Genomic DNA, 56,151 nt, shown 5'->3' on the forward strand with positions numbered 1-56,151 from the left:
TTTGTCTTATTGGCGACGACTGAGCCCTGCTGCAAAATAGTTTCCAATAGCAACAAAGGAGGAAGTCCCGTGAATAAATCAATGTTGGCGGGTATAGGGATTGGCGTCGCTGCTGCGCTAGGTGTGGCTGCCGTAGCCGGTCTCAACGTACTTGATCGTGGCCCGCAGTATGCGCAGGTCGTTTCTGCTACCCCCATTAAAGAAACCGTGAAAACTCCTCGCCAGGAGTGCCGTAACGTCTCCGTGACTCACCGTCGTCCGGTACAGGATGAAAACCGCATTGCCGGTTCTGTTCTCGGTGCCGTAGCCGGTGGCGTGATTGGTCATCAGTTTGGTGGCGGGCGAGGCAAAGATGTGGCGACGGTCGTGGGGGCGCTGGGTGGCGGCTATGCCGGTAATCAGGTGCAGGGCGCAATGCAGGACAACGACACGTACACCACTACCCAGCAGCGCTGCAAAACCGTCTATGACAAGTCCGAAAAAATGCTGGGCTATGACGTAACTTACAAAATTGGCGACCAGCAGGGCAAAATCCGCATGGATAAAGACCCTGGCACCCAGATCCCTCTGGACAACAATGGTCAGCTGGTACTGAACAACAAAGTGTAAAAAAGATGTTCTCTGAACTTAGCTCCTCATGCGCTCAGGCTGAGGAGCTTTTTTTTGCCCTAGAGTTTAAGCAGTTCAGGCCACAGGCGCAGCGTGGTTTGCGTAATACCCTGCAGTTTTTCAAGCGTAGCCCCTTCACGGGCGCTGATGGACATACCCTGTAAAATACAGCTCAGGTATTGCGCCAGCTCCTGCGGGCGGCAGTGCGCCGGGATTTCACCGCGCTGCCGCCGCTGGGCCAGAAACGTACTTAACGTCTCCTCCTGCATGGCATGGCGTGATTTCACCGTATTGGCAATCTCTTTAGACGACGCAGCAAGCGTGGCGGAGGTGTTGATCATAAAACAGCCCGCGGGTGTGTCTTTGCTCGTAAAGCAGGTCGCGACGGCGCAGAAGTAGTCCTGCAACGCCTGCTCAACGCTTTTCTCTTCGCAAAAAAGCTGCGCTTCGTGTTTTGCCGCAAAGCGCGAGATGTATCTGTCCAGTACTGCCCTGAACAGCCCCTCTTTGTTGGTAAATTCCGCATACAGCGTGGGTGCCTTGGCGCCGGTCGCTTCCACCAGATCGGAAAGCGAGGTCGCTTCGTACCCATGTTGCCAGAAGAGTGTCATGGCCTTATCGAGCGCCGCATCCCTGTCGAACACTTTTGGTCGGCCACGGCTTTTCTTTGCGCAACTCGTGACATCGGTTGTCATTTGCCGTTGGTCCTCAGTTGGTTTGTTGAATGACCATTATAAAAATAAACCCATCCCGCGACCAGCGTAGTTTGCTTAAAAATAAATTAATCATATGGGTATGAAAATTAAAGAGATTAAAATTAATTTAATGGTCGTTATAAAAACATGTTGACGTGTGAGCTGGATCACATCTATCATTTACCTATCGATCGTTAAGTAAATAACTTACGACGCCAAATTCATCTGCCTAAAGGTAAAAATCATGAAAAACGTAAAAACCCTGATCGCTGCTGCTGTACTTAGCTCACTCTCTTTCGCAAGCTTCGCCGCTGTAGAAGTCCAATCTACTCCAGCTGACCAACAAAAAGTGGGGACCATCTCTGCAAACGCGGGGACAAACCTGGGCTCTCTGGAAGATCAGCTTGCGCAGAAAGCGGATGAGATGGGTGCTAAATCTTTCCGTATCACCTCAGTAACCGGCCCTAACACCCTGCACGGTACTGCTGTTATCTATAAATAAGCCTGGCTAAACCCTCATTTATGCCACTGCTATAAAAAAAGCCCTGCATTTGCAGGGCTTTTTTTTGGCGCTTACATTGACTGCGGAGTGACATCTCCATGCCGCGTGACGTCGACAGGCATTCCTGACCGGGCTTCCATCGCGCGCTCCATCACCAGGCTATCGGTGTTCGTATTCGATTTAAAGCTCACCAGCGCGGCATTCAGTGGAATGGGCAGTGTCTGCGGATCGTCACCGAGGTGTTTTGATAATGGCTGGTGAATTTCGACCAGCCGTACGCCACCCGGCTCTTCTGAAACTTTGATTGGCGTATTGATAATATTCACTTTTGTGCCCGGCGTAATCACGCTATAGAGCGTCTTGATGTCGTCATCGCGCAGACGAATACAGCCGGAGCTCACGCGCATACCAATGCCGAAATCCGCATTTGTTCCATGCAGCAGATAAACCCCGCCATAAGCTGCGAGGCGGATCGCATGATGACCCATCGGGTTGTCCGGGCCCGCTGGCACGACTGTAGGCAGATCGATACCCTGAGCTTTATAGCGTGCGCGAATATTTGCCGTGGGTGTCCAGGTTGGGTTAGCGCGTTTATCCGACACGGTAGTGACCATCGTTGGGGTCAGCGTGTCGCCGCCCAGCTGGCCGATACCGATAGGGTAAACGGTCACTTCTTTTTTACCCGGCGGATAATAGTAAAGTCGAAGCTCGGCAAGGTTGATCACGATCCCCTGGCGCGGTGCATCGGGCAGAATGGCCTGAAGCGGGATCGTCAGCACGCTGCCGGCGCGCGGCACGTAAGGATCGACTCCGGGGTTGGCCTGCAGCAAGGCCAGAAAGCCGACATTATATTTTTTGGCAATGGCCTCCAGCGAACCCCCATTATTTTCAACGACGTGAAAACGGTTCTGCCCGACAACATTGCTGCCAGGGGGGGGAAGGGGCCAGGTGTTTGCGCGAGCAGGTAGCGCAACGGCTACCGTAGCGGCAAGCGCAAGCAGGGTGATCCAGCGACTGAAACGCGAAGCGGTCATCATCATAATCCGTATAAATGATAAGGTTATTGTTTTATAAAGGGTTAATGATAATTATGGCGAACAGGTCTGTCGGGAAGATCGGGTGAAGTGCAAAGAGTTTGTAAATTGTCCCCCGCTAGCCAGGCGCTAACGGGGGAGAAGATTACGCGATAGCGTTCTCTTCAAGCTGGCGCATAAAGTTGCGCACCCAGTCCATGCGGGTTTTGCGTTCTGTTAGCTCCTGAGTAAAACGCAGGCGCGTCGGACCGTCCAGGCGGAAGTGCTGCGGCTGTTTTTGCAGCAGGCCAATCAACCACATCGGATCGACATGGTTTTTTTCCGCGAACTCAATCACGCCGCCTTTTTCATTTCCTTCGAGCTTACGAATGCCCAGCTTTTGCGCCTGCTGACGAAGCCGCGCAATATCCAGCAGATTTCTCGCGGCATCCGGCAGCAACCCGAAGCGGTCGATCAGCTCCACTTTGATCTCTTCCAGCTCGTTTTCTTTTTTCGCACTGGCGATACGTTTGTAGAACGACAGACGGGTATTCACATCAGGAATGAAATCATCCGGCAGCAGGGAAGGCATACGCAATTCCACCTCGGTCTGCTGGCTGGTCAAATCTTCCAGCGACGGCTCGCGTCCGGCCTTCAGCGCATCGACGGCATTTTCCAGCAGTTCCATATAGAGCGAGAAGCCGATGGTTTCCATCGAGCCGCTCTGGTCTTCACCCAGCAGTTCACCGGCGCCGCGGATCTCGAGATCGTGTGTCGCCAGCGCAAAGCCCGCGCCGAGGTCTTCCAGCGAGGCGATGGCTTCCAGACGCTTTTGCGCGTCGGTGGTCATCGCTTTCGGATGCGGCGTCAGCAGCCAGGCGTAGGCCTGATGGTGCGAACGCCCGACGCGACCGCGCAGCTGGTGCAGCTGCGCCAGGCCAAAGTGATCCGCGCGTTCGATAATAATCGTGTTCGCGGTCGGGATATCAATACCGGTTTCAATGATGGTGGTACACACCAGCACGTTGAAGCGCTGGTGGTGGAAATCATTCATCACCCGCTCCAGCTCGCGCTCGCGCATCTGCCCGTGACCGATGGCTATACGCGCTTCCGGCACCAGCTCCGCCAGCCTGTCCGCCGCTTTCTGAATGTTCTCTACGTCGTTGTAGAGGTAGTACACCTGACCGCCGCGCAGCACTTCACGCAGGATCGCTTCGCGCACCACCAGATTGTCATACTCGCGGACAAAGGTTTTTACCGCCAGACGACGCGCCGGTGGCGTCGCGATAATCGACAGATCGCGCATGCCGCTCATTGCCATATTCAGCGTACGCGGGATCGGCGTGGCGGTCAGGGTCAGGATATCGACGTCGGCACGCATCGCTTTGATGCGCTCCTTATGGCGCACCCCGAAGCGGTGCTCTTCGTCGACGATCAGCAGCCCCAGATCTTTCCACTTCACGTCGCTTTGCAGCAGCTTGTGGGTGCCGATCAGAATATCGATTTTGCCTTCGCTTGCCTGTTCCAGAATTTGCGTCTGCTCTTTGGCGCTGCGAAAACGGGAGAGCATCTCGATACGCACCGGCCAGTTGGCAAAGCGGTCGCGGAAGTTGTCGAAGTGCTGCTGGGCAAGCAGGGTAGTAGGGACCAGCACCGCCACCTGCTTGTTGTTCTCTACGGCCAGGAAGGCGGCGCGCATGGCGACTTCAGTTTTACCGAAGCCCACGTCACCGCACACCAGGCGGTCCATCGCCAGCGGCTGACACATGTCGCTCAGCACGGCGTTAATGGCCTGCGCCTGATCCGGCGTGGTTTCAAACGGGAAGCTGTCGCAGAACAGCTGATACTGCTCTTTATCATGCTTAAACGCATAACCTTCTTTTGCCGCGCGCTGGGCGTAGATGTCCAGCAGCTCGGCCGCCACGTCGCGCACTTTTTCCGCCGCCTTCTGGCGCGCGCGCGCCCAGGCGTCGCCGCCCAGCTTGTGCAGCGGCGCATTGTCTTCGGCACCCCCCGCATAGCGGCTGATCAGGTGCAGGGACGAGACCGGCACGTAGAGCTTGGCGTCGTTGGCGTAGGTCAGCATCAGGTATTCGCCTTTGATACCGCCCGCTTCGAGGGTCGTCATCCCCTGGTAGCGTCCGACGCCGTGCTCGAGGTGAACAATCGGCTGGCCAGGATGCAGTTCGGCCAGGTTGCGGATCAGCGTGTCCGGATTGATGGTGCGACGGCTATCCTGACGGCGGCGCGCCACGCGCTCGCCGAGAAGGTCGCTTTCGCAAATCAGTGCCATGTTGTTGAGCGTGTCGATAAACCCATGCTCAGCGGCACCGATCATCAGATAGCGGCCCGTTCCGGTGGCGTCGTCCAGCCGCAAAATGCGCTTTGGCGCGATCTTGATGCGGCCAAGCAGTTCGCCTAACGCTTCGCGACGACCTTCGCTCTCAACGGAGAACACCACCGGCCCGCTAAAGGATTCCAGGAACTTGCGCAGATTATCCAGCGGGGATTTTTGCTGCGCCTGAACGGAGAGGTCCGGCAGCGTTTGGAAGGCCAGGTTGGTATTGGCCGCTTTATCCGCGAGCGAGTCGGTTCTGAGCTGCATGCGCGGCCAGCGCTTCAGCTCGGCGTTGAGCTCATCGGTGCGCAGCCAAAGCGTCTCAGGCGGCAGCAGCGGACGCATCGGATCCACGCCACGGTTCTCGAAGCGGGCGCGGGTTTCGCTCTCAAAGCGGCTTGCGCTGGTCTCGATATCTCCGGTGTTTACAATCAGCGTATTCGCCGGGAAGTAGCTGAACAGCGCGGGCAGAGGCTCGTTAAAGAACAGGGGCTGCCAGTATTCGATCCCCGCAGGCAGCGTGCCTTTGCTGACCTGCTGATAAATGTGCTCGGCATCGCGCTTCACGTCAAACCGGTCGCGCCACTGGCTTCGGAAGAGCTCGATAGCGGTTTTGTCCGTCGGGAATTCATGTGCGGGCAGCAGGTTGATGGATTCCACCTCTTCCAGCGTGCGCTGCGTGTCGGCGTCGAACACGCGGAGGCTGTCGATTTCATCATCAAAGAAATCCAGACGGTACGGCTGGTCGCTGCCCATTGGGTAAAGATCGAGCAGCGCGCCGCGGGTGGCGTATTCGCCGTGCTCCATCACCTGATCGACATGGCGATAACCGGCACCGTCAAGCTGCGCGCGCAGGGCATCACGCGACAGGCGCTGGCCTTTTTTCATCACCAGCGCATGGCCGTGCAGATAGCTGTGCGGGCAGACGCGCTGCATCAGCGTATTGATCGGCACAATTAACACGCCGCGCTGCATGGTCGGAAGCTGATAGAGCGTTGACAGGCGTGAAGAGATGATCTCCTGATGCGGGGAGAAGCTGTCATACGGCAGCGTTTCCCAGTCGGCCAGGCTGGACACCAGGCTATCGGTAAATTGACGGATTTCGTCATGCAGGCGCAGGGCATTTTGCATATCCGGGGCAACCAGCACCACCGGGCCGGGATGGCGCTCAGCGATTTCTGCCACCAGCGTGGCGCACGCCGCGCCCGTGAGTTCGCCCAGCTGGCGTTGGTCGCCTGCTTTAACAGGCAAGGTAAAGCGATAGTGTTCAGGCATGGCTATGTCAGAGTCTCTTATGGATATACCAACAGTATTGGGGCATATCACTGATACGCAATGTCTTTATTATCCTCGATCGTTTTGCATTAGCAAATCGTAAGCGTATGGGAGGCAGTTCGCCCCCGAAAAGGGGGCGGAGAGGAGATCAGCGGGTCGCAGTTGACGGGGCGAGCGTAGCGGGTGGGGAGAAAAAGACATCGCCAAAGAGAGAGGTGGAAATCTTGCGTATGCCGAGCCCAACAAGGGTGCAGACCAGCAGGCTGGCGAACGGATAGACCAGAATCAGCGTTAACTCGGCCCACACCGGCCAGTACGCGGCATTCATTTCACCAATCAGGAACAGGCTGAATGCCTCTATTAAAATGCGATGCGTGGTGTAAATCGCAATGGTATTCGAACCCACCACATTCAACAGGTTGTCGGGATGAACGGCATAACGTTGTTCAACGCTGTAGAAAAGCTTCATGATCAGCACAATCGACAGCAGGGAGAGCAGGAGCGGAACGTTTGCAAACCACAGCACAACGGATACCCCGGCGAACGCGACCATCGCCAGCCAGACGCGACGTATTTCCAGCGCCTTCATCCAGGCCATGAGCTGCGCACCGTACCACGCGCCCAGGCTGTAGTAGATCATATTACGCACGACGCTGTTCATTCCCCACCACGGCAGCGGCAGGAAGTTAATGGCAATGCTTGCCAGCGCGAGCAGTCCCAGAACTGGCAATTTCCAGCGGCTCAGCAGTTTACACAGCGTGAAGTAGACCACCAGGGCATACAGATACCACAGGCTGGTGCTGGCCGTGAGCATACCCAGAATAAAGCCCGAGACCGAGTCGGCGTAGGCCGCATTCGACGAGGTTGCCAGTTCACGTTCCGGTGCGAGCCAGGCATTCAGGTGGGTCAGCGCCTGCCACTGCAGGATCCCCCACAGCGCCAGCACCCAGACGATGCTCCAGATGCGCTTGTCGAGGCTGGTGCGCCAGTCCACTTCATCAATGTATCGGCGGATCAGAAAGCCGGAGATAAAGAAGAACACCGGCATGCGGAACGGTGCGAGATACAGGTTAAAATAGACCCAGCATTTGGCGAGAAGCCCTGACAGCGGATGCTGCAGCCCGCTGAGATGAGGATAAAAGGTGATGACCGAGTGGTAAATCACCACCAGGCAGATGCACAGCCCCTTTATCTGATTAATCCATAATGCTTTTTGTTTCATCGGTAACCAATACCTGTTTTGCCATAAACGAACGGGCAATTGTTCTAAAACGACAAAGAGATGTAACGGGTAACTGTCTGTATCGGGACGTTTTTCGGAAAAGGTGGAGGGTGTGCAGAGCAGAAACCGAAAGTACCACCCTGATTTATCTGAGTTTTTAGGAAAAATGATTACCAAAGCTTACGGTTTCAGTCATTTACGCTTAACGGATTCGCTTATATACTCGTGGGTCTGCTATCAGCAAACAGACGGACTTCATGTATCAACCTGTCGCACTCTTCATAGGCTTACGTTACATGCGTGGGCGCGCCGCGGACCGCTTCGGTCGCTTTGTCTCCTGGCTTTCGACTATTGGCATTACGCTTGGCGTGATGGCACTGGTGACGGTACTTTCCGTCATGAACGGCTTTGAGCGCGAGCTGCAAAACAATATCCTGGGGCTGATGCCGCAGGCCGTTCTCTCATCATCCAACGGTTCGGTTAACCCGCAACAGCTGCCGGAAAGCGCGGCGAAGTTACAGGGTGTCACGCGCGTTGCGCCATTAACCACCGGCGATGTTGTGCTGCAAAGCGCCCGCAGCGTGGCGGTCGGCGTGATGCTGGGTATCGACCCGGCGCAAAACGATCCGCTGACGCCGTATCTGGTTAACGTGAAGCAGACCGATCTGGAAGCCGGAAAATACAACGTGATTCTGGGTGAACAGCTTGCCGGACAGCTTGGCGTCAACCGTGGCGATCAGCTGCGCGTGATGGTGCCGTCTGCAAGCCAGTTTACGCCTATGGGTCGCCTGCCAAGCCAGCGCCTGTTCAACGTGATTGGTACCTTTGCCGCCAACAGCGAAGTCGACGGCTATCAGATGCTGGTTAACATTCAGGATGCGTCGCGCCTGATGCGCTACCCGGCGGGGAATATCACCGGCTGGCGCCTGTGGCTCGATCAGCCGCTCAAGGTGGACACCCTCAGCCAGCAAACGCTGCCGGAAGGCACCAAATGGCAGGACTGGCGTGACCGTAAAGGCGAACTGTTCCAGGCCGTGCGCATGGAAAAAAACATGATGGGGCTGCTGCTGAGCCTGATCGTCGCCGTGGCCGCATTTAACATCATTACCTCGCTGGGCCTGATGGTGATGGAGAAGCAGGGCGAAGTCGCTATTCTGCAAACCCAGGGGCTGACGCCGCGCCAGATCATGGCCGTATTTATGGTTCAGGGGGCGAGCGCAGGCATCATCGGCGCGCTGCTCGGTGCCGTGCTGGGCGCGCTGCTTGCCAGCCAACTGAATAACGTAATGCCGATCATCGGCGCGCTGCTTGACGGCGCGGCGCTGCCGGTGGCTATCGAGCCGCTGCAGGTGGTCGGTATTGCGCTGGCCGCGATGGCCATTGCGCTGCTTTCTACGCTTTATCCTTCCTGGCGCGCTGCCGCCACTCAACCCGCTGAGGCTTTACGTTATGAATAAGATCCTGTTGCAATGCGACAACCTGTCCAAACGCTATCAGGAAGGCACTGTGCAGACCGACGTGCTGCACAATGTGAGCTTTAGCGTGGGCGAAGGCGAGATGATGGCGATTGTCGGTAGCTCCGGCTCCGGCAAAAGTACGCTGCTGCATCTGCTGGGGGGGCTGGATACGCCAACCGAAGGCGACGTGATTTTCTCCGGCCAGCCGATGAGCAAAATGTCCTCCGCGGCGAAGGCCGAGCTGCGCAACCGCGAGCTGGGCTTTATCTACCAGTTCCACCACCTGCTGCCGGATTTCACGGCGCTGGAAAACGTGGCGATGCCGCTGCTGATTGGCAAAAAGAAACCGGCAGAAATTAACGCCCGCGCCAGCGACATGCTGAAAGCGGTAGGGCTGGGCCATCGCGGTAACCATCGTCCCTCTGAGCTTTCCGGCGGCGAGCGCCAGCGCGTGGCGATTGCCCGTGCGCTGGTCAACAACCCGCGTCTGGTGCTGGCGGATGAACCTACCGGTAACCTGGATGCCCGCAATGCGGACAGTATTTTCCAGCTTCTGGGCGAGCTGAACGCCTCGCAGGGGACCGCGTTTCTGGTGGTAACCCACGATCTGCAGCTGGCAAAACGCATGGGTCGCCAGCTTGAGATGCGCGACGGCCATCTGAATGCGGAACTGACCCTGATGGGAGCAGAGTAATGGCGTCACCGTTATCGCTACTCATCGGCTTACGTTTTAGCCGCGGTCGCCGTCGTGGCGGCATGGTGTCGCTCATCTCCGTGATCTCCACCGTGGGTATCGCGCTCGGTGTGGCGGTATTGATCGTGGGCTTAAGCGCCATGAACGGCTTTGAGCGCGAGCTGAACAACCGCATTCTGGCGGTGGTGCCGCACGGGGAGATCGAGCCGGTTAACCAGCCGTGGACAAACTGGAGCGACGCACTCAACAAAGTCGAAAAAGTGCCGGGTGTTGCCGCAGCCGCGCCCTACATCAACTTTACCGGGCTGGTGGAGAGCGGAGTAAACCTGCGCGCCATTCAGGTGAAAGGGGTAAACCCCGCCCAGGAAGAACGTCTCAGCGCGCTGCCGCAATTTGTGCAGAACGGCGCGTGGGCGAACTTTAAGGCTGGCGAGCAGCAGATCATCATGGGCAAAGGCGTTGCCGATGCTCTGAAGGTGAAGCAGGGCGACTGGGTATCGATCATGATCCCGAACGCCAGCGCCGACCACAAACTGCAGCAGCCTAAGCGCGTGCGCCTGCACGTTGCCGGTATTCTTCAACTGAGCGGTCAGCTCGATCACAGCTTCGCCATGGTGCCGCTGGAAGACGCGCGCCAGTATCTCGACATGGGCGACAGCGTGACGGGCATTGCCATTAAGGTGAACGACGTCTTCAACGCCAACAAACTTGTGCGTGATGCAGGCAGCGTGACTAATAACTATGTCTACATCAAAAGCTGGATCGGCACTTACGGGTATATGTACCGTGATATCCAGATGATCCGCGCCATTATGTATCTGGCGATGGTGCTGGTGATTGGTGTAGCGTGCTTTAATATCGTCTCGACGCTGGTGATGGCGGTCAAAGACAAGAGCGGCGACATCGCCGTGCTGCGTACCTTAGGGGCAAAAGACGGTCTTATTCGCGCCATCTTCGTCTGGTACGGTCTGCTGGCGGGGCTGTTCGGCAGCCTGTGCGGCGTGGTGATTGGCGTGGTGGTTTCCCTGCAGTTGACCCCAATCATCAACGGGATTGAAAAGCTTATCGGCCACCAGTTCCTGTCGGGTGATATCTATTTTATTGACTTCCTGCCGTCTGAACTGCACTGGCTGGACGTTATTTATGTGCTGGTTACAGCACTTTTACTGAGTCTGCTGGCAAGCTGGTATCCGGCGCGTCGCGCAAGCCGAATTGATCCGGCGAGGGTACTAAGTGGCCAGTAATTACGTCATGGTATAGCGGTCCTGAGGCCGCTATGTCAGAAAGAGGAATGCGTTATGTATTATGGATTTGATATTGGCGGCACCAAGATTGCGCTCGGCGTGTTTGATAAAGACCTCAAACTTCAGTGGGAAACCCGCGTTCCCACGCCACGCGAAAGCTACGATGAATTTTTAACCGCCATTGCCGCGCTGGTGGCGCAGGCCGATGAACGCTTTGGCGTCAAAGGCAGCGTCGGCATCGGCATTCCCGGGATGCCCGAAACCGACGACGGCACGCTGTATGCCGCCAACGTGCCTGCCGCCAGCGGTAAACCGCTCCGCGCCGATCTCTCTGCCCTCCTTGAACGCGACGTGCGTTTAGATAACGATGCCAACTGTTTTGCCCTCTCCGAAGCCTGGGACGATGAGTTCCGTCAGTATCCACTGGTGATGGGGCTGATCCTCGGCACGGGCGTTGGCGGCGGGATCGTTATTAATGGCAAACCGATTACCGGGCGCAGCTACATCACCGGTGAGTTCGGCCACATTCGTCTTCCGGTGGATGCGCTGGACGTCGTCGGGCGCGATTTTCCGCTCACCCGCTGCGGCTGCGGCCAGCACGGCTGTATTGAGAACACTCTCTCCGGCCGCGGGTTTGCATGGCTTTACGAACACTTCTATCATCAGAAACTTGAGGCCCCTCAAATCATTACCCTGTGGGAGCAAGGGGATGCGCAGGCGCGCGAGCACGTCGAGCGCTATCTGGATCTGCTGGCGGTGTGTCTGGGAAATATTCTCACCATCGTCGACCCGGATCTGCTGGTGATCGGGGGAGGGCTTTCAAACTTTACCGCGATTACGGAACAGCTGTCCGGGCGTTTGCCCCGACATTTATTGCCGGTCGCCCGCGTGCCGCGTATTGAACGCGCGCGACACGGGGACGCAGGAGGCATGCGCGGAGCCGCATTCCTTCATCTCACCGATTAGTTTACGAGGTTTCTATGCTGTCGCGTCGCCAGGGTCGACTCAGCCGTTTTCGCAAAAATAAACGCCGCTTGCGTGAGCGCTTGCGCCAGCGGATCTTTTTCAGAGACAGAATGATGCCAGAAGCGATGGATAAACCCAGAGTGGTGGTGCTGACCGGCGCGGGGATCTCCGCCGAGTCAGGAATTCGAACCTTCCGCGCGGCGGACGGGCTGTGGGAAGAGCACCGCGTGGAGGATGTGGCGACGCCGGAAGGTTTCGCCCGCGATCCGGACCTGGTGCAGGCGTTTTATAACGCCCGTCGTCGTCAGCTTCAGCAGCCTGAGATTGTGCCGAACGCGGCCCATCTGGCGCTGGCGAGGCTGGAAGAGGCGCTGGGCGATCGTTTTCTGCTGGTGACGCAGAATATCGACAACCTGCACGAGCGGGCCGGTAACAAGAACATCATCCACATGCACGGCGAGCTGCTCAAGGTTCGCTGCGCCTGGAGCGGTCAGGTGCTGGACTGGAAAGAAGACGTTCTGCCGGAAGACAAATGCCATTGCTGTCAGTTCCCTGCGCGTTTACGTCCGCACGTGGTGTGGTTCGGTGAAATGCCGCTGGGCATGGATGAGATCTACAGCGCGCTGGCGATGGCGGATGTGTTTATTGCCATCGGCACCTCCGGGCATGTCTATCCGGCGGCGGGATTTGTTCACGAGGCTAAACTCCAGGGCGCGCATACGGTTGAGCTGAATCTGGAGCCGAGCCAGGTGGGCAGTGAGTTTGAAGAGAAACACTATGGTCTGGCTAGTGAAGTGGTGCCAGCTTTTGTGGATAAACTCCTGAAGGGGTTGTAGTTGTGACGGGCGACATTGCGTCGCCCGTCATCTCTCAACGACCTGCTTTTAACTTCTGATAATACTCTTCATAAAGACGGCTCGCGTCACCGACGTCGTTCTGCCATTCGCCTTTGCTGACGGTATCAGCATCAGGGTACAGCGACTTATCATTCGCGACTTCAGGGCTTAACAGCTTGCGCGCAGCCAGGTTTGGCGTCGGGTAGCCAATTGTCTCGGCAACCTGTTTCGCCACGTCGGGGCGCAGCAGGAAGTTAATCAGCTTCAGCGCGCCGTCCACGTTTTTCGCATTGGCCGGGATAGAGAGGCTGTCCATCCAGAAGATCCCGCCTTCTTTCGGCCAGACGACCTCCAGCGGCGTACCGGCCTGGCGAGCAACATACGCGGAGCCGTTCCACACCATCCCCAGATTCACTTCGCCTTCCATATACGGGTTTGCCGGGTTATCAGAGTTGAATGCCGCCACGTTAGGCATCAGCTTTTTCAGCTCGTTATAGGCTGCTTCAATCTCTTTCGGATCGGTGGTGTTACCGGAATAGCCGAGTTTACGCAGCGCAATCTGGAACACCTCACGCGCATCGTCGGTTAACAGCAGGCTACCTTTGTACTCGGGTTTCCACAGATCGGCCCAGCCTGTCACCGTTTTCGGATCGATAGCATCGCTGTTCACGCCAATCGCGGTTGCACCCCAGATGTACGGAATGGAGTAGTCGTTATTCGGGTCGAACGGCTTGTTAAGCATCTCCGGATCGAGGTTTGAAAAATGGGTTAGCTTCGTTTTGTCGATCTTCTGGATCATCCCCTCTTTGCGCATTTTGTCGACAAAGTAAGTTGAGGGAACGACCAGATCGTACGCGCCGTCTTTGTAGGTTTTCAGCTTGGCGTACATGGTTTCATTCGACTCATAGGTCGAGTAGATCACCTTGATCCCCGTTTCTTTGGTGAACTGCTCCAGCAGGCCCGGCGGCACGTATTCGGTCCAGTTGTAGAAGTAGAGCGTTTTGCTGTCATCAGCGTGCGCGGCACTCATGCCAAGCACCAGCGCTGCAGCGGCGAGCATTTTTTTCATTTCATTGTCCCCTGAGATTTTGTTTTATCACGAGCAATAACCTGGCTGGCGATCACCAGAACCAGCGACAACACCAGCAGAATGGTCGCCAGCGCGTTCACCTCTGGTGAGACGCCGACTTTCACCATTGAGTAGATCTTCAACGGCAGAATTTCATAGCTCGGCCCGGTGACGAAGGAGGAGACCACCACGTCATCCATCGACAGAGTGAAGCTGAGCAGCCATCCGGCCGCCACGGCAGGCATCGCCAGCGGCAGGATGATTTTACGCAGGATGGTCATCTCGCTGGCGCCCAGATCCTTCGCCGCCTCCAGCATGCGCACGTCGAACCCTTTCAGGCGCGCGAAAACGGTCACCACCACAAACGGCAGGCAGAAGGTGATATGGGAAAACAGCAGCGACCAGAAGCCAAGCTGTACGCCCAGCAGCATAAACAGCACCAGCAGCGAAATGGCCATCACGATGTCCGGCGACATCATCACCACAAACAGCATGCCGCTGACGAACGGTTTACCGCGAAAGCGATAGCGATACAGCGCCACGGCGGTGAGGGAGCCAATCAGCGTCGCGAAGGTGGCGGAGACGATCGCCATCGTAAGCGAGTGCTGAGCGGCCTGCAGCAGGCTGTCATTATTCATCAGCAGGCTGTACCAGTTGGTGGTAAAACCCTGCCAGTTAATCCCGAAGCGCGAGCTGTTAAACGAGTTCACGATCAAAATAACGATCGGGATATAGAGATAGGCATAAATGGCGGTCATAAAACCGCCGCGAAGCAGTCGACCGATCATTCGAGTTCCACCTTTTTATTCAGCAAGCGTGAGGCGCGCCAGTAGACCAGCAGCATCAGGCCCATCACCACCGTCAGCGTAATGCTGGTGGCCGAGCCGAACGGCCAGTCTCGGATGTTCAGGAACTGGCTCTTGATCACGTTGCCGATCAGCAGGTTTTTCGCGCCGCCCATCAGATCCGACACATAGAACAAGCCCATCGCCGGGAGCATCACCAGCAGACAGCCCGCAATAATACCGGGCATCGTCAGCGGAATAATAATGCGGATAAAGGTCTGCAGCTTGCTGGCACCCAGATCTTTTGCCGCTTCCAGCAGCGGTTTATCCAGCTTCTCGATGCTGGAGTAGAGCGGCATCACCATAAACGGCAGCAGTATGTAGACCAGTCCGACAATCACCGCGCTCGGGGTAAACATAATGCGGATCGGCGTATCAATCACCCCCAGCCACAGCAGAAACTCGTTGAGATAGCCTTTAGTGCTCAGGAAGATTTTCAGCCCGTAGATGCGGATTAACGAGTTGGTCCAGAAGGGAACAATCAGTAAAAACAGCAGCAGGGGGCGTACCTTTTGCGGCAGGCCCGCGAGAAACCATGCGAAGGGATAACCCAGTACCAGACAGGCAAGGGTGGCAATCAGCGCCATATTGAGCGAGTGCAGCAGCACGTCAAAATAGAGCGGATCGAGCAGGCGCGTGTAGTTGTCCAGCGTAAAGACCAGCGAAACGAAGTTAGCGTCGTCGCGAGTCAGGAAGCTGGTGGCGATAATCATCAGGTTGGGTAGAAAAACAAACAGCACAAGCCAACCGACGATCGTGGCGATCACCACATTCTGGAATTTACTTGTGTTCTTCATCAGCCAGCACAACCTCCCAGCTTTCTACCCAGTTGATAACCATTTTCTGGTCGAGAGAGTGGTCGAAGTCCGGGTCATCCTCGTTAAAGAACTCACTGACCATCACCATCTTGCCGTTCTCCAGCTCGACGACAGATTCCAGCGTCATCCCTTTGTAGTTGCGCTCGCGGATATAGCCGATTAACCCTTCGGCCTCGGTATTGCCGTGAATTTCATCGACGCGCAGATCTTCCGGGCGCAGCAGAACGTTGAGCTTTTGTCCCTTTTCAACGGGAAAATTCACCGTGATAGCGCACTCGCGTCCTTCGACGCTGGCGCGTACGCGCTGGTCGTCCAGACGCTCAATTACCGTGGCGTCGAAGATATTGATCTCACCGATGAAGCTGGCGACAAACAGATTTTTCGGCTCTTCGTAGATTTCGCGCGGCGTGCCGTCCTGCTCGATTTTGCCGTCGCGCATCACCACGATGCGGTCGGACATGGTCAGGGCTTCTTCCTGGTCGTGAGTGACAAAGACAAAGGTAATGCCGAGCTTGCGCTGCAGGGCTTTGAGTTCGTTCTGCATCTGCTTGCGCAGCTTGTAATCCAGCGCGGAGAGGGATTCATCCAGCAGGAGCAGGCGAGGCTTATTGACCACGGCGCGGGCGATGGCCACGCGCTGCTGCTGGCCGCCGGAAAGCTGATGGGGTTTTCGCTGGGCAAACTCTTCCAGTTGCACCATCCGCAGGGCTTCGGTGACGCGCGGCGGGATCTCGGCGGCAGGTGTTTTTTGCATCCGCAGGCCAAACGCGACGTTCTCAAACACGGTCATGTGCGGGAACAGGGCGTAGCTCTGAAAGACGGTATTGACGTGTCTGTCTTCTGCGGGAACCTGGGTAATGTCCTGGTTCTCTAGATGGATATGGCCGTTATCAACGCTTTCCAGCCCGGCGATAAGCCGCAGTACGGTGGTTTTGCCGCAGCCAGAGGGGCCAAGCAGCGTCAGAAACTCACCGTCGTTGATGGTGAGAGTAAGGTCGGAAATAACAACTTTGCCATCAAAGCTTTTACGAATTCGTTCCAGCTGCACCAGCGGTGAACGTGAACGGGAATGTGTATTCAATTTTTGCGCTGTCCCATATAGACGCCTCAGGCAGCAGACTGAAGCGGGGTTTGTGTGTAACCACCTTGGTGACTCGTAATGAGGGCGGACATTCTACGGCAATCCCCTCCAATCGCCAATCCTTGTCACTGATTCATAAGCTACATTTACTAACGCATAACGATATAAACGGAAAATATTCTCGTTTGCGGGATAAAAGTGACCTGACGCAATATTTGCGTTTTGATGCTTATTGATAATGTTGTCACAAAAAGTGAGGGTGACTGCATGGATAAATTACTTGAGCGTTTTTTACAGTACGTTTCGCTGGATACCCAATCTAAGCCGGGTGTTCGCCAGGTGCCGAGCACCGAAGGCCAGTGGAAGTTATTAAACCTGCTTAAAGAGCAGCTTGACGCCATGGGGCTGGTCAACGTCACGTTAAGCGAGAAAGGCACTGTGATGGGCACGCTGCCTGCCAATGTCGACGGGGATATCCCGGCGATTGGCTTTATCTCCCATGTCGACACCTCTCCGGATTTTAGCGGCAAACATGTGAACCCGCAGATTGTTGAAAACTACCGCGGCGGCGACATTGCGCTGGGCATTGGTGATGAAGTGCTCTCACCGGTGATGTTCCCGGTGCTGCACCAGCTGCTGGGCCAGACGCTGATCACCACCGACGGCAAAACGCTGTTGGGGGCGGATGACAAGGCGGGCATTGCGGAGATCATGACGGCGCTGGCGGTGCTGAAAGGCAAAAATATCCCGCACGGTGATATCCGCGTGGCCTTTACGCCGGATGAAGAGGTGGGCAAGGGCGCAAAACATTTCGACGTCGAGGACTTCAATGCGAAGTGGGCCTATACCGTTGACGGCGGCGGTGTCGGTGAACTCGAGTATGAGAACTTCAACGCCGCGTCGGTGACGATCAAGATTGTGGGGAACAACGTTCACCCAGGCTCCGCGAAAGGTGTAATGGTGAACGCGCTGTCGCTGGCGTCGCGTATTCATGCTGAGGTTCCGGCGGAAGAGAGCCCTGAAATGACGGAAGGGTATGAAGGTTTTTATCACCTGACCAGCATCAAAGGCACCGTGGACAGCGCGCAGATGCACTACATCGTTCGCGATTTCGACCGCAAGGCCTTTGAGGCGCGCAAGCGTAAGATGATGGAGATCGCCAAGAAGGTGGGTAAAGGGTTACACCCTGATTGTTACATTGAGCTGATCATTGAAGACAGCTATTACAATATGCGTGAGAAGGTGATGGCGCATCCGCATATTCTCGATATCGCTCAGCAGGCCATGCGCGACTGTGACATTGAACCGCAGCTGAAGCCGATTCGCGGCGGGACGGATGGCTCGCAGCTATCGTTTATGGGATTACCTTGCCCGAACCTGTTTACCGGCGGGTATAACTACCACGGCAAGCATGAGTTTGTGACGCTGGAAGGGATGGAAAAAGCGGTGAAGGTGATTGTGCGGATTGCTGAATTGACGGCAAAACGCTGAGAAAACGCCCGGTGGCGCTATGCTTACCGGGCCTACATTCGGATCGTAGGCCGGGTAAGGCGCAGCCGCCACCCGGCATTAAGGCAAGGAGCGCCATGTCAAACTACCGTCGCCACTACATCCCAGGTGGAACCTGGTTCTTCACCGTCAACCTGCAAAAGCGCCAGAGTGATTTGCTTACCCGTCATATCGACAGCCTGCGTGCTGCCACCTCTACGGTTAAACGCGCGAAGCCCTTTACCATAAACGCCTGGGTTATCCTTCCCGAACATATGCACTGTATCTGGACCTTACCGGAAGGCGACAGCGACTTTTCGGCCCGCTGGCGGGATATTAAAAAAACGTTTAGCCGCAACATCGACATGCGCCACATATGGCAGCCGCGCTTCTGGGAGCACACCATTCGCAATGAACAGGATTACCGGCGGCATGTGGATTACATCTATATCAATCCGCTGAAGCATGGCTACGTCAGTAAGGTTCGCGACTGGCCGTATTCAACGTTTCATCGGGACGTACGGGAAGGGTTATATCCAGAGGATTGGGCGGGAGAGATCGAGGATTTTATGGCGGGTGAGCGCAGATAAAAACGCCCGGTGGCGCTACGCTTACCGGGCCTACGGGATCGTGCTTTTGTAGGCCGGGTAAGGCGCAGCCGCCACCCGGCAAATATCACCGATCAGTCCTCAAAGAACCAGTACCCGCTGTTCACCAGCGCGGCCAGCATCGCGAGGAATGACGGGTCTTCCAGCGCGTCGCCAAACGTTTCGGCGTGCAACACCTGATGGCTGGCGATGGCTTCCAGCGCCGGACGGTGCGGAGAATCCAGCTTTTCGCCGTTCACGAAGACATCTTCGCCAATGCGCAGCACGCGTAACCCACCGAGGCGAACCAGCTTGTCACCCTGCTGCAAGGCATCATAAATCTCATCGGCCTGATACGGTGGCTCCGGCGGCGCAACGTCAAGCTCGTGGCGCGACTGGCTGACGAACTCACCAAACCACTGTTTGAAGTGCTCCGGCTCGTTGATCAAATCCAGCATCATGCCGCGCAGCTTATCCAGTTCTTCTGGCAGGATATCCGCCGGATGCTCGCGTGCAGGTACGTCCGGGTCGCTGTAGCGATAGCTGCCCAGCTCGCGCTGCAGAACGTAGTCAGCAAAGCCGCTGATCATCTCGCGACCGCTTGGCGCGCGGAACCCCACGGAGTAGTTGAGTGAGTTTTCCAGGGAGTAACCTTCGTGAGGGAATCCCGGCGGAATGTAGAGGATATCACCCGGCTCCAGCTCTTCGTCGATGATCCCTTCAAAGGGGTCAACCTGAAGAAGGTCCGGATGTGGGCAGTGCTGTTTCATCGGCACTTTGTCGCCAACGCGCCAGCGACGGCGGCCGGTACCCTGAATGATAAACACGTCGTACTGATCCAGATGCGGGCCAACGCCGCCACCGGGAACGGAGAAGGAGATCATCAGGTCGTCCATTCGCCAGTCGGGCAGGGCGCGGAACGGGCGCATTAAGGCGGCGGTAGGCTCGTGCCAGTTGTTGACCGCCTGCACCAGTAAAGACCAGTTGTTCTCGCCCAGGTGATCGTAACTTTCGAAAGGACCGTGGCTAACCTGCCATTTTCCGTCCTGGTGGCTTACCAGGCGGCTGTCGACTTCGTTTTCCATGGCCAGGCCGGCCAGTTCGTCAGGCGAGATAGGATCGACAAAATTGCTGAACCCGCGTTTAAGAACCACCGGGCGTTTTTGCCAGTAGCGCTCGATAAACTCGGGCCAGTTCAGTGCTAAGTGATATTCCATATTTTTGTATTCCGCAGGCTCTTATTGAGTCGGATTATAACGGAAGCTCAGGAGCCTGAGTGCGAGATCCGCGCATTTTTCACATAACGGGTCAAGTATCGTTCGATGTGGGATGCTGGCGGCCAAAAATAGCCTCCATTCGCGCACCGCCCAGCAGGCTTTCACCCGTTTCAATTTTGCCATCGTACTGATCGACAATCTCCCGGGCGACGGCTAACCCCACCCCCTGACCCGGACGCAGCGTATCGGCGCGTTGACCACGATCAAACACCACTTCACGTTTGTTGCGCGGAATGCCTGGCCCGTCGTCTTCAACGATGATATGCAGCTCGTTATCCGTCTGGCGCGCGGACACTTCCACAAACTCCAGGGAGTATTTACAGGCGTTATCGAGCAGGTTACCCATCACTTCCATGAAATCATTTTTCTCGCCCACGAAGCTGATTTCCGGCGAGATATCTAGGCTGATATTCACCCCTTTACGTTGATACACCTTGTTCAGCGCGGAAGTGAGGTTATCCAGTAAAGGTGCCACCGGATGCAGCTCGCGGCTCAATAACGCACTGCCTGAACGCATGCTGGCGCGATGGAGATAATAGCCAATTTGCTGCGAGATACGGCTGATCTGCTCGAGCATCACAGGCTCTGCATCATCAACGCTGAGCGTTGAGCTACGCATGGAACGCAGCGTGCTCTGCATGACCGCCAGCGGCGTCTTAAGGCTGTGCGTCAGGTCGGTGAGCGTAGTGCGGTATTTATCATAGCGTTCGCGCTCGCTTTTCAGCAGGCGGTTAAGATTACGCACCAGGCTGGTGAGCTCGCGCGTGGTTTCCGGATTGAGCTTTTCGCGATGATGTTCTTCCAGCTCGCGAACCTCTTTGGCCAGTGATTCTATCGGGCGCAAGCTCCACCATGCAGCGACCCACAGCAGAGGGATAACCAGCAGAAGATTGGCGGCCAGAACGTACACGAACCAGCTCCAGACCATGTAGGAGCGTTTAAGCTCAACCGGAATGGTGTCAATCACCACGATGGTCAGCTGCGGCATGTTCATGGTAGCGGGATAGAGATTAATGGCGACGGAGTGGGTCATCTCCGTGTCGTCGTCATCTTCACGTATCTCATTAAGCTTTTGCTGAAGGGCGCGATCGTCATGCAGCAATGCGCTGGTTGAATTGAGATCGGCCTCAATCTCATGAAAACCATTCGTCCTGAGCCATTCCGGGCGAATGCGTTTTTTCAGCCAGGGGACGTCGCGCTGAGCCCACAGCAGTTTGCCTTTTTCATCATAAATCAATGCCAGCGTTGGGCTTTGCTGGTTGAGGTGCTCAGGCATATCCACGGTAATGTGGTTATCTTCCCACTTCGCCAGGGTATAAAACAGGTTACTTTCGCCGCGTAACAGACGGAAGGTAGTTTTATCGAAGCTCACGCTATACCCGACCAGCGCCACTATCCCATAGGAAAGAGAAAGTACCAGCACCACGGCAGCGGTTGCCAGCAGAAAGCGAACCCGCAGCGAAAGGGGTAGAAAGTGTCGCGAAATCCCTTTCATTAGCGTAATTCGAACAGGTAACCCTGACCACGAACCGTGGTGATCACGTCATGTGGGTATTGCGCCTGAATTTTTTTGCGCAAACGACCCATCAGCACGTCAATGGTGTGGCTCTCCCTTAGTTCGGCATCCGGGTAAAGCTGGAGCATTAAGGAATCCTTGCTTACCACTTTGCCGTTATTACGGATAAGCGTCTCCATGATGGTGTATTCGAACGCCGTCAGCTTGATCACTTCACCGTTGATGGAAAATTCGCGGCGGGAAAGATCAACCTGGAATGGCGGAAGGGAGATAACCTGCGAGGCCAGCCCGCTGTTGCGGCGTAACAGCACCTGCATGCGCGCCGCAACTTCTTCGATATGAAACGGCTTCGTCACGTAGTCGTCCGCACCCGCGCTGAGCACTTCAACTTTATCCTGCCAGCCTTCACGGGCGGTCAGGACCAGCACCGGCAGAGAGACGTCATGGCTGCGCCAGCGGCGGATCAGTGAGAGACCGTCTTCATCCGGCAAGCCTAAATCGACAATGGCGATATCCGGTAAGTGTTCATTGAGATAATAATCGGCTTCTTTTGCATCTTCAGCATCGTCCACCTGATGTCCCATCTCCTGAAGCTGAACTTTCAGGTGATGACGTAGCAATGCGTTATCCTCAACAACCAGTACGCGCATCATCTCTTCTCCCTAAATAATTGGTATGAATAGTTTAACGCTGATTATGTTGTTGTGGTGATAAACATTGACTAAACCGGGGAAAAGCATCCCCCTTTTCGGGCGAAAAGGGGGGGAGAGGAGGGTTACTTCAGCTCGTCAACCATCGTGACGGCGCGACCAATGTAGTTCGCCGGGGTCATCGCCTTGAGGCGCGTTTTCTCGTCTTCCGGCAGTTCCAGACCGTCGATAAACTGCTTCATGCCTTCGGCGTCAACGCGTTTGCCGCGGGTCAGCTCTTTCAGCTTCTCGTACGGTTTTTCAATGCCGTAACGGCGCATCACGGTCTGAATTGGCTCCGCCAGCACTTCCCAGTTGTGATCCAGCTCGTCCAGCAGACGGTCACGGTTCACTTCCAGTTTGCTCACGCCTTTCAGGGTAGATTGATACGCGATCAGCGCGTAGCCAATGCCCACGCCCAGGTTACGTAGCACGGTGGAGTCTGTCAGGTCACGCTGCCAGCGGGAAACCGGCAGTTTGCTCGCCATATGCTGCAGCATAGCGTTCGCCAGGCCCAGGTTGCCTTCGGAGTTTTCGAAGTCGATCGGGTTCACCTTGTGTGGCATGGTGGACGAGCCGATTTCACCGGCGATGGTTTTCTGCTTGAAGTGGTTCAGCGCGATGTAGCCCCATACGTCACGATCGAAGTCGATCAGGATGGTGTTGAAGCGGGCGATGCAGTCAAACAGTTCGGCGATATAGTCGTGCGGCTCAATCTGGGTGGTGTACGGGTTCCACTGAATGCCCAGAGAGGTCACGAACTCTTCGCTGAACTGGTGCCAGTCCACTTCCGGGTAGGCGGCGATGTGGGCGTTATAGTTGCCAACGGCACCGTTGATTTTGCCGAGGATCTCAACCTGCTCCAGCTGACGGTATTGACGCTCCATACGGTATGCGACGTTCGCCATCTCTTTACCCATGGTGGATGGGGTCGCTGGCTGGCCGTGGGTACGGGAAAGCAGCGGAATGTCGCGGTATTCCACGGACAACGCTTTCACCGCGTCGATGATTTTACGCCAGTATGGCAGCACGACTTCTTTGCGCGCGGTGGAGAGCATCAGCGCGTGAGACAGGTTGTTGATGTCTTCAGAGGTGCAGGCAAAGTGAATGAATTCAGACACGGCGTGCAGGGCAGGAACGCTTTCCACTTTTTCTTTCAGGAAATACTCAACCGCCTTCACATCGTGGTTGGTGGTGCGTTCAATGGTCTTAATGCGCGCAGCGTCTTCTTCGTTGAAGTCAGCAACGATTTTATCAAGGTAATCGTTTGCCTTTTCGTCAAAAGCAGGAACTTCCTTGATTGCTGCCTGGGCGGCCAGCTTCTGCAGCCAGCGTACTTCGACCTGAACACGGAACTTCAGCAAACCATATTCGCTGAAGATCCCGCGCAGCGCGCTGACTTTATCGCCGTAGCGTCCATCGACAGGGGATACGGCGGTCAGTGAGGATAATTCCATAATTCGCAACTCCGGGAGGTTAACAATGAGCAAGAATTTGTTTTGCCTGAGTGGTCAGGCGATTACGAGAAAACATTAACTGCAGGCGGCCGCCGCCGACCTGATGCCACAGCACGGCGGCGCGGATGCCTGCGAGCAGCGAGGCGCGAACCTTCGCCTGCACCTGTGGGCTTTGCAGTACGGCAGGAGAGCCGGTGACCTGAATGCGCGGGCCAAGCGGGCTGATGACGTCGACATAAATCCCCGCCATCGCGCTCAGCAGCGTTTCCGACTGCAGGTCAAAATGCTCGAGCTGACGCTGCAGCCCGGCAATGCGATCGCCCAGCGTATTCATCGCGCCTTTTGCGCCGTTCAGCTTACGCTCCAGTACCATCAGGCTTAACGTGTAGCGGGTTAATTCCGCGTTTAAACCCTGACGGTTGCTGGCATTGAGCACGCCGAGCAGGGTTTCAAGACCGAGACGAAGATTGGCTTCACTGCCGCCGAAAACACCCAGCGTAGAGCCCGGGTTGAGATCGATAACGCTGTTAAGTGAAACGTGCAGGGCGTCAGCGTCGCAGTGACCCTGATGCGCCAGCTGTTGCACCAGACGGGCTGACTGGCAAATTCCCGCCAGCGCCAGGGTGATGTCGTAGTAGTTCTTCGCCACACGGTCTCCTTTATGTGTGCAATCGTATTAAACAGCGGGCAGCGGCAGGCGCTGTTCTATGATCCCGCCGCCCAGGCAAATTTCGCCGCTGTAAAAAACAGCTGACTGGCCCGGCGTAACGGCAGAAACCGGCTCGTCAAAACGCACCTCTATGCGATCGTCATCCAGCGCGGTGACGGTGCAGGGAATATCGGTCTGACGGTAGCGCGTTTTTACCGTGCAGCGCAGCGTGCCTTTCAGCGGCTCACGATCGACCCAGTGCAGCTGCTGCGCGATAAGGCCAACGGACATCAGACGCGGATGATCGTGGCCCTGAGCAACAACCAGAATGTTGTTTTCAACATCTTTGTCGACGACGTACCACGGATCTTCGCTGCCGTCTTTGGTCCCGCCGATACCCAGCCCTTTACGCTGGCCGAGCGTGTGGTACATCAGACCCTGATGCTGACCAATTTCATCGCCGTCAACGGTGACAATTTTGCCAGGCTGCGCGGGCAGGTAGCGCCCCAGGAACTCGCGGAATTTACGCTCGCCGATGAAGCAGATGCCGGTAGAGTCTTTTTTCTTGGCGGTGATCAGGTCCAGCTCTTCGGCGATTTTACGCACTTCAGGCTTTTCCAGCTCGCCAACCGGGAACAGGCTTTGGGCAATCTGTTCGTGGCCCAGCGTATAAAGGAAGTAGCTCTGGTCTTTATTGCCGTCCAGACCGCGCAGGAGCTGGCTTTTGCCATCCACGTCTGCGCGACGCACGTAGTGACCGGTCGCAATATAGTCTGCGCCCAAATCTTCTGCGGCGAATTCCAGGAAGGCTTTGAATTTGATCTCTTTGTTGCAGAGAATATCGGGGTTCGGCGTGCGGCCCGCTTTGTACTCTTCCAGGAACAGTTCGAAGACGTTGTCCCAGTATTCCGCAGCAAAGTTTACGGTGTGCAGTTCAATGCCGAGCTTGTCGCACACGGCCTGCGCATCGGCGAGATCCGCAGCGGCAGTGCAATATTCCTCACCATCATCTTCCTCCCAGTTCTTCATGAACAGGCCCTCCACCTTATAGCCCTGTTGCTGTAACAGGTAGGCGGAAACGGAGGAATCGACACCGCCGGACATGCCGACGATCACTTTTTTCTGGCTATTATCTGACATGGAATACTCACGACATTGAACTTCAAGGCGGCGTATTCTATCACGCCCCCCCACCGTTGACACCCTCTGTAAACGGCCAGTTAAATTCTCCGATGACATCCAGCGGCAGGCGACCCGCAGACTGCCAGCAGCGGATGCTTTCCGCAACCAGCGGCGAGCGCAGGTTTGGCGCGCTCAGGATCTCGTCGGCGGTCACCCACAGGCAGCGATCGATATCGTCATCGTGCGGCTCAGTGGCGCACGTTTCGCTAAGCTCAACGGCGAACAGAAAGCGCAGGAACGGGGTGCTATCGGGCGCGATCCACTGGTGCATACGGATGAAGTGCTGGGGCTCAGCGTGAATGCCGGTCTCTTCCCACAGCTCGCGTTTCGCTGCCTGCACCAGGGTTTCATTGGCTTCAAGATGCCCGGCAGGCTGGTTCCACAGCGCTTTACCGTTGATGCTCTCTTCAACAACAAGGAATTTGCCCCGGGCGTGAACCACACAGGCGACCGTAACATGAGGTTTGAACATCGTCTCTCCTTAAGGGACAGCGTCCCGCCATTCGCCGTTCGCCAGTGAATCCAGCGTGTAGCTGCCCATGGCGTAGCGAATCAGACGCAGGGTAGGGAAGCCAACGTGTGCCGTCATCCGGCGAACCTGTCGGTTGCGGCCTTCATACAGGGTGATTTTAAGCCAGCTTGTCGGAATGGATTTACGTTCACGAATCGGTGGGTTGCGCGGCCATAGCCATTCCGGCTCATTCACACGCTCAATACCCGCAGGCAGGGTGGGACCGTCATTTAACGTTACGCCGCTGCGCAACGTTGCCAGCGCAGCGTCATCCGGCTCGCCTTCCACCTGCACAAAGTAAATTTTCCCGGTACGTTTGCCCGGCTGCGTGAGCTTTGCCTGTAAGGCGCCGTCGTTGGTTAAGACCAGTAGCCCTTCGCTGTCGCGGTCCAGTCGACCGGCTGCGTAGACGCCCTGGACGGGGATGTAGTCCTTCAGCGTGCTTCGCCCGGCTTCGTCGGTGAACTGCGGCAAAACATCGTAGGGTTTATTGAACAGAATCACCCGCGTTGGCTGGGTTTCTTGCGGTCTTCTGGTGGCTTGTCGCGAGCTGAATCGCTCAACCCGGTGTTTTGTAAAAGAAGTTTTCTTCATGGTATTTTCAGGCGTTATCAATTGCCGCATTATAGCCTAATAACGAAGACCTTTCATGGCGTCGGACAATCAGGTACTATCGAAGGGCTCATTACAATTTATTAACATAAGATCAGTAACAACCAGAAGCGCTCGAAGGAGAGGTTAATGGAAAGCAAAGTAGTTGTTCCGGCGGAAGGTAAAAAGATCACCCTGCAAAACGGCAAGATTAACGTTCCTCACAATCCGATTATCCCGTTCATTGAAGGCGACGGTATCGGTGTAGACGTTACCCCGGCAATGCTGAAAGTGGTTGATGCCGCTGTTGAGAAAGCCTACAAAGGCGAGCGTAAAATTTCCTGGATGGAAATTTACACCGGTGAGAAATCTACTCAAGTTTATGGCCAGGACGTCTGGCTGCCAGCAGAAACGCTGGACCTGATCCGCGACTACCGCGTTGCTATTAAAGGCCCACTGACGACGCCAGTTGGCGGCGGTATCCGTTCCCTGAACGTGGCATTGCGTCAGGAGCTGGATCTGTATGTGTGTCTGCGTCCGGTTCGTTACTACCAGGGCACCCCAAGCCCGGTTAAGCACCCTGAACTGACCGACATGGTTATCTTCCGCGAAAACTCAGAAGACATCTACGCAGGTATCGAATGGAAAGCGGACTCTGCTGACGCAGAAAAAGTGATTAAATTCCTGCGCGAAGAGATGGGCGTGAAGAAAATTCGCTTCCCTGAACATTGCGGTATTGGCATCAAGCCATGCTCAGAAGACGGTACCAAACGTCTGGTGCGTGCGGCCATCGAATACGCGATCACCAACGACCGTGACTCTGTGACCCTGGTTCACAAAGGCAATATCATGAAGTTCACCGAAGGCGCGTTCAAAGACTGGGGCTACCAGTTGGCGACCGAAGAGTTCGGTGGTGAGCTGATCGACGGCGGCCCATGGCAGAAGATCAAGAACCCGAACACCGGCAAAGAGATCATCATCAAAGATGTGATCGCCGATGCGTTCCTGCAGCAGATCCTGCTGCGTCCTGCTGAATACGACGTGATCGCCTGTATGAACCTGAACGGTGACTACATCTCTGACGCCCTGGCAGCGCAGGTTGGCGGTATCGGTATCGCCCCTGGCGCGAACATCGGTGACGAGTGCGCCCTGTTCGAAGCGACCCACGGTACTGCACCAAAATACGCAGGCCAGGACAAAGTGAACCCAGGCTCCATCATCCTGTCCGCAGAAATGATGCTGCGTCATATGGAATGGTTCGAAGCCGCAGACCTGATCGTTAAAGGTATGGAAGGCGCGATTAACGCGAAAACCGTAACCTATGACTTCGAACGTCTGATGGAAGGCGCTAAGCTGCTGAAATGTTCAGAGTTTGGCGACGCGATTATCGCGAATATGTAATCCAGATACTGGGTTAAGCAGTAACGGGAGCCTGTTGGCTCCCGTTTTTTATTATTTTTAGGAAGGGTCGAGAATACTTGTCCCAATCCTTTAAAAAATTGCGTCCTCAGATGTCATCAATGATATTTGGCCGAAGAGCTCTCTTTCACTGGATATACAGAAGCCAAATCGCCAGCTTACTGCCTGCTTTATCCACATCAGATTGTTCGTAATAAACGAGCTTAAGCGCAATGCACACCTGACTGCAAAAGTAGTGGATGTTTGCTACCCTAAGGAAGACAACGCTTTAGATCCAGAGCGTTCGAACGTTAATGGAATGAATAACGATGAGTGAAAATGATACTAACCCAAAGAAGTCTAAAAGCCAGATTAACAAAGCGGTATTCTTTACATCTGCTTTGTTAATTTTCCTTCTTGTCGCCTTTGCCGCCGTATTCCCGGATGTCGCCGACAAAAATTTTAAATTACTGCAACAACAAATCTTCACAAATGCCAGCTGGTTCTACATCCTTGCTGTGGCTCTGATTTTGCTGAGCGTCACGTTCCTGGGACTCTCACGATACGGAGATATCAAGCTGGGTCCGGACCATGCGCAGCCCGATTTCAGCTATCACTCCTGGTTTGCGATGCTTTTTTCGGCAGGGATGGGGATCGGCCTGATGTTCTTTGGCGTTGCCGAGCCTGTGATGCATTATCTTTCGCCTCCCGTCGGCACCCCAGAGACCGTTGCGGCAGCGAAGGAAGCCATGCGCCTGACGTTCTTCCACTGGGGTCTGCATGCATGGGCAATTTATGCCATCGTGGCGCTGATTCTGGCCTTTTTCAGTTACCGTCACGGTCTGCCTTTAACGCTGCGTTCTGCACTCTATCCCATTATCGGCGATCGCATTTACGGGCCTATAGGCCATGCGGTTGATATCTTCGCCGTTATAGGCACTGTCTTTGGCGTTGCGACATCGCTGGGCTACGGTGTATTGCAGGTGAATGCCGGTTTGAACCATCTTTTCGGCGTGCCCATCAATGAAACGGTACAGGTCATTCTGATCGTGGTCATCACGGGGTTAGCGACGATTTCGGTGGTGTCCGGCCTGGACAAGGGAATACGCATCCTGTCTGAGCTTAATCTGGGCCTGGCGGTGTTGCTCCTGGCGCTGGTCCTGTGCCTGGGCCCCACTGTGCTTCTGCTGAAATCATTTGTGGAAAATACGGGTGGTTATCTTTCGGAACTGGTGAGTAAAACGTTCAACCTTTACGCCTATGAACCGAAGTCAAGTAACTGGCTGGGGGGCTGGACGTTATTATACTGGGGATGGTGGCTTTCATGGTCGCCGTTTGTGGGGATGTTCATCGCACGCGTTTCCCGTGGCAGGACAATTCGTGAGTTCGTGACTGGCGTGTTGTTTGTTCCCGCCGGTTTTACACTCATGTGGATGACGGTGTTTGGAAACAGCGCCATTTATCTCATCATGAACCAGGGCGCCACTGACCTGGCAAATACCGTCCAACAGGATGTGGCTCTGGCGCTGTTTAATTTCCTGGAACACTTCCCGTTCTCGTCTGTGTTGTCATTTATTGCAATGGCGATGGTTATTGTTTTCTTTGTAACCTCTGCTGACTCGGGCGCAATGGTTGTTGATACTCTGGCGTCTGGCGGCGTCGCTAACACGCCTGTCTGGCAGCGAATTTTCTGGGCATCACTCATGGGCGTTGTTGCTATTGCCCTGCTGATAGCAGGGGGGCTGAGTGCGTTGCAGACCGTAACGATAGCGAGCGCATTACCCTTCTCAGTGATCTTACTGATATCAATATACGGTCTGTTAAAAGCGCTCCGTCGTGACCTGACCAAGCGTGAAAGTCTGAGCATGGCGACCATTGCTCCGACGGCTGCTCGCAACCCTATTCCCTGGCAGAGAAGGTTGCGTAATATCGCTTATTTGCCAAAGCGTTCTCTTGTGAAACGTTTTATGGACGATGTTATCCAACCTGCCATGACGCTGGTTCAGGAAGAACTGAACAAACAGGGGACGATAAGTCATATAAATGATGGCGCCGATGATCGTATTCGACTTGAAGTCGATTTAGGCAACGAGCTAAATTACATTTATGAAGTAAGGCTTCGTGGATATAACTCACCGACTTTCGCACTGGCTGCGATGGATAATGATGAGCAGCAGGCTGAGCAACATCGATATTATCGCGCTGAGGTCTATTTAAAAGAAGGCGGTCAAAATTATGATGTGATGGGCTGGAACCAGGAACAGCTTATTAATGACATACTGGACCAGTATGAAAAGCATCTGCACTTCCTGCACCTGGTTCGTTGATTTCAAAATGCCGTCCAATGGGGCGGCATTTTTTGCCTCTGCCTGCGGGAGACCACTCGATGTTAGCGACCATCCTAATTGCTGTTGTTGCGTTCATTCATCTCTACATTCTTGTCCTGGAAATGTTTCTGTGGAATACCAGAACGGGGCATAAGGCTTTTAATCTCAGCCCGGAGTTTGCGCATGAAACCCGCGTGCTGGCCGCGAACCAGGGACTGTATAACGGTTTTCTGGCGGCGGGCCTGCTGTGGAGCCTCTGGCTCGGTGAAAAGGGGAGCGATGTGGCCATCTTCTTTCTGACCTGCGTGCTGATAGCCGGTATATTTGGCGCAGTCACTGCCAGCCGGAAAATTTTGTATGTGCAGGCAATGCCGGCGCTTGCGGCACTTCTTGCGCGACTTATCTGAAGCAACGCTTTGGTCGGCGTAAACCGTCCGATATACTCATCACTTATTCTTACAGGTTAAAGACGAGACCGTTATGAACAACACTATCCCACTGAAATTTTATGACATCGTCGATGAATACTCGACTGAAGCGGCTGAGCCCGTAAACGACGCTGAACGCGACGCATTGGCTCATTACTTCCAGCTGTTGCTCACCCGTTTGTCGAATAATGAGGAAATCAGCGAGGAAGATCAGCAAGAGATGGCTGATACAGCAGGAATCCGCACTGCTCGCATTGATGATGTCGCGAACTTCCTGAACCAGTGGGGCAACGAGTAGCGCGCATTATCGGGCCAACTCTGCAACATGCGCTTTTCCAGTGCGGAGGCGACAGGTTGGGAAGATTTTCGGAATAGCTCTAAAACGTATGAGGCATTTCGCGCTGCTTGTCTTTTTGTTACCCGACAATAACCGCGTTTACCGCATTATAGAGCGATAATGACCAGAAGCCTTGAAATGGAAGCAACGGCAATGGTCTTTTTCATTTTCCTGTTTTCCTGTCAGCTGTTCAAAACCATTCAAACCGTGTCGACAGTATGAACAATAATGTGCTCGCAGAAATCAGGTTAAGGCAAATAACGAACTTGCTTGATACGTTCATGGGGTCAATGACATGATTGCTAAGAGAAGAGGTAAAGCATAGCGCTTAAAGCAAAATTCGCAACCAGCCAATCCAGGTAGTTACAAGTTCATGGCTTAAGTACAATTTATTTTCCTCTTATACTGACCTTTGTTACAGTGACAAGAGTTGTCAGCCAGGGATATCAGGCGTGATAAGGTGGATTAGCTCGTGCATGTGAAAAACGCGTTTAACACAACAACCATTACCGTCATCATCGTCTCACTGATTATTTCGCTGTCGCTTGTCGTTCAGATCGCCACGTCCAGGCAGCAATCAATTCAACAAATTAATACCAGCGTTGCCAACCTGAGCCATACCCTCGATGTGTACACGGAGGGGATTATGCGCCAAAGTGAAATGTTGATTACCACCGTCTCTGACATGATTGAAATTTATGGCATGACGCCGCAGCAGGCTGTGAATATTCAGCGGGTAATAAAAAATCAGGATGATTTACTTTCTCAGATAAATAATGTCGTTGTCTACGATGCGAAAGGGGATATCTTCACGGCATTGCATGAGGGTTTTTCCGGTTCCCGTAAAGGGGCAGACAGGCCATTTTTTGTCTATCACGAAGAAAATAAAAGTTCGCAGATTTTTATTGGTCAACCTGTGGTGAGCAGAACAAACGGTAAATGGGTGATTACCATCAGTCGACGCCTGCAAACGCATTCGGGGGCCTTTAACGGGGTTGTCGTGGTTACGCTGGGTATCGAAAACTTTCTTGCGTTGTACGGACAGATTAACATTGGTCATTCAGGGGTTATTGGTTTAACGACACCCACTGGCGTATTACTGGTTCGGCATCCTTTTAAAAATAACTATATTGGTGCGATTGTTTCTGACTCACCCCTCTTTAAGGAGTATCTGAAGGTACAAAATGCCGGGATAGCCAGTTCCGTCTCACGGTTTGATAAAATCGAACGCATTTATGCCTTTGAGAAAAACAAACGCTATGGTTTAGTGACCACCGTAGCGGTCAGCAAAGAGGAGGCACTCTCTCCCTGGCGCAAGCAGGCCATTCAGCTCTCCGTTGTTATTCTTATTTTAACCGCCGTGCTGATCGTCGCGTCCTACTTTTTATATCTAGATCTCTCCAGAAAAAACCGGGCAAATAAAGAGCTTCAAATCATTGCCTCTGAAGATGCATTGACCGGGCTTTTCAATCGCCGCGCATTTGATGAAAAGATCCTGTCTGAAATCGCACGCTGCGCGGCTGACAATTCGCCGCTTTCGGTGCTGATCGTGGATGCGGATTTCTTCAAAAAATACAATGACAACTACGGGCACCCGGAAGGGGATCGCTGTCTTAGCCTTCTGGGCGATTGCCTCAGGAAAAGCCTTACCCGTGACAACCAAATTGTGGCGCGATACGGCGGAGAGGAATTTGCACTCATCTTGCCTGACACCGATATTGAGGAGGCGTGTCGCCTGGGCAAATCGATTATTCGCAATGTTTGTGCCCTCAATATTGAACACAACTTCAGCCCCTTTGGGCGGGTAACGGTAAGCGTAGGGGTCTCTACCGCGCGGGCAGTGGAGATTGCAGGCAGCCAGCAGAACATTATTATTGCTGCCGATCGTGCGCTCTACCAGGCAAAACGGGCAGGACGAAATCAGCACGCCTTTATTGCGGTATGATATTTCGGTTTTTTAGACAAAAAAAAGCCCACTCAAGAGTGGGCAAGAAATACTGGAAGCAATGTGAGCAATGTCGTACTGAATACCTGAGTATTTCACTCAACTATTCAGTGTTGAGAAAGATAATCTTTCTCAACAAAAGTTGCAACCCCACACTTCATGTGGAACGACATTTTTTATAGGTCAGATTTTACTCAATCAAACCCTGTGATGCTTATCACAAATTTCCTTTCTTAAATCCTGTGCTATCCTTTTCTGTGTCGTTGATTTAATGACAAAAACCATACAGAGAGGAAAGCTATGGGAATTTTATCCTGGATTATCTTTGGGCTGATTGCGGGGATCCTGGCGAAGTGGATTATGCCGGGCAAAGATGGTGGTGGGTTCTTCGTAACCGTAATACTGGGGATCGTGGGTGCAGTCGTTGGCGGCTGGATCAGTACCCTGTTCGGGTTCGGCAAGGTGGATGGCTTCAATTTTGGCAGCTTTGCCGTTGCGGTGATTGGTGCCCTGGTGGTTCTGTTTATCTACAGAAAAATCAAAAGCTAACTCTGTTATTTGCTGAAAAAGGCTGCCAGACGGCGGCCTTTTTACATTGGAGGTTTACCACCAGCCGAACTGTGAACCTGCGACAGCCACGATTGCCACGATCAACATAATGATGGTTGTTTTTCTCATTTATGCCCCCGGCGCAGCGTAACCGCCAATGAAAAACCACGCTAAAAAAACCACCGCCGTTATAAAAATAACAACCGGGAAGAGGATCCCTATTCTCATGCCATCACCTTTATCGTTTTACGAAACGCCATAGAGTGTACGGGGTTAATCCATCGTGAGAAAGCGTGTTTTGCTTTTTCCTTTTTTGTCCTGATACATCGCCATATCCGCCGCCTGTAACGCGCTGTCCGCATCGGTACTGGCGGGATCAACTTCGACGACGCCCAGGCTCGCACCCGGATACACAATATGAACCTGACCGAGCCAGTATTCACCCGCAATACGGGCGCTAAGCCGGGTTTTCAGCAGATTAACCTGCGTCCTTTCGGCTTCTTCCGTGCTTTGACTCAGACAAGCTACCAGAAACTCGTCGCCGCCTAGTCTTCCGACGATCTCGTCCTCGTCCTGTTCCACAGTGAGTCGCTTGCCCACTTCGATCAGGAACCGATCGCCCGTTTCATGCCCGAAGCGATCGTTAATCAGTTTGAAATCATCCAGATCGATAAATGCAATAATGGCGCTGCGTTTAAGGTGTTTAGCTAAGGAAAACAGGGTGGTGAGATTCTCGAAAATCGCCCGACGGTTGGGTAACCCCGTGAGGGCATCGGTATACGAGTGGGCGATGAGCGCTGCATTGGCTTCGCGAAGCTGTGCAACCAGGGACTCTTTCTGAATGTACTGGGCAATTAAACCGGCAAACAGTTTCAGCACTTGCTCACCGCGCTCGCTAAGCCGCTTTTTTTCCGTGCTGGTCGCGCAGAGGGTACCGTAAATAGAACCATCAGCGAGGTGAATAGGAATACTCATGTAGGTTGTAATCCCAAGCGCTTTTGCCGCTTCGCAATCAGGCCAGCGACCCGCCACGTCGTTGCTGAACAGGGTATCGCTGTCAATTGCGCGCTTGCACAGGGTATCCCCCCACGGAACGCTCAGCCCTTCAGGGATCTGCATCTGCTTACTGTTGCGGGCATAAAGAATGTGCTGCAGCCGCGCGTTGATATCCACCTTTGTCAGGTAGGTGGACTCCATTTCGGTCACAATTTCCAGCATCTCCAGCAGCTGGCGTACAAGGCTTTCTAAGGATTGCTCGGTGGCGAGTGTTTCAGAAACACGGGCAAGGATGATATCCGACATGACGTGGGTAGACTCCCATACAGAAGACGTCTGCATCTGCATGTTATGCTGAAATTTTCCAATTTCGACATAGTAAAACATGAATATAACAAATTTTATACATTCTCCGGGGCGATTCTGGAGACAAAAAGGCCCCGGTGCAGAGACCGGGGCAAAGACATCTTGATTACGGAATGATGTTCTCTGGTCATATCGAGAACACGCGGTACTGTAAGGCTTAAAAGTGCAGTTACGATGGAGAAATCATGGAGAAAAGCCTCCTGACCCGTTACCCTGACGTTTTCAGGACGCTTTAAGGAATCGCGATGAAGAAATATCTCTTACTGGCGCTGGCGTTACCGCTCGCGGCATGCACAACAAAAGCCACTCAACCCGACGCGCCAATGCCGCCGCACGAGGTAGGGATGGCGAACCCGGCCTCCGTTTACTGCCTGGAGAAAGGGGGCGAACAGGTCCCTGTGCAAAGTCCCCAGGGCGTGCGTACCGAGTGCAAACTGCCTGGCGGTGAAGTGATAGATGAATGGGACCTCTACCGTCGCGATCATCCGCAACCTGCCAGGTGACATCGGGATACTGTCTGCGATACACTTCTATTTAGGATTATTCTTAGCCAGTTTCTGGCGATATTGACCGCGAGAGAAGTATGTTTCAGTTAAAGCCGGGCAGCCTGGCGATAATCATTGGCGCGCGTACGCCAGCTGGCCGCCGTAACGTTGGAAAATCTGTGGAGCTGTTTGGTCTTTGCCAGCCAGGTCAGCGTTTTGTTAATCCAGTAAACGGCGTGATGACGCAACTACCTGCCACGGCGGATCGTGCGCTGTGGCTGGTGACGGGTGATGTCTACGCGTTTGATAACCAGCACGGCTTTGCGTTTGTCCGCCCGGAACATCTGCTGCCGCTGACGCCGGACGAAACATCGCAGACCTGTGATGAACTGACGATCGGTTGATTACAGATGGCGCAGCCAGTCGGCCAATACCAGGGCATGATTTTGCGCCTTGTCTTTAGCGCCGTAGAGCAGGGTTAAGGTCTGCCGGTTTGCCAGAGCCGCAAGACGCTGGCCTTCGTCTTTATGCTGCGCCAGTTCTTCCCGGTACGCCTTACTGAAAGCCGCGAAATCAATCGTTTCGCTATGAAATGCTTTTCGCAATGTATTTGAAGGCGTGAGCGTTTTACACCATTCATCATACGCGAGGTCTGTTTTTTTCACCCCGCGTGGCCACAACCTGTCCACCAGAACCCGATAGCCGTCGTCCTGACTCGCCCGATCGTACAGGCGCTTGCACTGAATCATATTTCGCCCCTCCCAATTTAAGGTATTGTGATAATTGCAGAAGATCGGTAGTCTGAGGTTCCTTATGTTATCTGATAATTCTTTGGCATAAGGACTCCCTCATGGAACATCTCCCGGTTAAAACGACGCTGCGCATTGCCCTTGTTGGCGATTATAACCCTAATGTGGTTGCGCATCAGGCGATCCCACTGGCAATTGACGATGCCGCTGCTGTACTGGATCTCACCGCCGACTACGACTGGCTTGCGACAACGGAGCTGACCAGTCCGGAAGACCTGGTAGGCTATGATGCCATCTGGCTGGTGCCTGCAAGCCCCTATAAGAACACCGAGGCGGCCTTTATCGCCGCACGCTACGCCCGTGAAAACAGTATTCCCTTCCTCGGGACCTGCGGCGGATTCCAGCATGCATTGATTGAGTACGCGCGCAATGTGCTGGGCTGGAGTGATGCGGCTCATGCCGAAACGGATACCGAAGGGACGATGGTGATTGCGCCGCTGACCTGCTCGCTGGTGGAAAAAACCGATGCCATTGAACTGCGCAATAATACGCTTATCGCGAAAGCCTACGGAAAGCCGGAAATTGTAGAGGGTTATCACTGTAACTATGGCGTGTCGCCAGAATTTGCGCAGGAGCTGGCAAGCGGTGATATGCGCGTCACGGGCTGGGACGAGCAGGGCGACATTCGCGCAGCCGAACTGGTTACGCATCCGTTCTTTGTGATCACCTTATTCCAGCACGAACGTGCCGCGCTTGAAGGGCGTCCGGTGGTGCTGGTGCAGGCCATGCTGCGAGCGGCACGCGGATAAAACAAGGGCAGACCATCGGGTCTGCCCTTGTCATTAGCGGGGTGTGATCTCCCGGTCACGCCCGGCAAGCACGCCGCAAACCGCCATCACCGCGGCGGCCAGCGCGCAGGCCATCAGTGGAATGCGCCAGTCTCCGGCTGTGTCGTGGATTTTCCCCATCAGCGGTGGCCCGCAGGCGGCCAGCAGATAACCAATCGACTGCGCCATACCGGATAACGCCGCCGCCTGGTGCGCAGAGCTGGCGCGCAGACCGATGAAGGTCAGGCCGAGGATCATGGTCGCACCGGATCCAAAGCCAAACACCAGCGTCCATATTACCGCCATATCAGGCGCAAACCAGAATCCCGCCGCGCTCACCGCGCACATCAGCGCCACGATACCGGCGATCCCGCGCTGATCCTTCAGGCGATGGAGGAGCAGTGGGACAACAAAACCCGGCACGGCGGTGGCCAGCTGTAGCAGGCCGTGCATCGAGCCTGCCTGTGTTTCGCTGTAGCCGTGGCTGAGTAAAATCGCCGGCAGCCAGCCGATGATTACGTAGTAAATCAGCGAGTTGATTCCCAGAAACAGAGTCACCTGCCAGGCAAGGGCAGAGCGCCAGATGGCGCGATTGTTCAACGCGCCTGCGCCGGTCACGGTGGCGGCTGGTGTCTGGCGCCACTGCGGCAGCCACAGCAGCAGGGCGACCAGCGGGAAGATCATCAGCATCAGCAGCGCGCCGTGCCAGCCCGCATCACCCAGCGCCAGGGGAACAATCATCGCGGAGCCTAACGCAGCAGACGCCCCCATTGTCAGGGAATAAGCCCCGGTGAGCTTAGCCACCTGTCCCGGGAAGTCGCGCTTGATTAACCCCGGTAACAGCACATTGCCCAGTGCGATACCGCAGCCGATGACCGCCGTACCGATAAACAGCAGAGAGGCCGAAGGCAGGGAGCGTACGCCAATTCCGGCGCAAATCAGCAGCAGGGCGAGAAACAGGCTGCGCTCAATACCGATACGGCGGGCGACGCCTGCGGCGAGGGGAGAGATTAACGCGAATGCCAGCAGCGGCAGCGTGGTGAGCAACCCAGTTTGTGCGGTGGTTAAACCGTAGTCCTGACGGATGGTGTCGAGCAGCGGCGCTGCCCCGGTAAAGGTGACGCGAAGCGTGGTGGCAATCATCAGGATGCCTGCAATCAGCAGCGCGCCCTGTTTTCCTGACGTTCGAATAGCTGTAGTCATTATGTTCTCATACGTTCAAGCGAGCGCACACCATACCGATTTTCAGCCTGGTTGAAATCAAGCTAAAATGACAGTTTATCGCTAATATCGGACAACTTTATGATCGGTCTTGGGCTGGATGGCTACGATCCGGATAGCCAGCACGACGCTGCGATGGCGTTTCGCATCCGGGTAGTGGCTGAAGAACAGCATATTCCGCTGCATCATCACCGCAAAGGTCAGCTGATTCTGGCGCTGGGGGGCGCGATCACCTGCGATGTGGAAAACGCCATGCTGATGGTGCCGCCGCAGTATGCCGTATGGGTTCCGGGGGAGATGCCGCACAGCAATAAGGCCACGCCGGGCGCACAGCTGTGCTTTTTGTTTATTGAACCCGGTGCCGTCAGTCTGCCCGATCGCTGTTGCACGCTGAAAATCTCCCCGCTGGTGCGGGAACTTATTTTGTCGCTGGCGGATAGATCGCGTGAAGAGATGCGCCTTGCCGCCACATCTCGCCTGGTGGAGGTGCTGTTTGATGAGCTGCCGCGTCAGCGTCAGGAGCATCTGCAGCTGCCCGTCTCACCACACCCCAAAATTCGTCTGATGACAGAGAAGATGGCTGAAGAGCCTGCTGAATGGCAAACGCTGGCGCAGTGGGCGAGTCATTTCGCCATGAGCGAGCGCAACCTGGCGCGGCTGGTCGTAAAAGAGACGGGGTTAAGCTTCAGGCGCTGGCGACACCAGCTGCAGTTGATTGTCGGCTTGCAGCTATTGATTGGCGGGAACTCCGTGCAGCAGGCGGCACAGTCACTGGGATATGACTCCACCACCGCCTTTATTACCATGTTTAAGAAAGGGTTGGGTCAGACGCCTGCACGCTATATTGCCAGCCTGACTACGACTTCCCAATAAACAGCGAAACCAGCCCGGCGGCAATCAGCGGCCCCACCGGAACGCCGCGGAAGAGCGCCACGCCCAGAACGGTGCCCACCAGCAGACCCGCCACCAGCGAGGGCTGGCTGCTCATCAACGTGACGCCGCGCCCGCCCAGCCACGAAACAAAAATCCCCACCGCGATCGCCACCAGCGATTTCCAGTTCACAAACGAGTGCAGCAGGGTTGATGCGGGAAGCGTGCCGCTGGCGATGGGCGCCATTACCCCGATGGTTAAAATGATTATCCCGATGGTGAGGCCTTGTTTTTCTATCCACGGGAAAAAGGTATTTAACGGGGTCACGCGCACAATAATCAGCACCAGAATCGAGATGGCGACCGTGGTGTTATGGCTGACAAAGCCGAGCGCGGCAAGTGCCAGAAGAATGAGCAGAGTAGGGTCAAACATAGGGAATCCTTGCCAAATAATTAACCTGCTTACTGTACGCGCAAACGCGACGCAGGACAGTTTAAAAAAGATTTTATTGTTGTCATAACCTTGTCATTTACGCGGATTAAAACGGAGGCAGATATCGCAAAAGGGGTCGCCATCATGAACGATCACATGTTTGTTGAAACGCTGATTATCTCCTCATCGTTTTTCGCTATTGCCGTTATTCTCGTCGCCTCCGTGCTGTTTCTGGAAAGAAAAGGCTGACGGGGCGTCAGCCTTAGCGGTTACGCTTTATGGAAGGTCACCAGCTCAGGGCGGGCAATACGCAGGTAATCCTGGGTATCCATAATGACGGATTTCTCCAGCAGGCCAGCGTTAAATGCGATTTCGTCGAAGCGCTCGAACAGCAGCGGGTCGGCCACCAGCGCTAAATCAGGATGGAAGCTAAAGGGCGGGATAGCGCCGAAAACGCAGGCGGTCAGGGTATCGACCTCGGCCGGGCTGGCGAGCGAGGCCTTAAGCCCGCCAAAATGGCTGGCAAGCTGGCCCAGGTCAGCCTGCAGATCGGCGGCCAGGATCGCCAGAACGTGTTTTTTCACGCCGTTGCCTTTCACTTTGCACACCAGCGCTTTCGCGCCTTGCTTCAGATCGGTCCCGCGAATTTCACTTACCGCTTCACATTTCCCCACCGCCTCGTGCTCCATGACGCGAAACCGCGCGCCCTGCTCGGTAAGTAAGGTAATCAGTTGCTGGTGAGTTGCCGTCCCAATAACATCTTCAGACATAACGATTTTCCCGGTAATAAACCCATTTGCAGCTTGCTACATTATCACGGGATGAGCGGGGTCGAAAGAAAACAGCCAGCGGATTCGCTGGCTATTGGGTTATGCACTGCTGGTGGCAGACTGCTTGTGGAACAGCTCCCGGAATACCGGATAGATATCATCCTGATCGCGGATATGCTGCATGGCAAAGTTATCGAACATCGACTGCAGATGTTCATACTCCCGCCACAGGGTCTGGTGCGCGCGGCGGGTGATTTCGATATAGCTGTAGTAACGCACGACGGGCAGAATTTTCTTCGCCAGAATTTCATGACACAGCGGCGAGTCGTCGGCCCAGTTATCGCCATCCGACGCCTGCGCGGCATAGATGTTCCACTGCGCCGGGTCATAACGCTCTTTCACCACTTCATCCATCAGCTTCAGGGCGCTCGATACAATGGTCCCACCGGTCTCTTGCGAGTAGAAGAACTCGTGTTCATCCACCTCTTTCGCCTGAGTATGGTGGCGGATATAGACCACTTCCACGTTCTTATAGGTTCTGCTCAGGAACAGGTAGAGAAGAATATAAAAACGCTTCGCCATATCTTTGGTGGCCTGGTCCATGGAGCCAGAAACGTCCATCAGACAGAACATCACCGCCTGGCTGGATGGCTCTGGACGTTTTTCGTAGTTCTTGTAACGCAGGTCAAATGTGTCAATAAACGGCACGCGGTCGATTTTTGCCCGTAGCTCGGCAATCTCTTTGCGCAGGCGCTCCTCTTCCAGCAGTTGCGCCGGTTCCGTGTTTTCCACGACCTTCAGGCTGGTTTCCAGCTCGCGCAGCTCACGTCGTTTACCGGCCGTCATCGCCGTCCGTCTCGCCAGCGAGTTCTGCAGCGAACGCACGACGCTGATGTTGGCGGGCACGCCGTTTGCGGTATAGCCCGCGCGATGGGTTTTGTATTCGTTGAGCTGACGGTGCTGGTTCTTTTTCAGATTCGGCAGGGCCAAATCCTCAAACAGCAGGTCGAGATATTCATCTTTCGAGATCTGGAAGACAAATTCATCCTGACCTTCACCGTCCTGGCTGGCCTGTCCCTGACCGCTTCCAGAACCGCCGCCACCGCCTTGTGGACGCTCGATTCGGTCATTCTGCACAAAGTGATCGTTACCTGGGTGGACGCGATGGCGCAGACCGCCTCGCCCCTGATGAAACATCGGTTCGCTGATGTCATCAGTGGGGATAGAGACAGACTCGCCGCTGTCTACGTCAGTCACCGAGCGTTTGTTGATGGCCTCGGAGATCGACTGTTTAATTTGCGCTTTATAACGACGCAAGAAGCGCTGGCGATTCACCGTGCTCTTGTTTTTGCCGTTAAGACGCCGGTCAATAAACCAGGTCATATACCCCCCGTACTGCATTTGCCAACTTGCATTTTGTAGGCCCGGTAAGCGTAAACGCTACCGGGCACTTGTTTTAAGACGATTTGCGCACGCGCAGGTACCATTCGCAGAGCAGGCGGACCTGTTTGCGGGTATAGCCTTTCTCCATCATACGGTCGACAAAATCGTCGTGCTTTTTCTGCTCGTCGGTTGAGGTTTTGGCGTTAAACGAAATAACCGGCAACAGCTCTTCGGTATTGGAGAACATTTTCTTCTCAATGACCGTGCGCAGTTTTTCGTAGCTGGTCCAGTTCGGGTTACGCCCGTTGTTATGCGCTCTGGCGCGCAGGACGAAGTTGACAATCTCATTACGGAAGTCTTTCGGGTTGCTGATACCGGCAGGCTTCTCAATTTTTTCCAGCTCCGCGTTCAGGGATTCACGGTCGAACAGCTGTCCGGTATCCGGGTCACGGTACTCCTGATCCTGGATCCAGAAGTCAGCGTAGGTAACGTAACGGTCGAAAATGTTCTGCCCGTATTCTGAATAGGATTCCAGATAGGCCGTCTGGATCTCTTTGCCAATAAACTCGGCGTATTTCGGAATCAGGTAGCCTTTCAGGAACTCAAGATAGCGTTCAGCCTGCTCCTGCGGGAACTGCTCGCGCTCGATTTGCTGCTCCAGGACGTAGAACAGATGCACCGGGTTGGCCGCCACTTCCGCATGGTCAAAGTTAAAGACGCGGGAGAGGATCTTAAACGCGAAACGCGTGGACAGACCGTTCATCCCCTCGTCGACGCCGGCGTAATCGCGGTACTCCTGATACGACTTCGCCTTCGGGTCGGTGTCCTTCAGGCTTTCACCATCATAGACGCGCATTTTCGAGTAGATGCTGGAGTTTTCCGGCTCTTTCAGGCGCGACAGAATGGAGAAGCGAGACAACGTTTCCAGCGTTCCCGGTGCGCAAGGGGCGTGCACCAGCTCACTGTGGTTAAGCAGTTTCTCGTAAATTTTGATCTCTTCCGAGATCCGCAGGCAATAAGGCACTTTGACAATGTAAACACGGTCGAGGAACGCCTCATTGTTTTTGTTATTACGGAAGGTGACCCACTCTGATTCGTTGGAGTGCGCCAGAATGATGCCGTTAAACGGCAGGGCGGAAATACCTTCCGTCCCGTTGTAGTTGCCTTCCTGGGTGGCGGTCAGCAGCGGATGCAGCACTTTGATCGGTGCTTTAAACATCTCGACGAACTCCATAATCCCCTGGTTGGCACGGCACAGAGCGCCGGAGTAACCATAAGCATCCGGGTCGTTTTGCGCGTGATGTTCCAGCTTACGGATGTCGACTTTACCGACCAGGGCCGAAATATCCTGGTTGTTCTCGTCGCCGGGCTCTGTTTTGGCGATGGCGATCTGCTCCAGAATCGACGGCCAGACTTTGACGACGCGGAATTTGGTTATATCGCCACCAAACTCGTGCAGGCGTTTTGCCGCCCACGGCGACATAATCGTGCCGAGATAGCGGTGTGGGATGCCAAACTCTTTATCAAGGATCTGCGCATCTTCCTGCGGATTAAACAGGCACAGCGGATGGTCATTGACCGGGCTGCGTTCCCCGTTGGCACTCAGCACGTAAATCGGCACGCGCTGCATCAGCGCTTTCAGGCGCTCGGCAAGCGACGATTTACCGCCACCCACAGGACCCAGTAAATAGAGGATCTGCTTCTTCTCTTCCAGGCCCTGAGCAGCATGCTTCAGGTAGGAGACGATCTGCTCGATGGCATCTTCCATGCCATAGAACTCTTCAAACGCCGGGTATCGGGCGACGACCCGATTCGAAAAGAGACGGGAAAGCCGTGGCTCCAGGGCAGTATCAACCATGTTAGGCTCACCAATAGCCATCAATAGCCGTTCTGCCGCATTAGCATAGGCACTGCGATCTTGCCGACAAATGGTAAGAAACTCCTGCAGTGTGAACTCTTCGTCCTTGGCAGCTTCGTAGCGCTGGCGATAGTGATCGAATATATTCATGGCATGCCGTCCTTTCGTTTTTTAGCACAGGATAAGAGCCGTTCGTATGAGTAGTGGAGGCTCCCGGAAGAGAATTTCTCGCACCTCACTGCCAGAGCAGCAACCTGTGTGCCAGGTCAGACGCTAAGAAGTGCGGGGGTGTGCAGCAAAATCTCTTCTTAAATTAAAGCGTAGATGGCATTTGCAAAACTTGCATGCTGAGAAAATCTAATTTCAATGACATATCAATAACTCATCCAAAAATTCCCACGTGCGTAATAAGGCGAAGCCGCGTTTTTCATTCAGTGTTCACATAAATGAAAGCAGCCTGTCATCTGAAAAGTAAAAAATAACGGGTTAATCAGACTCATTAGTCAGCAAAAAATTTTGGGATGTGCGGGAAGGGCGGTTACACTTCACCCGCTGATTATTTGACTACAGGAAAGAATGGATTGTGACCAAACTCAAACTTCTGGCATTGGGCATCCTTGCCGCTACCGCAGTGAACACCGCACAGGCAGAAGGTCAGTGGACTGTTGGCGCGGGCGCGGGTGTCATTAACAGCCCGTACAAACAGTATGACCGCGACGTATATCCCGTTCCGGTTGTCACCTATGAAGGCGATAACTTCTGGTTCCGCGGCCTGGGCGGCGGCTACTATCTGTGGAACGATACGGCTGACAAGCTTTCGATTATGGCGTATTACGACCCGAAGCACTTCAAGCCAGGCGACAGCGACAGCAACGCGCTTCGCCAGTTGGACAAGCGCAGAAGCTCGCTGATGGCGGGTCTTTCTTACGTACATAATACCCAGTATGGCTTCCTGCGTACTGCGCTGGCGGCGGATACGCTCGACAACAGCAACGGCTTTATCTGGGATCTGGCGTGGCTTTATCGCTACACCAACGGCGCGCTGACGCTGACGCCGGGCATCGGTGTGCAGTACAGCAGCGAGAACTACAACGACTACTACTATGGCGTCTCTAAAGCTGAGTCTCGCCGTAGTGGTCTGAAAAGCTACAGCGCGGATGATGGCTGGGATCCGTACCTGGAGCTGACCGCGAGCTATAACTTCCTGGGTGACTGGAATGTCTACGGTACTGGCCGTTACTCCCGCCTGAGCGATGAAATCAAAGACAGCCCGATGGTCGACAAATCCTGGGCAGGCATCTTCTCTGTGGGTGTGACCTACAAGTTCTGAGTGTGCATCATTAGCGTGCATTCTGTGCATCAAAACGGGGCGCTTGCGCCCCGTTTGTTTTATTTTGGTGCGGTAGAACAGTATTAACGTTTCACAATCTTAATCGTCTGGCCTAAACGGGACGGTTTTTCTTCACTCGCGTTTTGCGGCGTACTCACGCAGGCGGTTTCTACGCAGACAAAGGTTTTATAACCGTCTTCAGTGACGTCCGCCATGCTGACAGAAAGCGCCGGGCCTGGGTTCCAGCCCACCACGTCGCTGTGATGGTGATGAACCACTTCAATACTGCGATTCAGGGCACCGTCATGAATCACGCTGCACGCTTCCGGATGCTGGTAAACGCGGTCGGTACGATCGGGGAACGTTTGCACGCCGTCGCTCAGTTTGCCCTGCTTCGCGTTATCCACCTTGTCGATAAAGATATCACCAAGACCGCTCACTTTTACTGCATTAATGTCACCCACGTTGAAATAGGTGTGCAGGGCGGACGTGGTTTCAAATTCGCCATGGGCTTCCAGCTCTATTTCGCAGGTTTTCGCCAGCTTGAAGCGGGCGTACAGGGTGAAATCGTGCGGCCACAGGGCGCGAGTTTCATCGTTTGCCTGCAGTTCAAAGGTGAGCACCGCACCGTTATCATCTTCGTTGTGTGCTTTCAGCGTCCATTGTTGATTCCGGGCAAAACCGTGAGACGGCAAACCCGGCTGCGCGGAAGGGCCGAACCACGGCCAGCAGATTGGCACACCGCCACGGATCGCCGCCCCTTTTTTGAATGAGGTGGCATCGCTCAGCCATAAGCCTTCCACTTCTCCTTCCGGTTTCCAGGAGAGCAGGTGAGCGCCGTTCAGCGCTACGGACGCTTTTACGCGCGGATGGTCCACAACGATAATATCAGCACCGTCGATCTGACGGCGAGAGAGCACAGGGGTAAGTTGTTCGACTACCGGAAGTGCAAAAATTTTATTAATCATTAAGCAATCCTCTGTCTTAAAACAATAAAAAAGGCGACCGAAGTCGCCTTTTTGGATCAAACACTCATCTCAACTTATTTGGAGATGTGAGCGATCAGGTCCAGTACTTTGTTAGAGTAGCCGGTTTCGTTGTCGTACCAGGAAACCAGTTTAACGAAGTTGTCGTTCAGTGCGATACCAGCTTTAGCATCGAACACGGAAGTGCACACTTCGCCGTTGAAATCGGTAGATACAACGTCGTCTTCGGTGTAGCCCAGAACGCCTTTCATTGCGCCTTCGGAAGCAGCTTTGATTGCTTTCTTAATTTCTTCATAAGAAGCAGCTTTTTCCAGACGAACGGTCAGGTCAACAACGGATACGTTAGGAGTTGGAACGCGGAACGCCATACCAGTCAGTTTACCGTTCAGCTCTGGCAGTACAACGCCTACAGCTTTAGCAGCACCGGTAGAAGATGGGATGATGTTCTGAGCTGCGCCACGGCCGCCGCGCCAGTCTTTGTGAGACGGGCCATCAACAGTTTTCTGAGTAGCGGTAGTTGCGTGAACGGTGGTCATCAGGCCTTCAACGATACCGAAGTTGTCGTTGATAACTTTAGCCAGTGGTGCCAGGCAGTTGGTGGTGCAGGATGCGTTGGAAACGATGTCCTGGCCAGCGTATTTTTCGAAGTTAGCACCACGAACGAACATTGGGGTGTTGTCTTTGGAAGGACCAGTCAGAACAACTTTCTTCGCACCAGCGGTGATGTGTTTACGTGCGGTTTCGTCGGTCAGGAAGATACCGGTAGCTTCAGCTACAACGTCAACACCAATTTCGTTCCATTTCAGGTTAGCTGGGTCTTTCTCAGCAGTAACGCGGATGGTTTTACCGTTAACAACCAGGTGGCCGTCTTTCACTTCAACGGTGCCGTCGAAACGACCGTGAGTTGAGTCGTACTTCAGCATGTACGCCATGTATTCAGCGTCCAGGAGATCGTTGATACCAACGATTTCGATGTCAGAACGTTTCTGAGCAGCACGGAAAACAATACGGCCGATACGGCCAAAACCGTTGATACCTACTTTGATAGTCATATATTCCACCAGCTATTTGTTAGTGAATAAAAGGTTGCCTGTAAAATTACAAAAACCTTACGCAGCGTCAAGCGGAATCGTGTCAATCATTGCGACAAATCAATCCTGTGACTAACGTTTGTGCGACTGACTCGCCTCACTTTCCCTTTGAGCTAGCAACCACATGGGGGCTGCGCCCGGAATTTTAAAGGCCTCGCAGGATAAAAATGTGAAACAGATCACAATTGCCTGACCGCCTTTTCGCGACACATAAGTTTAGAACAAAAGTGCACGCACGGGTGTTAATGTTTTGTTAGAATTCGGGTCAGAAGATGTCTGTTTCTACAGCGAGATGTAAGCATATGTCGAACCAACGTAACCCCGACGATTTGAAAAAAAACCTCACAGAAATGCAGTTTTACGTGACGCAGAACCACGGGACGGAACCGCCATTTACCGGGCGTTTACTGCACAACAAGCGAGACGGCGTCTACCACTGTCTGGTGTGCGATGCGCCGTTGTTTAATTCGCAAACAAAATACGATTCAGGCTGCGGCTGGCCGAGCTTTTACGAGCCGGTGAGCGATGACGCGATCCGCTATCTGACGGACTCATCGCACGGCATGGTACGCACTGAAATTCGTTGCGGAAACTGTGATGCGCACCTTGGGCATGTCTTCCCCGATGGGCCTCAGCCAACGGGTGAGCGTTTTTGCGTGAATTCAGCCTCGTTAAGCTTCACTGATGACGAAAATGGCGATCACACTAAAGGCTGAAAAATCGATTCAGCAAATTATTCCTTTGAAAGGGAGACATCATGAATATTGATGACATGATTAGCGGTATGACACCGGAGGTTTATCAGCGCCTGGTGACGGCCGTTGAGCTGGGAAAATGGCCTGATGGTGTGGCGCTCACCCCGGAGCAAAAAGAGAACAGCCTGCAGCTGGTGATGTTATGGCAGGCGCGCAACAACACTGACGCGCAGCACATGACTATCGATACCAAAGGGCAGATGGTGATGAAGAGCAAGCGTGAGCTGAAAGAAGACTTTGGTATCACGCCGAAGCCGATTGCGACGATGAAAATGCAATAACGGTGCGGGTTGATGCCCTCACCCAACCCTCTCCCAGTGGGAGAGGGCTTGATGTCTTATTACTTATGCGGGATCCCGAGCGACTCCGCCAGCTGCTTCGCCAACTGATTGTTGTCATCAGCCCCGTACTCCCAGAACATCGCCCCGGCGAGACCTTTCTCTTTGATGTAGTCCGCCTTGATCGCTACGGAACGCGGGTTCTCATACGAAATCGCAAACAGCGCGTTGCCATCGGCTCCCTTCACCGACAGCCACGGCACCTTCGCCTGGTCGTCCCAGTGCTCGGTAAAGCGCTTCTGCGGATCGTTCAGCAGTTTTTTAACGATATCGTTGTATTTCACGTACGTATCTTTGGTCAGTTCATAGCCGAGTGACTTGAACAACCCGATCTCCTGAGGTCCGAAGTAGGGCTGGGTCACGGGATTTTTTTGCGCATCCGGTTTCGTCCAGTCGATCCCCGGCTCGACGGCGCGTTTTGGCACGCGGCCATAGAAACCTATCCCGAGGTTCATCTGCTGTGGCTTCAGCCCGGCGGCCAGATAGTTGTTCACCACAAAATCGACGCTGTATTTGTCGGCGGCTGCCACCGTCGGCCAGGCGCTGGAGTCATACAGGTTGGCGTTAAAATACTGCGTCCCGTACGCCATGTCGTAGGTCATCAGGTTGATGTAGTCGAGCAGCGGGGCGATGGCTTTGACATCTACCCAGCTTTTCGGACTTTCCGCATTTGCGCCTACCGCGATGGTGACCAGTTTTTTCTGCCCGAACGCCGCGCGCATCTCTTTCAGCAGGGCGGTGAAGTTATCCCGGTCTGCGGGCTGGCTTGCAACCAGCCCCCACGCGCCGTTGACGGGATACTCCCAGTCGAGGTCGATCCCGTCCAGGCCGTATTTATCGACGATCTCCTGCGCAGAGCGGATAAACACCGCACGCGTCTCTTTGGTTGCCGCCGCGCCAGAGAAGCCACGCGCGCCCCAGCCGCCAACAGAAAGCAGCACTTTGAGATTCGGATTTTGTTTTCGCAGGGTCGGGATCCGTGCCAGGTCGGAGGCGACTTTTGGCGACAGCCAGATTTGATGCAGTTTCGTCGGATCTTTCAGCGCGGCATTGGTTTCGTCTTTTTCGTCGTTATAGACCAGACCAAACGAGTAGTTCAGGTGGGTGATCTGGCGAACGTCGAGCTTATTGATGTCGCCACCCGGTCCGGCGGTGACATCGCCACCCCCGTTAAAGTAGCCCACGGACATCAGGGTACTGGCGGAGGCAACTGACGCGCAAAGCAAAGGTAATGCTGCCAGCAAGGGCAAACGTTTCATACAAGTTCCTCTTTGACTTAATAAAATTAACCACGCCACAGAAAAGCGTGGCGAAAAAACAGCCTGACGAGAATAGCATTGCCGCTTCGCTGAGGATGCGAGGGAGTTCACTTTATGGGAGAACGGAGTGGGTTGTTTTGCCGGGTGGCGGCTGCGCCTTACCCGGCCTACGGGGAAAGGTAGGCCGGGTAAGCGTCAGCGCCACCCGGCTAAAAAGGCTTACGCCTGCGTTTCCAGCCAGTCTTCCAGTGTATATAGCGTCGCGCCTTCCGCAGCCATATCCATAAACGCCTGAGCGCCGTCCTGTGGGTGAATGTTCACCCCGCGGCAGCCGTCGGTGATGACGCTGACGGTGTAACCTAACCGGAGCGCGTCCAGCACGGTAAACTTCACGCAGTAATCCGTCGCCAGACCCAGCACGATCAGCTCCGTAATTTCGTGATGACGTAACCACGCGTCCAGCGCCGTTTTCTGGCGATGCCCGTTATCAAAAAACGCACTATAGCTGTCGATCGCCGGGTTTTCACCTTTATGGAACACCGCGTCGATGGCTTTCTGATTCAGGAGCGGATGCAGCTCCGCGCCTTCCGTCTGCTGCACGCAGTGATCCGGCCAGAAGGTTTGCGCCAGCCCGTCGAGATCCCCCTGAGTGAAAGGCTCGACGTTGTGCTGGCTGGCAAAGCTGCCGTGGTTCGCCGGGTGCCAGTCCTGGCTTGCGACAACCGCCTCGCCGCGGGCTTTGCACCAGTCTATCAGCGTATTCGCCACATCAACGGTGCTGTCACCTTCCGCGACGGCCAGCGCACCGCCCGCGCAGAAATCATTTTGCAAATCGACCAGTAGCAGGGCGCGTTGCTTCATGTGGCCTCCTTATTCGTCCGGGGTCAGTTCGCCGCGCAGGTTTTGCATCATCGCGCTGCGAATGGACTGGATGTCCAGATCCTGGCTCAGTAAATAGTGAAGTTTAGTCAGCGTTGCCTCAACGGTCATATCGAAGCCGCTGATGACGCCGGCATGCGCCAGCGCGTTACCGGTGGCATAGCCGCCCATGTTCACCTTGCCTGACATACACTGGGTAAGGTTCACGACCACGATCCCGCGCTCGCTGGCTTCCTGAAGCTCTTTCAGGAATTCGCCGTTCTGCGGGGCGTTGCCGACGCCGTAGGAGCGCAGAATCAGCGCTTTTACCGGCTGGCGCAGGAAGTTACGCACCACGTCCGCTGAGATACCCGGATAGATAGTCACCACGCCAATCGGTTGCGGGGTAATCGGATGCACAATCAGCTCACCGGCAGTGTTTGGCGCAGGCGGCGTGCCCAGACGACGGATATGGATCCCCGCCTCCAGCAGCGGCTGCAGGTTAGGCGAGGCGAAAGCGTCGAAACCGTCGGCGTGCGCTTTGGTGGTGCGGTTGCCGCGATACAGGCGGTTGTTGAAGAACAGCGACACTTCGTTAATCGGGTAATTGGCCGCAACGTACAGGGAATTCAGCAGGTTGATCTGCCCGTCCGAGCGCAGCTCCGCCAGCGGGATTTGCGAGCCGGTGACGATAACCGGCTTGCCCAGATTCTCCAGCATGAAAGAGAGCGCGGAAGCGGTAAACGCCATGGTGTCGGTGCCGTGCAGGATCACAAAGCCGTCGTACTGGTCGTAATGGGCTTTAATATCATCCGCGATGTGCTGCCAGTCTTCCGGCGTCATGTCGGAGGAGTCCATCAGCGGCTCGTATTCGTGGATGGTGAAGTCAGGCATTTCCGGGCGGTGGAATTCTGGCATCAGTGCAAGCTGACGCTGCAGGTGGCCTGAGACAGGAATATAGCCGTTTTCAGAGCGCTGCATCCCGATGGTACCGCCAGTGTAGGCTACATAAATCGATTTCTTCTGCATGGGTGTGAGTTCTTGTTTTTCAAAAGAAAAAAATCCCCTCTTCGCGGGAAGAGGGGACGGTTTTTAACGGACGTTCGCGCAGGTCAGGCAAAACGCGTAACGACTTTGTGGATCGTTAAAGGCCGCGAGCTTATCGCTTTCAGCTTTCATCGCTTTCGCAGCAGTGGCGACAGGGGCTGGCAGGTAAGCCTGCAGCGCCTCCGGCAGCATGGCGCGAACGGAAACGGACATGCTGTCCATCACCATATCGAAGAACGACGGCTCGTCCTGATAATACTCAACGTGCCACTGCTTGAGCTTCGCCAGTTCGGCCGCTTTCTTAACGGCGTCATCAAAGTCACCCAGGCTGTCCACCAGTCCGTTGTTCTTCGCATCCTGCCCGGTCCAGACGTGGCCCTGAGCAATCTGGTCAATCTGTTCTGGCGTCTTTTTGCGCGAGTCGGCAACCAGCGTGAGGAAGCGTTTATAGCCGTTCTCAATGCTGAGCTGCATCATCTCAGAAACTTCAGGCGGCAGGGATTTCGTTACCGACACATCCGCCAGCGGAGAAGTAGAAACGCCGTCGGTATGCACGCCCAGATAGTCCAGACTGTTTTCCACGGTGTTGATCACCCCGAAGATGCCGATGGAGCCGGTCAATGTGCTTGGGTTGGCAACAATATAGTTCGCAGGCGTCGAAATCCAATACCCGCCCGAGGCGGCCATTCCGCCCATTGATACCACCACCGGTTTGCCAGCGGCGCGAGCTGCGGCCAGTTCCGCGCGGATCACTTCAGATGCGCTAACGCTGCCGCCAGGGCTGTTTACGCGCAGAACAATCGCTTTCACTTTCGGGTCAAGGCGAGCATCGCGGATTTGCGACGCGGTGGTGTCGCCCCCAACGTTACCCGGCGTTTCCTCACCGTCCATGATGGCACCATTAGCGAAGACCACCGCGACGCTTTCACCGGTGTCATCCGGTTTTTTCGCTGCATAGTCATACATGCTGATGGCGCTGAAGTTTTTATCCTCTTTGCTCCAGCCAAACTGTTTGGTCAGCGCTTTTTCGACATCCGCGCTTGAGCCCAGCGCATCAACCAGCTTGTTGTCGAGGGCATATTTCGCGGTATCGCCGTCGACCTTCCGCAGTCCATCCAGCATGCCGCGCGCGCCCGGGAAGACCTGTTCAGCGGTAATCTGACGGTTGGCGGCAATGGTGCCGAGATAGTTCTGCCACAGTTCGCCAATCCAGCGGCTGTCCGCCTCACGGGCGGCAGGGGACATGTCGTCGCGGATAAACGGCTCGACGGCAGATTTGTAGGTGCCAACGCGGAAGACGTGGGTGGTGACCTTCAGCTTGTCGAGCAGCGACTTGTAATACAGCCCGTTGGTGGCAAAACCATGAAGGTCGACCGTACCCTGCGGCGAGAGCCAAATTTTATTGGCAAAGCTCGCCAGATAATATTGTCCCTGGGTGTAGCTGTCGCCCACGGCAATCACCGGCTTGCCGCTGTCGCGGAACTCGCGCAGCGCTTTTCCAATGTACTGCATGGAAGGCTGATCGCCGCCGGCAAAATCTTTCAGATCCAGCACGATCCCGGTGATGTTGCGGTCATCTTTGGCCTGACGAATGGTATCGACGATATCGAACAGGGAGTTTTCCTGCAGACGATCGGAAGTTGCGCCAAACAGCTGGCGGCCAATCACGCCCAGACGGTTGCTGGTGGAAGGCTTATCAACGATGACGCCGGTGATGTCCAGCAGCAGCGCCCCACGAGTCGAATGCTGAGACTGATTGGCGTTGCTGATATGTATCCAGACGCCTACGCAAACCAGCACCAGGAAGATGAAAAAGATGTTCATCACCAGGTTGCGGACGAAGTTGAGCAGTCGCCACGTCCATTTAAAGAAACCGGCAAAGATTCGCCAAAGGGTTCGCATGTATTCTCCCTAACCAGAAAATGACTGTTTCCGTCGCCACGGGACGGTAATGTTGGGTTATCGTAATGACCCAACCGCCACTTGTCAGCAGGAATCGCCTGACACGCTGTAACAAAATCTGCCGTCGTGTTAATTTTGTGAGTAAATTTCAATAAAGGAGTTAACCAATGGATGCACTTGAACTGCTTGTTAACCGCCGTAGCGCGTCGCGTCTGGCCGAGCCTGCTCCAGCGGGCGAGCAGCTGGAAAACATTCTGCGTGCGGGACTGCGCGCGCCGGATCATGGCACGCTGCAGCCCTGGCACTTCTTTGTGATTGAAGCCGAAGGCCGCGACCGCTTCAGTGCGTTACTGGAAAAAGGCGCGGTTGCCGCGGGTCAGGATGAGAAAGGGATTGATAAAGCCCGCAGTGCGCCATTCCGCGCGCCGATGATCATCGCTGTCGTGGCGAAATGTCAGGCCGACCATAAGGTGCCGGTCTGGGAGCAGGAAATGTCCGCAGGCTGCGCGGTGATGGCGATGCAAATGGCCGCCGTCGCGCAGGGCTTCAATGGCATCTGGCGCACCGGGCCGTTGACCGAAAGTACGGTCGTGCGTGATGGCTTCGCCTGCGGCGAGCACGATAAAATTGTCGGCTTCCTCTATCTTGGCACTCCGCAGCTTAAAGCCTCCAGCACCATCAGCGTGCCGGACACCACCCCTTTCGTCAGCCGTTTCTGATAACCCGCGCTAAACTGTCTGGATTCTGAGCATCTGCCGCAGAATTCAGACAGTCATACTTACCTCTTTATGGAATGAGCGCTACCATAGCGCGATTGAGATGACAGGAGACGTCCATGAGCGAGCAAACCATTCGTTTAACGCAATACAGCCACGGAGCCGGTTGCGGTTGTAAAATTTCCCCTAAAGTGCTGGAAACCATCCTGCACAGTGAACAGGCGAAGTTTGTCGACCCGAACCTGCTTGTCGGTAACGAAACGCGTGACGATGCAGCGGTTTATGACTTAGGTAACGGCACCAGCATTATCAGCACCACTGACTTCTTTATGCCGATTGTCGACAACCCCTTCGACTTCGGGCGCATTGCGGCGACTAACGCCATCAGCGATATCTTCGCGATGGGCGGTAAGCCGATCATGGCGATTGCCATTCTGGGCTGGCCGATCAACACCATTCCACCTGAAATTGCCCGCGATGTGATTGAGGGCGGTCGCTTTGCCTGTCAGCAGGCGGGGATTGCCCTGGCCGGCGGTCACTCTATCGATGCGCCGGAGCCGATCTTCGGCCTGGCTGTTACAGGCGTGGTGCCGACCGAACGCGTGAAGCGCAACAGCACCGCGCAGGCGGGCTGCAAGCTGTTCCTCACCAAGCCACTGGGCATTGGCGTACTCACCACCGCCGAGAAAAAATCCCTGCTGAAGCCCGAGCATATCGGTCTGGCAACGGAAGTGATGTGCCAGATGAACCTCGCGGGGGCGGCTTTCGCCAATATCGACGGCGTGAAGGCGATGACCGACGTGACCGGTTTTGGTCTGCTTGGGCACCTCTCTGAAGTGTGTCAGGGCGCGGGCGTGCAGGCGCAGGTCTGGTATCAGGACGTGCCGAAGCTGCCGGGCGTGGAAGAGTATATTGCTCAGGGCGCGGTCCCGGGCGGTACCCAGCGTAACTTCGCCAGCTACGGTCACCTGATGGGCGAAATGCCTGAGGAGTGGCGCAACCTGCTGTGCGATCCACAAACCTCCGGCGGCCTGCTGCTGGCGGTGACGCCGGAATCTGAAGCCGAGGTTCAGGCCACTGCCGCCGAGTTTGGCATCACCCTGACGGCGATCGGCGAGCTGGTGACCGCGCGCGGCGGCCGACCGATGATTGAGATCCGTTAATTCGATGCGGTTGTTTATTGCCGAAAAGCCGAGCCTGGCCCGTGCCATCGCCGACGTGCTGCCTAAACCGCATCGCAAAGGTGACGGCTTTATCGAATGCGGTAACGGGCAGGTGGTCACCTGGTGTATTGGTCACCTGCTTGAGCAGGCGCAGCCGGATGTCTACGACAGCCGCTACGCCCGCTGGAACCTGAACGATCTGCCCATCGTGCCGGAAAAATGGCGCCTGCAGCCCCGGCCTTCGGTCACCAAACAGCTCAACGTGATCAAGCGCTTCCTGCATGAAGCGGCTGAAATCGTGCACGCGGGTGACCCGGACAGGGAAGGGCAGCTCCTGGTCGATGAAGTGCTGGACTACCTGGAGCTGGCGCCGGAAAAGCGCCAGCAGGTGCAGCGCTGTTTAATTAACGACCTCAACCCGCAGGCCGTTGAACGGGCAATTTCACGCCTGCGCGCCAACAGCGAGTTTATTCCGCTGTGCGTCTCGGCTTTAGCCCGCGCCCGCGCCGACTGGCTGTACGGTATCAATATGACCCGCGCCTACACCATTCTTGGGCGTAATGCGGGCTATCAGGGTGTGCTCTCCGTGGGCCGCGTGCAGACGCCGGTGCTGGGGCTGGTGGTTCGCCGTGATGAAGAGATTGAAAACTTCGTCGCCAAAGATTTCTTTGAAGTGAAAGCGCATATCGTCACCCCTAAAGACGAACGCTTTACCGCCGTCTGGCAGCCGAGCGACGCCTGCGAGTCCTACCAGGATGAAGAGGGGCGTCTGCTCCATCGTCCGCTGGCCGATCATGTGGTTAACCGCATTACCGGGCAGCCCGCTATCGTCACCAGCTATAACGATAAACGGGAATCAGAACCCGCGCCGCTGCCGTTTTCGCTTTCTGCACTTCAGATTGAGGCGGCCAAAAAGTTTGGTTTGAGCGCGCAGAACGTGCTGGATATCTGCCAGAAGCTCTACGAAACCCATAAGCTCATCACCTATCCGCGTTCGGACAGCCGCTATCTGCCGGAAGAGCACTTTGCCGGACGCCACTCGGTGATGAACGCCATCGGCGTGCACGCGCCGGATCTGCTGCCGCAACCGGCGGTAAACCCGGACACCCATAACCGCTGCTGGGATGATAAAAAGGTGGATGCCCACCACGCG

At 54.9% G+C, this 56,151-nt stretch carries 58 protein-coding genes (1 of these 58 running past the window's edge); 26 read left to right on the top strand and 32 right to left on the bottom strand.

Going from position 1 to position 56,151, the window contains the following annotated elements; genetic code table 11:
• Window positions 1–69 precede the first annotated feature (69 nt).
• Window positions 70–609: a glycine zipper 2TM domain-containing protein gene (locus tag K5E19_RS01330; RefSeq protein ID WP_029485037.1), complete on the top strand. Its 540-nt coding sequence runs from the start codon at window positions 70–72 to the stop codon at window positions 607–609.
• Between the two features lie 59 nt (window positions 610–668).
• Here the strand turns inward: K5E19_RS01330 and comR are convergent, their stop codons facing one another.
• The gene (comR, locus tag K5E19_RS01335) at window positions 669–1,304 is read right to left on the bottom strand and encodes a TetR family copper-responsive transcriptional repressor ComR (protein WP_221549675.1); all 636 of its coding nucleotides are present in this window, start codon (window positions 1,302–1,304) and stop codon (window positions 669–671) included.
• 244 nt (window positions 1,305–1,548) lie between these two features.
• On the opposite strand from comR, the gene bhsA reads away from it, so the two are divergent.
• Entirely contained in the window at window positions 1,549–1,806 is a 258-nt protein-coding gene (gene bhsA / locus K5E19_RS01340) for a multiple stress resistance protein BhsA (protein WP_006174713.1), read from the top strand.
• 71 nt (window positions 1,807–1,877) lie between these two features.
• On the opposite strand, the gene K5E19_RS01345 is transcribed toward bhsA, so the two are convergent.
• The 3 genes from K5E19_RS01345 to K5E19_RS01355 all read right to left on the bottom strand — a co-directional run bounded on the left by K5E19_RS01345 (window position 1,878) and on the right by K5E19_RS01355 (window position 7,654).
• On the bottom strand, window positions 1,878–2,843 hold the full coding sequence (locus K5E19_RS01345) for a L,D-transpeptidase family protein (RefSeq protein ID WP_221550015.1): 966 nt from the start codon (window positions 2,841–2,843) through the stop codon (window positions 1,878–1,880).
• 142 nt (window positions 2,844–2,985) lie between these two features.
• Window positions 2,986–6,432 carry a transcription-repair coupling factor gene (gene mfd, locus K5E19_RS01350; RefSeq protein ID WP_221549676.1) on the bottom strand — a complete coding sequence of 1,149 codons (3,447 nt, stop codon included), beginning with the start codon at window positions 6,430–6,432 and terminating at the stop codon, window positions 2,986–2,988.
• Window positions 6,433–6,580: 148 nt separating this feature from the next.
• A complete protein-coding gene (locus tag K5E19_RS01355; protein ID WP_221549677.1) occupies window positions 6,581–7,654 on the bottom strand; it encodes an acyltransferase family protein in 1,074 nt (357 codons plus the stop codon).
• A gap of 257 nt (window positions 7,655–7,911) precedes the next feature.
• Between K5E19_RS01355 and lolC the strand changes: the two genes are divergently transcribed.
• The 5 genes from lolC to cobB are packed head-to-tail and all read left to right on the top strand — an operon-like array spanning window position 7,912 to window position 12,851.
• A complete protein-coding gene (gene lolC, locus K5E19_RS01360) occupies window positions 7,912–9,111 on the top strand; it encodes a lipoprotein-releasing ABC transporter permease subunit LolC (protein WP_221549678.1) in 1,200 nt (399 codons plus the stop codon).
• Complete coding sequence (lolD, locus tag K5E19_RS01365) at window positions 9,104–9,805, top strand: lipoprotein-releasing ABC transporter ATP-binding protein LolD (RefSeq protein ID WP_010429765.1); 702 nt, start codon at window positions 9,104–9,106, stop codon at window positions 9,803–9,805. Before lolC ends, lolD begins: the two co-directional genes overlap by 8 nt.
• Entirely contained in the window at window positions 9,805–11,049 is a 1,245-nt protein-coding gene (gene lolE, locus K5E19_RS01370; protein ID WP_221549679.1) for a lipoprotein-releasing ABC transporter permease subunit LolE, read from the top strand. The genes lolD and lolE overlap by 1 nt, the downstream gene beginning before the upstream one ends.
• A 54-nt stretch (window positions 11,050–11,103) precedes the next feature.
• Entirely contained in the window at window positions 11,104–12,015 is a 912-nt protein-coding gene (gene nagK, locus K5E19_RS01375; RefSeq protein WP_221549680.1) for an N-acetylglucosamine kinase, read from the top strand.
• Between the two features lie 14 nt (window positions 12,016–12,029).
• Entirely contained in the window at window positions 12,030–12,851 is an 822-nt protein-coding gene (cobB, locus tag K5E19_RS01380; RefSeq protein ID WP_221549681.1) for a Sir2 family NAD+-dependent deacetylase, read from the top strand.
• A gap of 34 nt (window positions 12,852–12,885) precedes the next feature.
• On the opposite strand, the gene potD is transcribed toward cobB, so the two are convergent.
• The 4 genes from potD to potA are packed head-to-tail and all read right to left on the bottom strand — an operon-like array spanning window position 12,886 to window position 16,694.
• Window positions 12,886–13,920, bottom strand: coding sequence for a spermidine/putrescine ABC transporter substrate-binding protein PotD (potD, locus tag K5E19_RS01385; protein WP_221549682.1), 1,035 nt, complete (start codon window positions 13,918–13,920; stop codon window positions 12,886–12,888).
• Window positions 13,917–14,708 carry a spermidine/putrescine ABC transporter permease PotC gene (potC, locus tag K5E19_RS01390; RefSeq protein ID WP_193939989.1) on the bottom strand — a complete coding sequence of 264 codons (792 nt, stop codon included), beginning with the start codon at window positions 14,706–14,708 and terminating at the stop codon, window positions 13,917–13,919. The genes potD and potC overlap by 4 nt, the downstream gene beginning before the upstream one ends.
• On the bottom strand, window positions 14,705–15,562 hold the full coding sequence (potB, locus tag K5E19_RS01395; protein ID WP_221549683.1) for a spermidine/putrescine ABC transporter permease PotB: 858 nt from the start codon (window positions 15,560–15,562) through the stop codon (window positions 14,705–14,707). Before potB ends, potC begins: the two co-directional genes overlap by 4 nt.
• Window positions 15,546–16,694: a spermidine/putrescine ABC transporter ATP-binding protein PotA gene (gene potA, locus K5E19_RS01400; RefSeq protein ID WP_221550016.1), complete on the bottom strand. Its 1,149-nt coding sequence runs from the start codon at window positions 16,692–16,694 to the stop codon at window positions 15,546–15,548. Before potA ends, potB begins: the two co-directional genes overlap by 17 nt.
• Before the next feature lie 237 nt (window positions 16,695–16,931).
• Here potA and pepT point away from each other — a divergent pair, with 237 nt between their 5' ends.
• Window positions 16,932–18,155 carry a peptidase T gene (pepT, locus tag K5E19_RS01405; protein WP_221549684.1) on the top strand — a complete coding sequence of 408 codons (1,224 nt, stop codon included), beginning with the start codon at window positions 16,932–16,934 and terminating at the stop codon, window positions 18,153–18,155.
• A gap of 95 nt (window positions 18,156–18,250) precedes the next feature.
• Complete coding sequence (locus tag K5E19_RS01410; RefSeq protein WP_221549685.1) at window positions 18,251–18,742, top strand: REP-associated tyrosine transposase; 492 nt, start codon at window positions 18,251–18,253, stop codon at window positions 18,740–18,742.
• Between the two features lie 92 nt (window positions 18,743–18,834).
• Here the strand turns inward: K5E19_RS01410 and K5E19_RS01415 are convergent, their stop codons facing one another.
• The 8 genes from K5E19_RS01415 to rluE all read right to left on the bottom strand — a co-directional run bounded on the left by K5E19_RS01415 (window position 18,835) and on the right by rluE (window position 26,644).
• Window positions 18,835–19,956 (bottom strand): cupin domain-containing protein, encoded by a 1,122-nt coding sequence (locus K5E19_RS01415; protein WP_221549686.1) that lies wholly within the window; start codon window positions 19,954–19,956, stop codon window positions 18,835–18,837.
• Window positions 19,957–20,047: 91 nt separating this feature from the next.
• Window positions 20,048–21,511 (bottom strand): two-component system sensor histidine kinase PhoQ, encoded by a 1,464-nt coding sequence (phoQ, locus tag K5E19_RS01420; protein WP_221549687.1) that lies wholly within the window; start codon window positions 21,509–21,511, stop codon window positions 20,048–20,050.
• Window positions 21,511–22,182, bottom strand: coding sequence for a two-component system response regulator PhoP (gene phoP, locus K5E19_RS01425; RefSeq protein WP_221550017.1), 672 nt, complete (start codon window positions 22,180–22,182; stop codon window positions 21,511–21,513). Before phoP ends, phoQ begins: the two co-directional genes overlap by 1 nt.
• Before the next feature lie 125 nt (window positions 22,183–22,307).
• Window positions 22,308–23,678, bottom strand: coding sequence for an adenylosuccinate lyase (gene purB, locus K5E19_RS01430; RefSeq protein ID WP_120158893.1), 1,371 nt, complete (start codon window positions 23,676–23,678; stop codon window positions 22,308–22,310).
• A gap of 19 nt (window positions 23,679–23,697) precedes the next feature.
• Window positions 23,698–24,327, bottom strand: coding sequence for a high frequency lysogenization protein HflD (gene hflD, locus K5E19_RS01435; protein WP_221549688.1), 630 nt, complete (start codon window positions 24,325–24,327; stop codon window positions 23,698–23,700).
• A gap of 27 nt (window positions 24,328–24,354) precedes the next feature.
• Window positions 24,355–25,467, bottom strand: a complete 1,113-nt coding sequence (mnmA, locus tag K5E19_RS01440; protein WP_221549689.1) for a tRNA 2-thiouridine(34) synthase MnmA — start codon at window positions 25,465–25,467, stop codon at window positions 24,355–24,357.
• Window positions 25,468–25,507: 40 nt separating this feature from the next.
• Window positions 25,508–25,981, bottom strand: coding sequence for an NUDIX hydrolase (locus K5E19_RS01445; RefSeq protein WP_221549690.1), 474 nt, complete (start codon window positions 25,979–25,981; stop codon window positions 25,508–25,510).
• A 9-nt stretch (window positions 25,982–25,990) separates the two neighbouring features.
• Entirely contained in the window at window positions 25,991–26,644 is a 654-nt protein-coding gene (gene rluE / locus K5E19_RS01450; RefSeq protein ID WP_221549691.1) for a 23S rRNA pseudouridine(2457) synthase RluE, read from the bottom strand.
• Between the two features lie 117 nt (window positions 26,645–26,761).
• On the opposite strand from rluE, the gene icd reads away from it, so the two are divergent.
• The 4 genes from icd to K5E19_RS01470 all read left to right on the top strand — a co-directional run bounded on the left by icd (window position 26,762) and on the right by K5E19_RS01470 (window position 31,062).
• Window positions 26,762–28,012 carry an NADP-dependent isocitrate dehydrogenase gene (gene icd / locus K5E19_RS01455; protein ID WP_063142859.1) on the top strand — a complete coding sequence of 417 codons (1,251 nt, stop codon included), beginning with the start codon at window positions 26,762–26,764 and terminating at the stop codon, window positions 28,010–28,012.
• A 326-nt stretch (window positions 28,013–28,338) separates the two neighbouring features.
• Window positions 28,339–30,336 carry a choline BCCT transporter BetT gene (locus K5E19_RS01460; RefSeq protein WP_148399524.1) on the top strand — a complete coding sequence of 666 codons (1,998 nt, stop codon included), beginning with the start codon at window positions 28,339–28,341 and terminating at the stop codon, window positions 30,334–30,336.
• Between the two features lie 59 nt (window positions 30,337–30,395).
• On the top strand, window positions 30,396–30,743 hold the full coding sequence (locus K5E19_RS01465; protein WP_211445986.1) for a DUF1304 domain-containing protein: 348 nt from the start codon (window positions 30,396–30,398) through the stop codon (window positions 30,741–30,743).
• 73 nt (window positions 30,744–30,816) lie between these two features.
• Window positions 30,817–31,062: a DUF2543 family protein gene (locus K5E19_RS01470; RefSeq protein ID WP_221549692.1), complete on the top strand. Its 246-nt coding sequence runs from the start codon at window positions 30,817–30,819 to the stop codon at window positions 31,060–31,062.
• Between the two features lie 229 nt (window positions 31,063–31,291).
• On the opposite strand, the gene yncL is transcribed toward K5E19_RS01470, so the two are convergent.
• The gene (gene yncL / locus K5E19_RS01475; RefSeq protein WP_109081024.1) at window positions 31,292–31,384 is read right to left on the bottom strand and encodes a stress response membrane protein YncL; all 93 of its coding nucleotides are present in this window, start codon (window positions 31,382–31,384) and stop codon (window positions 31,292–31,294) included.
• A gap of 189 nt (window positions 31,385–31,573) precedes the next feature.
• Here yncL and K5E19_RS01480 point away from each other — a divergent pair, with 189 nt between their 5' ends.
• Together K5E19_RS01480 and K5E19_RS01485 are read left to right on the top strand one after the other, a co-directional pair.
• The gene (locus K5E19_RS01480; protein ID WP_221549693.1) at window positions 31,574–33,046 is read left to right on the top strand and encodes a sensor domain-containing diguanylate cyclase; all 1,473 of its coding nucleotides are present in this window, start codon (window positions 31,574–31,576) and stop codon (window positions 33,044–33,046) included.
• Window positions 33,047–33,346: 300 nt separating this feature from the next.
• Complete coding sequence (locus tag K5E19_RS01485) at window positions 33,347–33,595, top strand: GlsB/YeaQ/YmgE family stress response membrane protein (RefSeq protein WP_010430025.1); 249 nt, start codon at window positions 33,347–33,349, stop codon at window positions 33,593–33,595.
• A gap of 54 nt (window positions 33,596–33,649) precedes the next feature.
• Here K5E19_RS01485 and yoaJ read toward each other — a convergent pair whose 3' ends face one another.
• The 3 genes from yoaJ to K5E19_RS01500 are packed head-to-tail and all read right to left on the bottom strand — an operon-like array spanning window position 33,650 to window position 34,897.
• Complete coding sequence (gene yoaJ, locus K5E19_RS24345) at window positions 33,650–33,724, bottom strand: protein YoaJ (protein ID WP_071985424.1); 75 nt, start codon at window positions 33,722–33,724, stop codon at window positions 33,650–33,652.
• Window positions 33,725–33,823, bottom strand: coding sequence for a YoaK family small membrane protein (locus tag K5E19_RS01495; protein WP_119934627.1), 99 nt, complete (start codon window positions 33,821–33,823; stop codon window positions 33,725–33,727).
• A 45-nt stretch (window positions 33,824–33,868) separates the two neighbouring features.
• Window positions 33,869–34,897: a sensor domain-containing diguanylate cyclase gene (locus tag K5E19_RS01500; protein ID WP_221550018.1), complete on the bottom strand. Its 1,029-nt coding sequence runs from the start codon at window positions 34,895–34,897 to the stop codon at window positions 33,869–33,871.
• 305 nt (window positions 34,898–35,202) lie between these two features.
• Here K5E19_RS01500 and K5E19_RS01505 point away from each other — a divergent pair, with 305 nt between their 5' ends.
• Both K5E19_RS01505 and K5E19_RS01510 read left to right on the top strand, forming a co-directional pair.
• The gene (locus K5E19_RS01505) at window positions 35,203–35,460 is read left to right on the top strand and encodes a DUF333 domain-containing protein (RefSeq protein WP_221549694.1); all 258 of its coding nucleotides are present in this window, start codon (window positions 35,203–35,205) and stop codon (window positions 35,458–35,460) included.
• A gap of 80 nt (window positions 35,461–35,540) precedes the next feature.
• Window positions 35,541–35,846 (top strand): periplasmic protein, encoded by a 306-nt coding sequence (locus K5E19_RS01510; protein ID WP_042714215.1) that lies wholly within the window; start codon window positions 35,541–35,543, stop codon window positions 35,844–35,846.
• Here the strand turns inward: K5E19_RS01510 and K5E19_RS01515 are convergent, their stop codons facing one another.
• Entirely contained in the window at window positions 35,847–36,191 is a 345-nt protein-coding gene (locus K5E19_RS01515; protein WP_221549695.1) for a DUF488 domain-containing protein, read from the bottom strand.
• A 101-nt stretch (window positions 36,192–36,292) separates the two neighbouring features.
• Here K5E19_RS01515 and K5E19_RS01520 point away from each other — a divergent pair, with 101 nt between their 5' ends.
• Window positions 36,293–37,000: a CTP synthase gene (locus K5E19_RS01520; RefSeq protein WP_221549696.1), complete on the top strand. Its 708-nt coding sequence runs from the start codon at window positions 36,293–36,295 to the stop codon at window positions 36,998–37,000.
• Window positions 37,001–37,033: 33 nt separating this feature from the next.
• On the opposite strand, the gene K5E19_RS01525 is transcribed toward K5E19_RS01520, so the two are convergent.
• Entirely contained in the window at window positions 37,034–38,221 is a 1,188-nt protein-coding gene (locus tag K5E19_RS01525) for a CynX/NimT family MFS transporter (RefSeq protein WP_221549697.1), read from the bottom strand.
• 99 nt (window positions 38,222–38,320) lie between these two features.
• Between K5E19_RS01525 and K5E19_RS01530 the strand changes: the two genes are divergently transcribed.
• Complete coding sequence (locus K5E19_RS01530; RefSeq protein WP_221549698.1) at window positions 38,321–39,112, top strand: helix-turn-helix transcriptional regulator; 792 nt, start codon at window positions 38,321–38,323, stop codon at window positions 39,110–39,112.
• Here K5E19_RS01530 and K5E19_RS01535 read toward each other — a convergent pair.
• Window positions 39,096–39,542, bottom strand: a complete 447-nt coding sequence (locus K5E19_RS01535) for a DUF441 domain-containing protein (protein ID WP_024908579.1) — start codon at window positions 39,540–39,542, stop codon at window positions 39,096–39,098. The genes K5E19_RS01530 and K5E19_RS01535 overlap by 17 nt on opposite strands.
• Window positions 39,543–39,686: 144 nt before the next feature.
• On the opposite strand from K5E19_RS01535, the gene yoaI reads away from it, so the two are divergent.
• Window positions 39,687–39,791, top strand: a complete 105-nt coding sequence (gene yoaI / locus K5E19_RS01540; RefSeq protein ID WP_010430055.1) for a small membrane protein YoaI — start codon at window positions 39,687–39,689, stop codon at window positions 39,789–39,791.
• Between the two features lie 20 nt (window positions 39,792–39,811).
• Here the strand turns inward: yoaI and K5E19_RS01545 are convergent, their stop codons facing one another.
• The 3 genes from K5E19_RS01545 to yeaG form a co-directional block, all read right to left on the bottom strand.
• A complete protein-coding gene (locus K5E19_RS01545) occupies window positions 39,812–40,312 on the bottom strand; it encodes a YbaK/prolyl-tRNA synthetase associated domain-containing protein (protein WP_221549699.1) in 501 nt (166 codons plus the stop codon).
• Between the two features lie 99 nt (window positions 40,313–40,411).
• A complete protein-coding gene (locus tag K5E19_RS01550) occupies window positions 40,412–41,695 on the bottom strand; it encodes a YeaH/YhbH family protein (RefSeq protein ID WP_221549700.1) in 1,284 nt (427 codons plus the stop codon).
• A 73-nt stretch (window positions 41,696–41,768) separates the two neighbouring features.
• Entirely contained in the window at window positions 41,769–43,703 is a 1,935-nt protein-coding gene (gene yeaG, locus K5E19_RS01555; RefSeq protein WP_042717518.1) for a protein kinase YeaG, read from the bottom strand.
• 433 nt (window positions 43,704–44,136) lie between these two features.
• Between yeaG and K5E19_RS01560 the strand changes: the two genes are divergently transcribed.
• Window positions 44,137–44,883 (top strand): MipA/OmpV family protein, encoded by a 747-nt coding sequence (locus K5E19_RS01560; protein ID WP_221549701.1) that lies wholly within the window; start codon window positions 44,137–44,139, stop codon window positions 44,881–44,883.
• Between the two features lie 83 nt (window positions 44,884–44,966).
• Here K5E19_RS01560 and K5E19_RS01565 read toward each other — a convergent pair whose 3' ends face one another.
• Both K5E19_RS01565 and gapA read right to left on the bottom strand, forming a co-directional pair.
• Complete coding sequence (locus K5E19_RS01565; protein ID WP_221549702.1) at window positions 44,967–45,851, bottom strand: D-hexose-6-phosphate mutarotase; 885 nt, start codon at window positions 45,849–45,851, stop codon at window positions 44,967–44,969.
• A gap of 74 nt (window positions 45,852–45,925) precedes the next feature.
• Window positions 45,926–46,921 (bottom strand): glyceraldehyde-3-phosphate dehydrogenase, encoded by a 996-nt coding sequence (gene gapA / locus K5E19_RS01570; protein WP_010430074.1) that lies wholly within the window; start codon window positions 46,919–46,921, stop codon window positions 45,926–45,928.
• A 341-nt stretch (window positions 46,922–47,262) separates the two neighbouring features.
• Between gapA and msrB the strand changes: the two genes are divergently transcribed.
• The gene (msrB, locus tag K5E19_RS01575) at window positions 47,263–47,676 is read left to right on the top strand and encodes a peptide-methionine (R)-S-oxide reductase MsrB (protein ID WP_010430078.1); all 414 of its coding nucleotides are present in this window, start codon (window positions 47,263–47,265) and stop codon (window positions 47,674–47,676) included.
• Between the two features lie 41 nt (window positions 47,677–47,717).
• Window positions 47,718–47,996 carry a YeaC family protein gene (locus K5E19_RS01580; RefSeq protein ID WP_010430080.1) on the top strand — a complete coding sequence of 93 codons (279 nt, stop codon included), beginning with the start codon at window positions 47,718–47,720 and terminating at the stop codon, window positions 47,994–47,996.
• A 59-nt stretch (window positions 47,997–48,055) separates the two neighbouring features.
• Here K5E19_RS01580 and K5E19_RS01585 read toward each other — a convergent pair whose 3' ends face one another.
• The 4 genes from K5E19_RS01585 to sppA all read right to left on the bottom strand — a co-directional run bounded on the left by K5E19_RS01585 (window position 48,056) and on the right by sppA (window position 53,119).
• Window positions 48,056–49,312 (bottom strand): glycoside hydrolase family 18 protein, encoded by a 1,257-nt coding sequence (locus tag K5E19_RS01585; protein WP_221549703.1) that lies wholly within the window; start codon window positions 49,310–49,312, stop codon window positions 48,056–48,058.
• Window positions 49,313–49,531: 219 nt separating this feature from the next.
• Entirely contained in the window at window positions 49,532–50,173 is a 642-nt protein-coding gene (gene pncA, locus K5E19_RS01590; protein ID WP_221549704.1) for a bifunctional nicotinamidase/pyrazinamidase, read from the bottom strand.
• Between the two features lie 9 nt (window positions 50,174–50,182).
• The gene (gene ansA / locus K5E19_RS01595; protein ID WP_010430087.1) at window positions 50,183–51,199 is read right to left on the bottom strand and encodes an asparaginase; all 1,017 of its coding nucleotides are present in this window, start codon (window positions 51,197–51,199) and stop codon (window positions 50,183–50,185) included.
• A gap of 63 nt (window positions 51,200–51,262) precedes the next feature.
• The gene (sppA, locus tag K5E19_RS01600) at window positions 51,263–53,119 is read right to left on the bottom strand and encodes a signal peptide peptidase SppA (protein WP_221549705.1); all 1,857 of its coding nucleotides are present in this window, start codon (window positions 53,117–53,119) and stop codon (window positions 51,263–51,265) included.
• Between the two features lie 167 nt (window positions 53,120–53,286).
• Here sppA and K5E19_RS01605 point away from each other — a divergent pair, with 167 nt between their 5' ends.
• The 3 genes from K5E19_RS01605 to K5E19_RS01615 form a co-directional block, all read left to right on the top strand.
• The gene (locus K5E19_RS01605; RefSeq protein WP_221549706.1) at window positions 53,287–53,838 is read left to right on the top strand and encodes an NAD(P)H nitroreductase; all 552 of its coding nucleotides are present in this window, start codon (window positions 53,287–53,289) and stop codon (window positions 53,836–53,838) included.
• 116 nt (window positions 53,839–53,954) lie between these two features.
• Window positions 53,955–54,998 (top strand): selenide, water dikinase SelD, encoded by a 1,044-nt coding sequence (selD, locus tag K5E19_RS01610; RefSeq protein ID WP_221549707.1) that lies wholly within the window; start codon window positions 53,955–53,957, stop codon window positions 54,996–54,998.
• 4 nt (window positions 54,999–55,002) lie between these two features.
• Window positions 55,003–56,151 carry the 5' portion of a DNA topoisomerase III gene (locus tag K5E19_RS01615; protein ID WP_221549708.1) on the top strand. 765 nt of this gene lie beyond the right edge of the window, so only the first 1,149 of its 1,914 coding nucleotides appear in the window; the start codon lies at window positions 55,003–55,005; the stop codon falls past the right edge of the window.

It is taken from the genome of Enterobacter sp. RIT637, from assembly GCF_019718755.1.
Lineage (GTDB): Bacteria > Pseudomonadota > Gammaproteobacteria > Enterobacterales > Enterobacteriaceae > Enterobacter.

Bases quoted from the DNA above. Each gene is read 5' to 3' on its own strand.
- comR (WP_221549675.1), bottom strand. From the start codon at position 1,304: ATGACAACCGATGTCACGAGTTGCGCAAAGAAAAGCCGTGGCCGACCA.
- bhsA (WP_006174713.1), top strand. From the start codon at position 1,549: ATGAAAAACGTAAAAACCCTGATCGCTGCTGCTGTACTTAGCTCACTC.
- K5E19_RS01345 (WP_221550015.1), bottom strand. From the start codon at position 2,843: ATGATGACCGCTTCGCGTTTCAGTCGCTGGATCACCCTGCTTGCGCTT.
- mfd (WP_221549676.1), bottom strand. From the start codon at position 6,432: ATGCCTGAACACTATCGCTTTACCTTGCCTGTTAAAGCAGGCGACCAA.
- K5E19_RS01355 (WP_221549677.1), bottom strand. From the start codon at position 7,654: ATGAAACAAAAAGCATTATGGATTAATCAGATAAAGGGGCTGTGCATC.
- lolC (WP_221549678.1), top strand. From the start codon at position 7,912: ATGTATCAACCTGTCGCACTCTTCATAGGCTTACGTTACATGCGTGGG.
- lolD (WP_010429765.1), top strand. From the start codon at position 9,104: ATGAATAAGATCCTGTTGCAATGCGACAACCTGTCCAAACGCTATCAG.
- lolE (WP_221549679.1), top strand. From the start codon at position 9,805: ATGGCGTCACCGTTATCGCTACTCATCGGCTTACGTTTTAGCCGCGGT.
- nagK (WP_221549680.1), top strand. From the start codon at position 11,104: ATGTATTATGGATTTGATATTGGCGGCACCAAGATTGCGCTCGGCGTG.
- cobB (WP_221549681.1), top strand. From the start codon at position 12,030: ATGCTGTCGCGTCGCCAGGGTCGACTCAGCCGTTTTCGCAAAAATAAA.
- potD (WP_221549682.1), bottom strand. From the start codon at position 13,920: ATGAAAAAAATGCTCGCCGCTGCAGCGCTGGTGCTTGGCATGAGTGCC.
- potC (WP_193939989.1), bottom strand. From the start codon at position 14,708: ATGATCGGTCGACTGCTTCGCGGCGGTTTTATGACCGCCATTTATGCC.
- potB (WP_221549683.1), bottom strand. From the start codon at position 15,562: ATGAAGAACACAAGTAAATTCCAGAATGTGGTGATCGCCACGATCGTC.
- pepT (WP_221549684.1), top strand. From the start codon at position 16,932: ATGGATAAATTACTTGAGCGTTTTTTACAGTACGTTTCGCTGGATACC.
- K5E19_RS01410 (WP_221549685.1), top strand. From the start codon at position 18,251: ATGTCAAACTACCGTCGCCACTACATCCCAGGTGGAACCTGGTTCTTC.
- K5E19_RS01415 (WP_221549686.1), bottom strand. From the start codon at position 19,956: ATGGAATATCACTTAGCACTGAACTGGCCCGAGTTTATCGAGCGCTAC.
- phoQ (WP_221549687.1), bottom strand. From the start codon at position 21,511: ATGAAAGGGATTTCGCGACACTTTCTACCCCTTTCGCTGCGGGTTCGC.
- phoP (WP_221550017.1), bottom strand. From the start codon at position 22,182: ATGCGCGTACTGGTTGTTGAGGATAACGCATTGCTACGTCATCACCTG.
- purB (WP_120158893.1), bottom strand. From the start codon at position 23,678: ATGGAATTATCCTCACTGACCGCCGTATCCCCTGTCGATGGACGCTAC.
- mnmA (WP_221549689.1), bottom strand. From the start codon at position 25,467: ATGTCAGATAATAGCCAGAAAAAAGTGATCGTCGGCATGTCCGGCGGT.
- K5E19_RS01445 (WP_221549690.1), bottom strand. From the start codon at position 25,981: ATGTTCAAACCTCATGTTACGGTCGCCTGTGTGGTTCACGCCCGGGGC.
- rluE (WP_221549691.1), bottom strand. From the start codon at position 26,644: ATGCGGCAATTGATAACGCCTGAAAATACCATGAAGAAAACTTCTTTT.
- icd (WP_063142859.1), top strand. From the start codon at position 26,762: ATGGAAAGCAAAGTAGTTGTTCCGGCGGAAGGTAAAAAGATCACCCTG.
- K5E19_RS01460 (WP_148399524.1), top strand. From the start codon at position 28,339: ATGAGTGAAAATGATACTAACCCAAAGAAGTCTAAAAGCCAGATTAAC.
- K5E19_RS01465 (WP_211445986.1), top strand. From the start codon at position 30,396: ATGTTAGCGACCATCCTAATTGCTGTTGTTGCGTTCATTCATCTCTAC.
- K5E19_RS01470 (WP_221549692.1), top strand. From the start codon at position 30,817: ATGAACAACACTATCCCACTGAAATTTTATGACATCGTCGATGAATAC.
- yncL (WP_109081024.1), bottom strand. From the start codon at position 31,384: ATGAACGTATCAAGCAAGTTCGTTATTTGCCTTAACCTGATTTCTGCG.
- K5E19_RS01485 (WP_010430025.1), top strand. From the start codon at position 33,347: ATGGGAATTTTATCCTGGATTATCTTTGGGCTGATTGCGGGGATCCTG.
- K5E19_RS01495 (WP_119934627.1), bottom strand. From the start codon at position 33,823: ATGAGAATAGGGATCCTCTTCCCGGTTGTTATTTTTATAACGGCGGTG.
- K5E19_RS01500 (WP_221550018.1), bottom strand. From the start codon at position 34,897: ATGTCGGATATCATCCTTGCCCGTGTTTCTGAAACACTCGCCACCGAG.
- K5E19_RS01505 (WP_221549694.1), top strand. From the start codon at position 35,203: ATGAAGAAATATCTCTTACTGGCGCTGGCGTTACCGCTCGCGGCATGC.
- K5E19_RS01510 (WP_042714215.1), top strand. From the start codon at position 35,541: ATGTTTCAGTTAAAGCCGGGCAGCCTGGCGATAATCATTGGCGCGCGT.
- K5E19_RS01515 (WP_221549695.1), bottom strand. From the start codon at position 36,191: ATGATTCAGTGCAAGCGCCTGTACGATCGGGCGAGTCAGGACGACGGC.
- K5E19_RS01520 (WP_221549696.1), top strand. From the start codon at position 36,293: ATGGAACATCTCCCGGTTAAAACGACGCTGCGCATTGCCCTTGTTGGC.
- K5E19_RS01525 (WP_221549697.1), bottom strand. From the start codon at position 38,221: ATGACTACAGCTATTCGAACGTCAGGAAAACAGGGCGCGCTGCTGATT.
- K5E19_RS01530 (WP_221549698.1), top strand. From the start codon at position 38,321: ATGATCGGTCTTGGGCTGGATGGCTACGATCCGGATAGCCAGCACGAC.
- K5E19_RS01535 (WP_024908579.1), bottom strand. From the start codon at position 39,542: ATGTTTGACCCTACTCTGCTCATTCTTCTGGCACTTGCCGCGCTCGGC.
- yoaI (WP_010430055.1), top strand. From the start codon at position 39,687: ATGAACGATCACATGTTTGTTGAAACGCTGATTATCTCCTCATCGTTT.
- K5E19_RS01545 (WP_221549699.1), bottom strand. From the start codon at position 40,312: ATGTCTGAAGATGTTATTGGGACGGCAACTCACCAGCAACTGATTACC.
- K5E19_RS01550 (WP_221549700.1), bottom strand. From the start codon at position 41,695: ATGACCTGGTTTATTGACCGGCGTCTTAACGGCAAAAACAAGAGCACG.
- yeaG (WP_042717518.1), bottom strand. From the start codon at position 43,703: ATGAATATATTCGATCACTATCGCCAGCGCTACGAAGCTGCCAAGGAC.
- K5E19_RS01565 (WP_221549702.1), bottom strand. From the start codon at position 45,851: ATGATTAATAAAATTTTTGCACTTCCGGTAGTCGAACAACTTACCCCT.
- gapA (WP_010430074.1), bottom strand. From the start codon at position 46,921: ATGACTATCAAAGTAGGTATCAACGGTTTTGGCCGTATCGGCCGTATT.
- msrB (WP_010430078.1), top strand. From the start codon at position 47,263: ATGTCGAACCAACGTAACCCCGACGATTTGAAAAAAAACCTCACAGAA.
- K5E19_RS01580 (WP_010430080.1), top strand. From the start codon at position 47,718: ATGAATATTGATGACATGATTAGCGGTATGACACCGGAGGTTTATCAG.
- K5E19_RS01585 (WP_221549703.1), bottom strand. From the start codon at position 49,312: ATGAAACGTTTGCCCTTGCTGGCAGCATTACCTTTGCTTTGCGCGTCA.
- pncA (WP_221549704.1), bottom strand. From the start codon at position 50,173: ATGAAGCAACGCGCCCTGCTACTGGTCGATTTGCAAAATGATTTCTGC.
- ansA (WP_010430087.1), bottom strand. From the start codon at position 51,199: ATGCAGAAGAAATCGATTTATGTAGCCTACACTGGCGGTACCATCGGG.
- sppA (WP_221549705.1), bottom strand. From the start codon at position 53,119: ATGCGAACCCTTTGGCGAATCTTTGCCGGTTTCTTTAAATGGACGTGG.
- K5E19_RS01605 (WP_221549706.1), top strand. From the start codon at position 53,287: ATGGATGCACTTGAACTGCTTGTTAACCGCCGTAGCGCGTCGCGTCTG.
- selD (WP_221549707.1), top strand. From the start codon at position 53,955: ATGAGCGAGCAAACCATTCGTTTAACGCAATACAGCCACGGAGCCGGT.